Origin of the sequence: Amycolatopsis sp. WAC 01375 (genome assembly GCF_003947325.1) — a bacterium.
Lineage (GTDB): Bacteria > Actinomycetota > Actinomycetes > Mycobacteriales > Pseudonocardiaceae > Amycolatopsis.
In genome coordinates, this window is record NZ_QHHW01000009.1 from 112269 (window position 1) to 169525 (window position 57257).

Consider the following 57257-nt stretch of genomic DNA (forward strand, 5'->3'; position numbering starts at 1 on the left):
CGGTGTCGCGGTCGCCGCACAGCACGTTGAACGCACCCTGCGGCAGGAACTCCGCCGCGACCTCTGCCAGCAGTACGGCGGTCGACGGCGTGGTCTCGGCGGGCTTCAACACGACGGTGTTCCCGGCGGCCAGCGCCGGGGCGATCTTCCAGACGCCCATCATCAGCGGGTAGTTCCACGGCGCGATCTGCGCGCAGACGCCGACCGGTTCACGCCGGATCGCCGAAGAATGTCCCGGCAGGTATTCCCCGGACGCGGTGCCTTCGAGTTGCCGTGCGGCACCGGCGAAGAACCGCAGCGCGCTGACGCACTCCGGGATCTCCTCGTCCAGCACGACGGACCGGATCTTGCCGGTCTCACGGATCTCCAGTTCGGCGAATTCCTCCGCGCGTGCCTCGACCGCGTCGGCGATCTTCAGCAGGGCGAGCTGACGCTGGGCGGGAGTGCTCTTGCGCCACACCTTGAACGCCCGCTCGGCGGCGGCCAGCGCGGCGTCCACATCGGACTGCTCGGACAGGACGCTGGTGCCGAAGACCTCGCCGGTGGCGGGGTCCACCAGGTCGAGTGTCCGCGAGCCCGACGCCGGTACCGCGGCGCCGTCGACGAAATTGAGGACCTGAGTCATTTCTTCTCCAGGTGGGTCGGCTCGAACATCTTCAGCAGGGCGGGGAGGACGACTACGGACGGCCCTGGCGTGCCCAGCGCGTCGGCGAGGTCCTTCCCGATGCTGTCCAAAGAGGACACCGCCGCGCTGACGCCGAAAGAGCGCGCCAGCGCGGCGAAATCCGGCCGTGCGAGTTCGGTGGCGGTGGACTGGCCGAAGGCGCCGGTCAGGTATTCGCGCAGGATGCCGTAGCCGCCGTCGTCGATGACCAGCCACGTGACGTCGAGACCGTGCTGGACCGCCGTGGCCAGTTCCGCGATCCCGTACATCGCGCCGCCGTCGCCGGACACCGCGAGCACCGGTCCGCCGGTGGCGACAGCACCGCCGAGCGCGCCGGGCAAGCCGTAGCCGAGCCCGCCGGCGCCCTGCGCGGTGTGGATCGGCGCGCCATCGGGATTCCACGCAGACCAGGCCCAGTAGGCCGCGATCGTCATGTCCCAGAACGTCTGCGTGCCCTCGGGCAGCGCCGCGCGGATGTCTTCGATCAGCTTGCGCTCGACCTCGAGGGGCTGGGCGTCGAGGCGTTCGCGCACCTTGGCCAGCAGATCCGCCACCGCGGCTTCGGCGGCACCGTCGGACCGGCGGAACGGCACCTGCTCCAGAAGTCCTTGCAGGACAAGGCGGACGTCGGCGTGGATACCCAGCGCCGGGTAGTTCGACTCCAGCTTCCCGAGATCGGCCTCGACCTGGATCATCCGGCCGCGCGGGGCGAACTCGCGGTAGTTGCTGGACAGCTCGCCGAGCCCGGAACCGAGGACGAGCAGCACATCCGCGGCCGAGAGGAACTCGGTGCTGTGCCAGTCTTCGACCCACGACTGCCCGGAAAGCTCGTGGTCCCAGCCGAAGACACCCTTGCCGCCGAACGTCGACACCACCGGCGCGCGCAGTGCCTCCGCGAGCGCCTTCAATTCCGCCCGTGCACCCGAGCGCAGTGCGCCACCACCGGCCAGGATCACCGGATTCTTCGCCGTGCCAAGGAGATCCGCGGCCTCGGTGACGAGCTCCGGCAACGGCGCGAGCGGAGCGGGCTGTGCGGTCACCGAAGTGATCCGCGGCAGCTCCGTCGGTGCCAGCAGGATGTCCTGCGGGATCTCGACCCACACCGGGCCGTACGGCGCGGTCGCCGCCGATTCCCAGGCCTCGCGCAGCGCCGTCGGGATCTGGCTGACGGTGCGCACCACGTGCACCGACTTCACGACGTCTCGGAAACTGGCCTGCTGATCGGGCAGTTCGTGCAGGTACCCGTGCCGTCCGCCGCCGAGCCCGGCGACCGGGATCTGGCTGGAGATGCCGAGCACCGGTACCGAAGCCGCCCGGGATTCCTGCAGTGAGGCCAAAGTCAGCAGCGCGCCGGGTCCGGTCGACACGATCATCGGGGTCACCGGGACCGGGCCTTCGGGGTCCGCCGCGAGCCGGGCACGGGCGTGCCCGTCGGCCGCGAACGCCAGGTTGTTCTCCACCCGCGAGCTGATCACGCGCAGGTCGTCCGTGCGCCGCAGTGCTTCGAACAGGCCGAGCGCGTGCTGGCCGGGCAGGCCGAACACGGTGTCGGCGCCGAGCGCGCGGAGGGTCTCGACGACGACGTCGCCGCCTATCCGTTGTGTCATTCGCTCTTTCCCAGGCTGAGCAGGCTCACCAGGTCGTAGGCGACGTGGGAGGCCGCGATGGCGGTGATCTCGGCGTGATCGTAAGCCGGGGCGAGCTCCACCACATCCGCGCCGACGAGGTTGCAGTCCCGCAGCCCGCGCAGGATCTCCAGCAGTTCACGGCTGGTCATGCCACCCGCTTCGGGGGTGCCGGTGCCCGGCGCGTGCGCGGGGTCGAGCACGTCGATGTCGACGGAGATGTAGAGCGGACGGCCGCCGATGCGCTGGCGCAGCGCGTCGACGGTCTCGGCGACCCCGCGGCGCATGACGTCGCCGGAGGTGACGATGCCGAATCCGAGGCGGCGGTCCTCTTCCAGATCCCGCTTGCCGTACAGCGGGCCGCGCGTGCCGACGTGGGACAGCGCTTCGGTGTCGAGGATGCCTTCCTCGGACGCCCGCCGGAACGGGGTGCCGTGGGTGTACGGCTCGCCGAAGTAGGTGTCCCAGGTGTCGAGGTGCGCGTCGAAATGCAGCAGCGCCACCGGTCCGTGCTTCTTCGCCGCCGCCCGCAGCAGCGGCAGCGCGACCGTGTGGTCGCCGCCGACGGTCACCAGCCGCGTCCCGTTCGCGGTCAGCGCCTCGGCCGCGTCCTGCAGGGTCTCGATCGCCTCGCCGATGTTGAACGGGTTGAGCGCGATGTCGCCGGCGTCGACCACCTGTGTTTCGGCGAACGGCGAGACGTCGAGTTCCGGGTGATACGGGCGAAGGAGCCTGCTGGCCTCACGGAGCGCGGCGGGGCCGAACCGCGCGCCGGGGCGGTAGGACACCCCGGCGTCGAACGGCACGCCGACGACGGCGACATCGGCACGCTCGACCTGATCGATCCGCGGCAGCCTCGCGAAGGTCGCGAAACCGGCGAACCGGGGCACCTTGGACGAGTCGACGGGGCCGATCGGGCTCTGCTCAGGCACTGTGTCTCCTTCTTGGGGTGTAAGGGTTTCAGGACTTCGAAGCGGCGAGTTTCGCCTCTTCTTCTTCGGCGACCGCGCTGCCGTTCAGACGGCGGGTCCACACGGTGAGGATCTCGTCGGAGGTACGCGGGGTGAGGAAGCTGACCAGCAGGTACACCGCCAGACTGGAGCCGAGACCCCAGTAGATCGGGCTGTTGGCCTCGACGCCGTCGACGAACATGAACGCGATGACCACGACGGTACCGACGACCATCGACGCGAGCGCGCCCTGACGAGTGCCGCGTTTCCAGGCCAGCCCGCCGATGATCGCGACGAGCAGCCCGCCGACGAGGATGTCGTAGGCGATGGTCAGCGCGTTGACGACGTCGTCCACGACCATCGCGATGCCGATCGCGACAATGCCGAGGATCAGGGTGGTGACGCGGTTCCTGGTGACCTCGTTGACGGCCTTCTTGAGGCCCAGCTTGGAAAGCAGATCCGAAGTGCTGACCGTGGAGCAGGCGATGAGCGCGCCGCTGGCGGTCGACATCATCGCCGACAACGCCGCCGCGAGCACGAGACCGCGGATCCCGGCGGGCAGTTGCTGCTCGACGATGGTCGCGAACGCGTCCTGCGCGCTGGCGAGGTTCGGGTACAGCGTCTTGGCCGCGGTGCCGATCAGCGCGCCGGCGAGGCCGTAGACCAGGCAGTAGACACCGGAGATGACGCCGCCACCGGTCGCGATGCCCGGCGTCCTCGCGGTGAACACGCGCTGCCAGATGTCCTGGCCGATCAGCAGGCCGAAGCTGTAGATGAGGAAGTAGGTGAGGATCGTGTCGCCGCCGATGGCGGTGAGTTCGAAGTAGCTCTCGTCCAGCCGCGCGGCCATCCCGTCGAAGCCGCCCGCCGAGACGATCGAGACCGGCAACAGGATGAAGAGGATGCCGATGGTCTTGATGACGAACTGGACGATGTCGGTCAGCGTGATCGACCACATGCCGCCGAGCACCGAGTAGAGCACCACGATCGACCCGCCGATGGCGATCCCGGCCCAGCTCGGCACGTTGAACAGGACCTTGAAGATGGTGGCGAAGGCCAGCGTCGAAGTGACGGTCAGCATCAGCGTGTACGCCCACATGACGACGCCGGAGATGGCGCTCGTGGAGCCGCCGTAGCGCAGGTCGAGCATCTCTCCGACGGTGTAGACGCGCAGCTTCACCAGCCGCCGCGCGAACAGCGTGTGCAGGACCAGGATGCCGACGCCGATCGCGATCACGAGCCAGGCGCCGGAGATGCCGTAGGTGTAGCCGAGTTTCACGCCGCCGACCGTCGAAGCGCCGCCGAGGACGACCGCGGACATCGTGCCCGAGTACATGAACCAGCCGAGGCGGCGGCCCGCGACCAGGTAGTCGGATTTGGTCTTGGCCAGCCGCAGGCCGAACCAGCCGACCCCGATCATGCCCGCTATGTAGAGCGCGATCACCGCGTAGTCACCGGCCACGGTGTCCTCCTTGCCTTGGGCGGTTCGCTTCGTTCGGGCCACCGTAGGTTCGTTCGCTCCTTGAACGACATGGGATGATCCATCCACTGCGTCGGAAATCGAGGATGAAATGACCCAAAGCCGCGATCCGTTCGACTCGGATGTGAATGTCCCGTTACGGGCCGTGGTCGGCAACCCGGAACTGGCACTCGACCCGGTCGGGGAGACACTGCGCCCGGACGCGCTCGACGCCCCGGTGCGCTGGGCGCACGTCAGCGAGCTGCGGGATCCCGCGCCGTACCTGCTCGGGGCGGAACTGCTGCTCACCGCCGGCGTGAACCTTCCGGTGGAGCTGTCCGAGGTCGACCGCTACGTCCGGAGGCTGGCCGACAGCGGGATCTCCGCGCTCGGCTTCGGGCTGACGCCGGGCACCCACGAGACTTTGCCGCCGGCACTGCGGTCGGCCTGCGCGCGGCACGGATTGCCGCTGATCGTCGTCCAGCCTCGGACGCCGTTCCTGGCGATCAGCCGCGCGGTGTCGGTCGCGCTCGCCGAGGCGGGGCAGCGGGAACAACGGCGGATCGCGGCCGCGCGCGAGGCGCTGACCAGGGCCGCGGGCGACGGGCTCGGCGAACTCGCGAGCGCGCTGGCCGGGCGGCTGCGGGCGTGGGTGGCGCTGGTCGGTGTCGGCGACGTCCTCGCCGCCGACCACGGCGCGCCGTCCCCGCTACCGGACGAGGTCCGGGAACTGGTCGCCACGCTGCGGGCGGGCCGGGGGATCCGCAGCGCGACGACGGAACTGGCCGACGGCACGCATGTCGTCGCGCAACCGGTGTACCCGCAGGCGACGGCGTCACATCTGGTCGTGGTCGGCCGCGTCGAACGATTCGACGGCGCGGACCGCTCGATCCTGTCGGTCGGGGCGGCGCTGCTCGGGCTGGTGGGCCGCGCGGGTTCGGACGCGGCCGGACTGGGTGCCACCGCCACGGCGTTGCTGCTGGGCGAGACCGACGTGGTCGGCGGGGACGACCGGCGCCTGGTCGCCGGGATCGCCTACCGCCGAGGGCCGAACGAGGTCGCCGCGCGCTACGACTGGCTGCGCGCCCGGCTCGACACCCCGCTCGTGCGGCTGCTGCCCGGGCCACGCTTCACCGCGATCGTCCGCGAGGCGCCGGAGATCGGCGACCTCGACCGGCTCCGCGCCGACGGCTGGCTCACCGTCGTGGGTTCGCCCGTCCCGCCCGATCGGCTCCCCGAGGCGCGCGCCGAAGTGGAGTCGCTGCTGCGGCGGGCCGCCGCGCTGGAACGGCCGGTGGTGGCGGAGGCGTCCGGGCTCGGCCTGGACGCGCTGATCGCCCCGGACGCGGCGGCCGGGTTCGCCGCCCAAACGCTGGCGCCGCTGCGCGAACTGGACCGGAAGGGCGACCGCGAACTGGTCGACACGCTGCGGACCTGGCTCGCGCACCACGGCGGCTGGGACCGGACGGCCGCCGAACTCGGCGTGCACCGCAACAGCGTCCGGCACCGGATCGGGCAGATCGAACGGGCGCTGGGCGTGGACCTGGCGGATCCGGAGGTCCGGATGCGCCTGTGGTTCGCGTTGAGGTGGGGGTGAGGGTAAGGCGTCGGTTCAGGTGGTCGTGAGTGGCGATTCGGGTTCTAACCCGAATCGCCACTCACGACCACCGGCACCGAACGGTCACCGCCGGTTGGTCCAATCAGGTCACTCTCAGGTAAATGTGGCAACGTAGGGTCGTGCGAATTCTGGTAGTCGAAGACGAAGAACCCCTCGCCGACGCGATCGCACGCGGCCTGCGGCGCGAGGGGATGGCGGTGGACATCGCGCTCACCGGTGACGACGGGCACGAGAAGGCCGCCGTCACCCGGTATGACGTCGTGCTGCTCGACCGCGACCTGCCCGGTATGTCCGGTGACGACCTGTGTCGCGAGATCGTCGCGTCCGGCGAGCTGACCCGCGTGCTGATGCTCACCGCGAGCAGTTCCGTTTCGGACCGCGTCGACGGGCTTTCCCTCGGCGCCGACGACTATCTCGCCAAGCCGTTCGCCTTCCCCGAACTCGTCGCGCGGGTGCGGGCGCTGGGCCGCCGCGCGACCCCGGCCGCGCCGCCGCTGCTGACTTCGGGCGACGTCGAACTGGATCCGGCGAGGCGGACCGTCCGCCGCGCGAGCGGTCCGGTCGAGCTGACCCGCAAGGAGTTCGGTGTTCTTGAGGTGCTGCTGTCGGCCGCCGGTTCGGTGGTCAGCAGCGAGGAACTGCTCGAACGCGTGTGGGACGAGAACGCCGACCCGTTCACCACCACCGTCCGGGTCACGGTGATGACACTGCGCAAGAAGCTCGGCGAGCCGGGCATCATCGAGACCGTCGTCGGCTCCGGCTACCGGGTGCCGGAGCAGGGGACCGCACGCGGGTGAACCTGTCCGGTGCCCGCAGCCTCCGCGCGCGGGTCACGTTGCTCGCGACCGGGCTGGTGGCGCTGGTCAGCCTCCTGTTGCTCTGGCTGACCTGGAATCTGGTCGGCGACGCGGTTTCCGCGGTTCCGCAGTTGCCGCCGGGCACCACGGTGCGGGTCGACGGCGTCGAGGTCGACGCTTCCGCCGTCACCGAGCATCTGCGGGTGTACGCCCGGAATCGGGTGCTGCTGTTCGGTGCGGCCGCGTTCTGTTTCGTCGTGCTGGCGGCGGGGATCCTCGCGTGGACGTTCACCGCGCGGGTCCTGCAGCCGCTGCGTGAGATCACCGGGACGGCGCGGCGTCTGTCGATCGAATCGATGGGGGAGCGGATCGGCGAGGTCCGCACCAAGGACGAACTCGCCGAACTTGCCGAGACCTTCGACGACATGCTCGACAGGTTGCAGGCCGCGTTCGACGCCCAACGGCATTTCGTCGCGAACGCCAGCCACGAACTGCGGACGCCGCTCGCGGTCATCCGCACCGAACTCGACGTCACCCTGGCCGACGAGCAGGCCGACGAAGCCGAATTACGCCGGATGGCGGGTGTCGTCCGCGACGCGACCGAGCGAGCCGAGCGGCTGGTCGGTTCGCTGCTGCTGCTCGCCCGTACGGACGGCGCGGGACTGGTGGCCAGGGAGCCGGCCGATCTCGCGGTGATCGTCGCGACCGCGTGGCGGGCGGTGCGGGCCGACGCCGAGAAACGCGGTATCCGCACCGAATTCGCGACCCAGGGCGCGCCGACATTCGGTGATCCCGCGCTGCTGGAACGGATCGCGGGCAATCTGCTGGAGAACGCCGTGCGGCACAACGTCGAGGGCGGCTGGCTCGATGTCGTCACGCAGGCCGGTCCACAGTGGTCGGTGCTGCGGGTGCGTTCTTCCGGCGGCCTGCTCGACCCGGCCGCGGTCCCCGAACTGTTCGAGCCGTTCCGCCGGGCAGGCGTCGCCAGGACCGCCCGCACCGGCGCCGGTCTGGGGCTCTCGATCGTGCGGGCCGCGGTCCAGGCGCACGGCGGCACGGTGTCCGCGGAACCCGTTGTGGGCGGCGGTCTTTCGGTGACCGTCCACCTGCCCGCTCTGCCTTGACCTGCCGCCGGGGTTACGGTTCAGGGATGGTCCCCAGCATGAGGCTGAACAACGGAACGTCCCTTCCCCAGCTCGGGTTCGGGGTGTTCAAGATCGGCGACGACGAGGTCGCCGGCGCGGTCCGTACCGCCATCGAGGCGGGCTACCGCGCCATCGACACGGCGACCCTGTACGCCAACGAACGCGGCGTCGGCGAGGCCGTCCGCACCAGCGGCCTGCCCCGCGAGGAACTGTTCGTCACCACGAAACTGTGGAACACCGAACACGGCTACGACTCGGCGTTGCGTGCCTTCGACACCAGCCTGAGCGAACTCGGTCTCGAGTACGTCGATCTGTACCTGATCCACTGGCCGCTGCCGTCGCAGGACAAGTACGTCGAAACGTGGCGGGCGCTGGAAAAGATCGCCTCGGACGGCCGGGCGAAGGCGATCGGCGTCTCGAACTTCCAGATCCCGCATCTGGAGCGGCTGATCGAGGAGACCGGGACGGTCCCCGCGGTGAACCAGATCGAATGCCACCCGTGGTTGCAGCAGCCGCTGCTCCGGAACTTCCATGAGAAGCACGAGATCCTCACCGAGGCGTGGGGCCCGCTGGCGCGAGGTGGAGAGCTGCTCGCCGACGAGAAGATCACCACGATCGCGGAGAAGCACGGCAAGACCCCGGCGCAGGTCGTCCTGCGCTGGCATATCGAGATGAACCACCTGGTGATCCCGAAATCCGTCACGCCGGAACGGATCAAGGAGAACATGGACGTCTTCGACTTCGCCCTCGACGCACACGACGGCGCCGCGATCGCGACGCTGGAGCAGGGGAAGCGGCTGGGACCGGATCCGGACACCCTCGGCTCGTGAGTGGTAAGGACGGTTAGAACCGTCCCTACCACTCACGAGGCCCCACGCTTACCGCACGTCCACGAAGATCGGGTTCCCGTACAGCCACAGGTCTTCGAACGGGTTCGACTGCCCGATCACGTCGGCGCTCGGCTCGATCCCGCCGGGCACGTGCTTCTTGCCGTCCGTGCCGCGCGTCCGCACGAAGAACGGCTCGCGCACGTTGCGGAAGGTGTGCCGGAAGGCCACTCGTCGCCCCGGCGCCCACCGCGGTTCGAACGACCGCACGATCCGCGTGCCCGGAGCGGTCTGGGTGTCCCGGTCGGCGGCCGGGCCGGTCACCGGTCCCGAAACGAGGTCGAGCCGCGCGAGCCGGGGGATCGCGCCGCCGCCGTTCGGCCGGGCCGCGAGTTTCGCCGAGACGACGACCGTGACGTCGGATCCGCGCCGGACCCGCAGCCTGCCGCCCGTCGTCGCCGAGTTCCAGCCGCTGTACGCGCCGAACTCCAGTTCCTGCGCGAGCCCGCCGTGCACCACCCAGACGCGTCCCGCGCGAAGGCCTTCCAGCACACCTTCGTGACTTCGACGGGACACTCCGACGACGGTCCGGCTGAACTCGGCGGGCGCGAAGTCCGCGTACGGGGGCAGGGTCTGCGGGACGCCGGTGTCGATCGGGTCCGGGTAGGCGCCGTGCTCGTCGTAGTACCCGTCCGGGACGCCGGGCCGGACGTGGGTGTCGCCGCGGTTGTAGTGCGAGTCGGAGTTGCTGGTGATCCACCACGGCTTTCCTTCGGCCAGCAGCGAATCCCAGAGCCCGCCGACGGTCGCGGTGCTCCAGTCGAAGCCGCCGTAGGTGCGGTAGGCCGACTCCGGGAAGCCCGGCCACGAGTTGGCGCCGGGGGAGTTGCCGTAACCGCCGCGCGCGCCACCGCCGCTCCCGAGCGGTTTCGGGAAGCCGTCGGCCTGCGCGCCCGGTGCGCCTTCCATGCCGATGACGACGCCGGGCGCGGCGTCGCGCAGCGCCCGGATCTCGTGCGGGGCGATCCGGCCGTTGCGCAGCGGATGGTTGATCACCACCACCGGCGCGTGGATCCGGCGGGCCCGCTCTTCGGCGGCGAGCCAGCGGATCGCCTTGACCGCCAGTGCCTCGTTGTCCGGCGTGCCCGTTTCGGTCCCGGTCAGCCGCCAGTCGAAGGCGCGCTCGAACTCGCGCAGTTTCGCGGCCTGGTCAGCGCCCGCCTGGAAGAACAGCGTCGCGTGCTCGGCGCCCGGCACGTTCCACTCCATGCCTTGCCACAGCAGGAGATCGCGGTGCTCGCGCTGTGCCGTCCGGATCGCGGCGTTCGTCCGCTCCACCGAGGACTTCTCGTGCGCGGCATGGCCGTGATCGGTGATCACCGCCCAGTCCGCACCGTGCCGGCGGGCGGCGTCGGCGACTCCGTCCACTGTGTACATCGCGTCGTAGGAGTACTGCGTGTGGATGTGGTGATCGCCCACCAGCCACCGGTAGCGGTCCCGGCCGAAGAGCAGGTTGACATCGATGTCGAGATCGAGGTCGAGGGCTTCCGCCGGGGCGGTGGCGGCGAGCGGCGCACCCGCGGCCGCCGCGGACACGAGGCCCGCACGCTTGAGGAATCCGCGGCGGTCGACGCCGGGCTTTTCGCTGTTCACCGGCGGCACGCTAAAGAGCCCGGCTGAACGGGTGATGTCCGGACGGCCAACGCGCGGCGCCGTGTGACGATCGTCGCCGTCGCGGTACGCGGCCCGTCTCCCCGGGGGATGGCCGGGGAGGCGAGCGTCTCGAACAGACACTCAGTGTTCATGAAAACGCAGTTGCTCGCCACGAAATACACGAAAAACGCAAAAGACCACCGCCCGCGATCAAGAGATCGCCGACGGTGGCCTTTTGGCAGAGGTCAGGAGAGCGGAACGCTCGCCACACCCGGCGCCAGGAACGGCTTGCCGTTGACCTTCTCGGACACCCCGGCCCGGTCCAGGTACGGCGTGATGCCGCCCAGCCAGAACGGCCAGCCCGCGCCGAGGATCAGGCACAGGTCGATGTCCTGCGCCTCGGCGACCACGCCCTCGTCGAGCATGATCCGGATCTCCTCGGCGATCGCCGCCAGCGCGCGGTCACGCACCTGCTCGGAGGTCGACGGCGAGTCGCCGCGCTGCCAGAGTTCGGCCACCTCGGGATCGACGGTGGCGTGGCCCTTGTCGTCCCAGTGCCAGACACCCTTCTTGCCCGCCTTGACGAAGCGGTCGAGGTTCTCGCTGACGGTGAACCGGTCCGGGAACGCCTCGTGCAGGGTCTCCCCGACGTGCAGGGCGATCGCCGGGCCGACCAGCTGCATCAGCGTCAGCGGCGTCATCGGCAGGCCGAGCGGCTCGAGTGCCTTGTCCGCGACCTCGAACGGCGTGCCCTCGTCGACGGTCACCAGTACCTCGCCGAGGAACCGCAGCAGCAGCCGGTTGACCACGAACGCGGACGCGTCCTTGACCAGCACGCTCGACTTCTTGAGCTGCTTGCCGAGGGCGAACGCGGTGGCCAGCGCGGCGTCGTCGGTCTTCTCCGCGCGGACGATCTCCAGCAGCGGCATCACCGCGACCGGGTTGAAGAAGTGGAAGCCGACCACGCGTTCCGGATGCTTGAGCTGGGACGCCATCGCGGTGATCGACAGCGACGAGGTGTTCGTCGCCAGGATCGCCTCGGGGGAGACGTACTGCTCCAGGTCGGCGAAGACCTTCTGCTTGACGCCCAGTTCCTCGAACACCGCTTCGATCACGAAGTCGGCGTCGGCGAACGCGGCCTTGTCGAGCGAGCCGGTGACGAGTGCCTTCAGCCGGTTCGCGCCGTCCGGCGAAACCCGCTTCTTGGCCAGCAGCTTGTCGATCTCACTGTGCACATAGGACACGCCCTTGTCGACGCGTTCCTGGTCGACGTCGGTGAGCACCACCGGCACCTTGAGGCGGCGGACGAACAGCAGCGCCATCTGGCTGGCCATCAGGCCCGCGCCGACGATGCCGACCTTGTTCACCTTGCGCGCCAGCGACCTGTCCGGCGCGCCTGCCGGCCGCTTGGCCCGCTTGTTGACCAGGTTGAACGAGTACAGCCCGGCACGCAGCGTGTCGTCCATGAGCAGTTCGGCGAGCCCGTCGGTCTCGGCCGCGTAGCCGCGGTCCAGATCGTTCTCCCTGGCCAGCTCCAGCAGCTCGACGGCCTTGGTCGCGCCGGGCGAGGCGCCCTTGGTGCGTCCGTCCACAATGGCCTTGGCGCGGGCGATGGCGGCGTCCCAGCCCGCGCCGCGGTCGATCTCGCGGCGGGCGGGGGGGGTCTCGCCGTTGACGACCTTCGCCAGCCACAACAGGGACTGTTCGAGGTAGTCGGCCGAACCGAAGACCTCGTCGACGATGCCGAGCTCCGCCGCCTGCGCGACCTTGAGCATCTTGTTCTGCGCCAGCGCGTTCTCGATGATCACGGTGACCGCGGCGTCCGGCCCGATCAGGTTCGGCAGCAGCTGCGTGCCGCCCCAGCCCGGGAACAGGCCGAGGAAGACCTCGGGGAACGCGATCGCGGCGGTGTTCTCCGAAAGCGTGCGGTAGTGGCAGGAGAGCGCGAGTTCGAGCCCGCCGCCCATCACCGCGCCGTTGATGAACCCGAACGTCGGGATCTCGGTCTCGGTGAGACGGCGGAACACGTCGTGCCCGGTCTGCGCGATCTCGCGTGCCAGCGCCGGATCCGCGACCGCTTCGACGCCGGAAAGATCGGCGCCGACGGCGAAGATGAACGGCTTGCCAGTGACCGCGATCGCGGCGGGTTCCGCGGCGAAGGCGGTGTCGATCGCGGCGTTGAGGCTCACCAGGCCCTGCGGGCCGAAGGTGTTCGGCCGGGTGTGGTCGTGGCCGTTGTCCAGGGTGATCAGGGCGACCGGCTTGTCGAGGCCGGGCACCTTCACCAGACGAGTGACCGCGTTCGTGACGACCTCGTCGGGAAAGGCGGCTTTCGCCTGCTCAGCGGTGAAAGTCATTACTTCGCCCCCTCAAAGGCCGGGTTCTCCCAGATGACGGTCCCGCCCATGCCGATACCGATGCACATGGTGGTCAGGCCGTAGCGCACGTCGGGGCGCTCGGCGAACTGACGCGAAAGCTGCGTCATCAGCCGGACACCGGACGAGGCGAGCGGGTGGCCGCAGGCGATCGCGCCGCCCCACTGGTTGACGCGAGGGTCGTCGTCGGCGATGCCGAAGTGGTCGAGGAAAGCGAGCACCTGGACGGCGAACGCCTCGTTGATCTCGAACAGGCCGATGTCGTCGATCGACAGACCGGTGCGCTTGAACAGCTTCTCGGTGGCGGGCACCGGGCCGATGCCCATGACCTCCGGTTCGACACCGGCGAAGGAGTAGCCCACCAGGCGCATGCCGACCGGCAGGCCGAGTTCGCGGGCGGTGTCCTCGTCGGCGAGCAGGGCCGCGGTGGCGCCGTCGTTGAGACCGGCCGCGTTGCCCGCGGTGATCCGGCCGTGCGGGCGGAACGGCGTCTTCAGCCCGGCGAGCTGCTCGACCGTGGTGCCCGGACGCGGCGGCTCGTCCTCGGTCGCGAGACCCCAGCCCAATTCCTTGGAGCGGGTGGCGACCGGGACCAGCTCGGGTCCGATCTTGCCGGTCTTCACCGCTTCGGCGTACTTCTCCTGGCTGCGCGCGGCGAAGGCGTCGGTGCGCTGCTTGGTGATCTCGGGGAACCGGTCGTGCAGGTTCTCCGCGGTCTGGCCCATCACGAGCGCCGTCGGGTCGACGAGCTTGTCGGCGATGATGCGCGGGTTCGGGTCGACGCCCTCGCCCATCGGGTGGCGGCCCATATGCTCGACGCCGCCGGCGATGGCGATGTCGTACGCGCCGAAGCCGATCCCGCTCGCGGTCGTGGTGACCGCGGTCATCGCGCCCGCGCACATGCGGTCCAGCGCGAAGCCGGGCACCGACTTGGGCAAGCCCGCCAGCAGCGCGGCCGTGCGGCCGATGGTCAGGCCCTGGTCCCCGATCTGGGTGGTGGCGGCGATCGCCACCTCGTCGACGCGTTCGGGCGGCAGCTCGGGATGCCGCCGCAGCAGTTCACGGATGGCGTTGACGACGAGGTCGTCGGCACGGGTGCCGGCGTACATGCCTTTTTCGCCTGCCTTGCCGAAGGGCGTTCGCACCCCTTCGACGAAGGCGACATTGCGTACCGACCGCGCGTTCGGCGCGAGCGGTGTTGCTCCTGCGGCCACGAATGCTCCTGAAGTTGAGGTAGTCCTGACCGCACCCTAGCCCCGGTTACCGGTCGGTAACCAGGATGGTGGCCCGGTCGAGTGGGGGAAGGCACACTCCCGGGTGCGCTCGGGTCGGCCGCTTGGCCGATCCGGGGGCGGTGGGGAAGTTGCTATGTTCGAGGTGATCAGGGGGAGGGATCACGATGACATCGCCGGGGTCGGCCGTCACCCGTCGCGCGTTGCTGGGGATGGCGGTCCTGGTGCCGCTGGGCGCCTGCACTCGTGGGACGCCGCCTCCGAGCCCTTCGGCCCCTCCTCCGCCACCCCCGCCTGCTCCCTCCCGGCAGTTCCACGACCGGTTGATGGAGCTGGAGAAGAAGTTCGACGCCAGGCTCGGCGTGTATGCGCTCGACACCGAAGGCGGCAGCACGGTCGAACATCGCGCGGACGAGCGGTTCGCGTTCTGCTCGACGTTCAAAGGCGTCGCGGCTGCCGCCGTCTTGCAACGCAACCCGTTGTCGCATCTGGAAACCCGGGTCCGCTACTCCCGGGAAGACCTGATGAAACACGCTCCGGTCACCGGACAGCATGTCGCCACCGGCATGACGATCCGCCAGCTGTGCGACGCCGCCGTCCGGTTCAGCGACGGCACCGCGGGCAATCTGCTGCTGCGGGACCTCGGCGGCCCCGCCGCGCTGACGGCGTTCACGCGCAGCCTCGGCGACACCGTCACGCGGATGGACCGGGTCGAACCGGCCATCACCGAGGCCACCCCTGGCGACCTTCGCGACACCACGACTCCGCGCGCTTTCGCCGCCGACTACCGCGAGATCGTGCTGGGCGACACGCTGACGGCCGACAAACGCGATTTCCTCCGCGATCTGCTCCAGCGCAACGCCACCGGTGCCGAGCGCATCCGGGCGGGCCTGCCGTCCGGCTGGACCGTTGCCGACAAGACCGGGACGGGCGACTACGGCACGTTGAACGACATCGCCGTCCTATGGCCGCCGGCCAAAGCGCCGATCGTGCTGGCGATCATGTCCAGCAAGGCGGCCAAGGACGCCCCGTACGACCAGGCGCTGCTCGCCGAGGCCGCGAAGTACGTGGCCGAAACCTTCACGTGATTGGACGCGTAACTCGCGTGTCTGGAGCCGTAACTCGCGTGATTGAAGACGTAACTCGCGTGTCTGGAGGAGTTACGCCTCCAATCACGTGAGTTACGCGTCCAATCACGCGAGTTACGCGTTAGTTGCCGGTGGCGCTGGGGAGCAGGGCGGGGCAGCCGCCGGTGGCATAGGCCGGGTCGTACTCGAAGTGCCACTTCTCGTTGTCGTAGCGGCGGCACCAGCCGAGCGCGCCACCGTTCTCGTCCACCCACGCTGCCGAGTTCAGCGGCTGGATGTCGACGGCGATTCCCTTGACGTGCATGGACGTCTCCGGTTGCAACGCCCACTTCTTGGCCTGCTCCACGGAGCCGAACCGCTCGACGGCCTTGTCGAACTCGCGCTGTTGCTGGCTCCGGCTGCGCTTGCCGTCGTTCACGCAGAGCGTGATGTTCTGTGCCTTGGCCTTGGCGCGCATGGCGTTCCACGCTTCGATCACGTCCGGGCGCATACCGAAGGTGTCCTCGTCGACATAACGCTTGTCGACGGCGCACGTCGGCCCGCTCTCGGGGCCGGGGACCTCTTCGAGGATCGCGAGCGGTTGCCCGTTCACCGTCTTGACGGCCACGCCGGTGGCTCCCAGCGTCACCATCGCGATCCCGACGAGACCCAGCGCCACGAGCACGCTGATCGCGGTCCGGCGGCTGGAGACGACAGTGGTGGGCACCACTCCGAAGCTACCCAGCGTCCGGCGGGCCGCCAGGGTTTGTGACGTTGTTCCCAGAACGCCCCGGGAGGCCAACCGAATCGGAAAACGCCTGGTGGAGGGACGGTGCGTCCCGGGCCTGGCGGTGGTCGTGAGTGGCGTTTCGGGTTAGAACCCGAAACGCCACTCACGAGACGCGAGCCTCAGCGGCTCAGGTACCCGAGCCACCCGCCGTACCCGGTGATGTCCTCGGCGCCCTCCACGGCCACCGGTTCGCAGACGAACCCGGACACCTCGCTCCCGTCGGCCAGCCGCACCTTCCCGATCGCCAGCGGCGCGGGAACGCCCGCCACGAACTCGCCGAAGCCGCTCGAAGGCAGGTCCCACACCTCGGCCTCGATCGGCTCGCCACCCGAGGCGACCCGGACGAGACCGGGTTTGGGCGGCACGGTGTCCAGCGCGTAGAGCCGGTACTCGGCCGCGGTCGATCCGGAGGAAACGAACCGCCCGCCACGCGAGGTCAGTTCGTGGTTCAGCGGCTGCCCGCGCAGATGGGCGCCGACGACGGCGATCCGCGTCCGCCGCGGCACCAGCCGGGCGACGTCGGCGAGGATCCGGTCGGCGTACGCGGGGCCGACCAGCATCACCCCGAACGGCAGCCCGGAGACGGTTCCGGCGGGTACGGCGAGCGACGACAGGCCCAGCAGGTTCGTCGAGTTCGTGAACCGGCCCAACCGGGCGTTCACGCCCAGCGGATCGGCCTCGACCTCGGCGATCGTCGGGTGCCCTGTCGTCGTGGGCAGCAGCAGGCAGTCCACAGTGGACAACACTGCCGACGCTTCACGCGAAAGACCGTCGAGCGCGGCCAAGTCGGTGAACAACCGGTGTGCCGGGATGTCCTTCGCCGCACCGATGATCCGCCGCACGGCCGGATCGACGGCATCCGGGTGGGCGTCGATGAACTCGCCGACCGCCGAGTACCGCTCGGCCACGAAGGCGCCTTCGTACAGCAGACGCGCCGCGTCGAGAAACGCCGATATGTCGACAGTGACCAGCTCGGCTCCCGCGTCACGGAACTCGTGAGCCGCCGCGGAGAACGCGTCCGCCCACCCTTCCTGAAGGGGACCGAGAGCGTCCGGCACACCGATCCGGAAAGGACGGTGGACCACCGGAAGATCCCGCGGCTCGCTGAGACACGCGAAGGCCGCCGAAGCCTCGTCGACCGACCGCGCGAACACCGTCACGCAGTCGATGCTCGCGCACGCGGGCACGACACCGGCCGTCGGCAGCAGACCGCGTGTCGGCTTGAGGCCGACGATCCCGTTGAACGCCGCCGGGACCCGCCCGGATCCGGCGGTGTCGGTGCCGAGCGCGAGATCCGCGATGCCGAGCGCCACCGCGACCGCCGACCCCGAACTCGACCCGCCCGACACGTACGCCGGGTCGATCGCGTTCCGGACCGCGCCGTGCGGACTGCGCGTGCCGACCAGTCCCGTCGCGAACTGGTCCAGATTGGTCGTGCCGAGGATCAGCGCCCCGGCCGCCCGCAGCCGCGCCACCACCGGCGCGTCCTCGTCCGGCAGGTAGGCGTACTCGGGGCACGCCGCTGTCGTCGGCAGCCCGGCGACGTCGATGTTGCCCTTGACCGCGGCCAGTTTCCCGTACAGCGGCAGGGAATCCCCCGCCGCACGACGGGCTTCCAGCTTCTCCGCGTCGGCGAGCACGTCCGCCTCGGGACGCAGGTCGATCCAGATCTCGGGCCGGTCGACCCGCGCGATCCGGTGGTACGCGGCGCGCACCCGTTCCAGCACGCTCATCCCGCGCTCCTTCCCCATTGCCTGGTGGTGAACCCCCGCCGCGATCGACGTCGGCAGGGCGCGACCTGGTAAAGCTCGTTCCGGTGGGTGATCAGGGCGCCCTGCCACCGCGATAGCGGGGCCTTCGGCTGGGTGGGTTCACGCGTTATGTCCATTCGACGAGACCTCCTCAGCTACGCCAATAGGCTCCAAGACCACCAGCGGTGTGCCGGGGGCGACCTGATCGCCGGGAGAGACGAGCACCTCGACGACCTCCCCGGCGGCGGGCGCGGGGATCCGCGCCTCGGTCTTCATCGCTTCGAGGATCACCAGCGTCTCCGCCGGGTCGACCTTCTTGCCGGGGTCGACGTCCACCCGCCACACGGTCGCGGCGAACGGTGCCTCGACGACGTGTCCGCCGGGCGGGGCCTCGACCTTCGTGGTCGGGACCTTGGCCCCGACGGGTTCGGGGCGAGGGTCGAATTCGCCCGCCGCCGCCCAGGCTTGCCGTTCCGCCTCGAACGCCGCGCTCTGCTTCGCCCGGAAAGAGGCGATGTCGGCGGCGTTGTCGGCCAGGAACCGTTCGTGGTCGGCCAGCGCGAACTCGCCGTCGGTGATGTCGAGTTCCAGTTCCCCCGCCGAACTCTGTGCCCGCAGGTCGAGCAGTTCCTCGGCGGTCACCGGGTACCACGAGATCCGGTCGAAGAACCGCAACAGCCAGGGCGAACCCGGTTCGAACGACCCGCGTTGCCGCCAGCCGCTCCACACCTGCACGGTCCGCCCGACGAACTGGTACCCGCCGGGGCCTTCCATCCCGTAGATGCACAGGTACGAGCCGCCGATGCCGACCGAGTTCTCCGCGGTCCAGGTGCGGGCCGGGTTGTACTTCGTGGTGACCAGCCGGTGCCGCGGATCAAGCGGAGTGGCCACCGGCGCGCCGAGATAGACGTCGCCGAGGCCGAGCACCAGGTATTCCGCGTCGAACACCGTGCGGTAGACGTCGTCCACACTGGACAGACCGTTCACCCGCCGGATGAACTCGATGTTCCACGGGCACCACGGCGCGTCGTCGCGGACGCCCGCCATGTACCGCTCGATCGCTTCGCGCGTCGCCGGGTCGTCCCAGGACAGCGGCAGCCGTACAGTCCGGCTCGGCACCACGAGATCGGCGGTGCGCGGAAGATCGTGCTCCACCTCCTGCACGAGCCCGAGCAGTTTCGGCACCGGCAGCACGTCCGGGTCGACGTGGACCTGTAGCGAGCGGATGCCCGGGGTCAAGTCGACGACGCCGTCGAGCCCTTCCGTGGCCAGCCGATCGGCCAGGGCGTGGACCCGCATCCGCAGGGCCAGGTCGAGTTTCATCGGCCCGTACTCGATCAGCAGGTTGTCGTCGCCGCTGCGCCGGTAGGTGACCTCGGGGTTCTCGTCCGATGTGGACAGACGGCCGAGGATGCCACCGTCGTCGATCGGTTTCCGGCTCGCCTCGACCGCGGTGTGGGGCGTATCCCGCAAGGAAGAGGCGTGCTCGGTGGTGATCGGCACGAACCGCACGGTGTCGCCCGGCCGCAACTGGCCGAGTTTCCAGCGCTGCCCGGTCACCACGGTCGCCGGGCAGACGAACCCGCCGAGGCTCGGCCCGTCCGGTCCCAGCAGGATCGGCAGGTCACCGGTGTAGTCGACGGCACCGATCGCGTACGGCGTGTCGTGGATGTTCGACGGGTGCAGGCCCGCCTCACCGCCGTCTTCCCGCGCCCACCGGGGCCGGGGTCCGACGAGCCGGACCCCGGTCCGCGCGGAGTTGAAGTGGACCTCCCAGTCGGTGGCGTAGAACGTTTCGACGTCGTCCGGGGTGAAGAACTCCGGCGCGGCGTGTGGTCCCTCGGACGCGCCGATCTCCCAGTGCGTCGAGAAGACCGGCCGTTCGGCTTCGGGAACCGGTCCGGTGACGGCGTTCTCCGGTTCCGGACCGGGGGAGAGGACGTCACCGGTCGCCAGCGCGCCCCCGCCGTGCCCGCCGAAGCCGCCCAGGGTGAACGTCGCCGCGCTGCCCAGGAAGTCCGGCACCTCGATCCCGCCGCGGACGAGCACGTACGCGCGGAGCCCGGCGGTGCCGGTGCCGACGTCGAGCACGCCTCCCGCGGGGATCTCGAGGGGCGTCCACTGTGGAACGGGCGTGCCGTCAAGGGTCACCGGCGACGGCGAGCCCGTGACGCAAACGATTGCGGCGTCGGTGAACTTCAGCGAGACGCCGTCTACAGTGCACTCCAAGCCCGCCGCGCCTTCGGGATTGCCGAGCGCGCGGTTGCCGAGACGCAGCGACAAATCGTCCATCGGGCCGCTCGGCGGGACACCCACGTGCCAGAACCCCAGCCGTCCCGGCCAGTCCTGGACGGTGGTCATCGTGCCGCCCCGCAGGACCTCGATCCGCGGCTCGGGATCGGTGATCGTGTCGAGCGTCGCGGTGTCGTGCGTGATCTCGTGCAGCCGCTGATCGGCGGCGACCGCGCGCAACTGGCCGAGGTTCGTCCGGACGCCGTCCACCCGGCTCTCGCGGAGCGCCTCGCCCAGGGCGGCCAGCGTCGCCTCCCGGTCCGCGCCGACGGTGATCACCTTGGCCAGCAGGGGGTCGTAATGCGTCGTCACGTTCGCGCCTGCCTCGACCCAGGTGTCGACCCGGACGCCTTCGGGGAAGTCGGCGCGGGTCAGCAGACCCGCGCTCGGCCGGTGCCCGGCGGCCGGGTCCTCGGCGTAGACCCGCGCTTCGACCGCGTGCCCGCGCGGTTTCGGCGTGGTGGCGAACATCCCGGTGTCGCCGTCGGCGAGCCGGAGCATCCACTCGACGAGGTCGATCCCGTACACCGCTTCGGTGACCGGGTGTTCGACCTGAAGGCGCGTGTTCACTTCCAGGAACGCGGCCACTTCCCGCCTCGGGTCGTAGATGAACTCGACCGTCCCGGCCGACCGGTAGCGCACCGAAGCGCAGAGATCGACGGCCGCGGAGACCAGTTTCTCCCGCACCGCTTCGGAAAGCCCTGGCGCGGGGCACTCTTCGAGCACCTTCTGGTTGCGCCGCTGCAGGGTGCAGTCCCGCGTGCCGAGCGCCAGCACCTTGCCCGCGCCGTCGCCGAACACCTGGACCTCGACGTGCCGCGCGTGGGTCACCAGCTGTTCGAGGAACACGCCCGAGGTCGAGAAGCTCTTGGCCGCGATGCTCTGCACCGCTTCCCAGGCGTCCCGCAGTTCGTCGGCGGACGCGCAGGCCCGCATGCCGATCCCGCCGCCACCGCCGGTGGCCTTGAGCATCACCGGATAGCCGACCATGGCGGCCGCGGTTTCGGCGTCGGCGAGGGTGTCCAGCAGCCCGGTGCCGGGCAGCATCGGGACACCGGCCTCGACGGCCTTCAGCCGCGCGGTGTGCTTGCTGCCGAATACTTCGAGATGGTCCGCGGTGGGTCCGGCGAACCGGATCCCGGCCGCTTCCGCCGCTCTGGCGAAAGCGGCGTCTTCGGACAGGAAGCCGTAACCCGGATGGATCGTGTCCGCCCCGGTCTTCACCGCGGCTTCGATGATGGCGTCGGCGAGGAGGTAACTCTCCCTCGCCGGTGCCGGGCCGAGCCGGACGGCTTCGTCGGCAAGCCGTACGTGCGCGGCCGTACGGTCGGCGTCGGAATAGACGGCGACCGTCGGAATGCCCATCTCCCTTGCGGTCCGGATGACACGGACCGCGATTTCCCCCCGGTTGGCGACGAGCAGCTTCACCCGGCACCGCCGGTGACGATCATCCGGACCGGCGTCGGGTCGAAGCCGTTGCACGGGTTGTTGATCTGCGGGCAGTTCGACACCAGGACCAGGACGTCGGTCTCGGCACGCAGCTTGACCTCCAGGCCGGGCGCCGAAATGCCGTCGACGATGCCGAGCGTGCCGTCCTGTTCGACCGGCACGTTCATGTACCAGTTGACGTTGCTGACCAGATCCCGTTTGCCGAGGCCCCATTTGGCGCCTTCGGTCAGGAAGTTCTCGACGCAGGCGTGCTGGAACCGCGTGTGCTGGCCGTAGCGGAGGCTGTTCGACTCCTTGCTGCAGGCGCCGCCGATCGTGTCGTGCCGCCCGCAGGTGTCCTCGACGACGGTCAGCAGCGGTGCGCCCTCGCCGGTGCGCAGCACGCTGCCGGTGGTGAGGAAGATATTGCACTGCGCGGCGATCGTGGCGGCCGCGCTGTACCTCTTCGCCGTGTCGGCGGCGTCGTAGCAGAGGAAGTCGACGGCCTGGTTGCCGCCGAGATCGATGATCGCGAGCGTCTCGCCCTCGCGGAGCACGGTGGAGTACGGCGCCCGCGCGGCGACCTCGGTGTCGGAGATGATCGTCATGCGAGGCCCCTTGCGGTGAGGTAGTCGGCGGTGTTCTCGAAGGCACGCTGCGCCTCGGGGGAAACCGTCCACTCAGGACTGTCCGGAGTGGACGGTGCGGAGCGCTGGGCGAGGACTCGCAGCGGCGTGACCGGGTAGTCCGGGCGCGGATCGAGCGGATGTGCCACGTTGGCGATCAGGACGACGACCGGGAGTTCCGTGCGCAGGACCACGGATTTGCCGGGACCGGCCGAACCGGTGAACGTGAGCCCGCCGTCGGCCTCCACGTGGACGCCTTGGAAGAAGGACAGGCTCGGCGGGAGGTCACGCGGCGTGAGGCCGTGTTTGGCCGCGGCGAGGGTGAACAGCGCGTTGCCCGATGGCGAAGCACCCTGCGGGCTCCCGTCGCCGTAGCGCTGCGCGTTACTGTCCACAGTGGACGTTCCGCAGAGGGCGTCGTGCTTGCCGCTCTCGTCGGTGACGACGGTCGCGAGCACCCGTGCCTGATCCGAAAGCAGGGCGATCGCCTCGCCGAGGTAGGCGTTCCACTGGACCTTCACCGTGTCCGCGACGTTCAGCCGCTCCCAGGGCTGGTCCGCGTTGAACAGCAGCAGATGCGCGCAGGCGTCCCCCTCGACGTCGGTCAGCCGCAGCTCGGTGCCGCGGGCGAGGACCTTGTGGGTGTAGCCGCCGCCGGCGACGGTCTCGGCCCAGACCAGCTTCGCCGGGTCGATCCCGGGCGGCGGGTCCGGCCAGGTGGACGCGGGGATTGCGGGCATCGCTTCGGTCACGGTGCCCGCCTGTGCGCGGGCGTGGTCGCGAGCGCCGTACGTGGTCGATGTCGTGCTCATGGAACCTTCCTTCAGGTCGCGGGGACGGGAACCGTGGTGAGCGCGGAGCGGCGGCGCCAGCAGAGATAGCCGGTGAGCAGCGCGGCGCCGACGAACTCGATCGGGAACAACAGGACCCAGACGGAACCGGTGCCCGCCAGGTCGTAGATCTCGGCTCGTGGCCAAGCGATGTTGACGATCATCATCGCGCCGTACCCTACTGCCGCGATGTTGACCGGAATAGCCCATCGCCCCAGGGAGAAATGGCCGGGCTCGGCGGTGAAACGGCCTTGACGGCGCCGGAGCAGCAGCGGCCCGGTTACCAGGAGATAGGCGAGGTAGACCACGACCACCGAAGTGCCGGTGATCGTGCTGAAGATGGTCGGGTTCCCCAGATTCAGCAGCAGAAGCCCGATGGCGAGCGCCCCGGACAGCACGGCGGGCGCGATCGGTGTGCCGGTGCGGGCGTTCACCGCGGAAAGGCGCCTGGCGCCGGGGAGCGCGCCGTCGCGGGCCATGGAGTAGATCAGCCGCACGGTGCCGGTCTGGATGGTCAGGGTGCAGACGACGACCGCGATCGCGACGTCGGCGAGGAAGACCCGGCCGAGAGTGTCACCGAAGACGGCGGTGATCACATACGGCAGGCCTTTCCCGGCCAGTTGCCCGTCGGTCAGGCTCGGCGCCGCCATCAGCGCGGTGAGGACGACGGCGAGCCCGCCGACCCCGGAGATCAAGAGCGCGCGGAGCACGGCGCGCGGGGCGACACGGCGCGCGTCCTTGGTCTCCTCGGCGACCGAGGCCGCGGTGTCGAAACCGTAGAGAACGTACGCGGCCATCAGTGCCGAAGCGAGAACGCCGCCGGCTCCCGGGCTTTCGCCCGCCGGCTGGGTCACGACCTGCGGGCCACGGACAGCGAACGACGCGAGACCGACGACCAGCACGAGGACGCCGACGAGTTCCGCGGCGACCCCGATGTCGTTGATCCGCGCCATGAGCCGTACGCCGCCCGCGTTGATCGCGGTGGTGATGACGATCAGCAGGGTGCCGAGCAGGACGGCGTTGCTGGCGCCGGTCGGGGAGGTGATCGCGGGATCCCCGCCGACGAGCTGGAAGCCGCTCCAGACCGACGGGAGGACCACCTGCAGCGCGATCGCGGCACCGGCGAGCGCGACGACGCAGCCGACCAGCATCATCCAGCCGGCGAGCCAGCCCCCGAATCCGGGGGAGAGTTGTTTCGCCCACTGGTAAACCGATCCGGCCAGCGGGAATCGGGCGGCGAGTTCGGCGAAGTTGAGCGCGACGAGCAATTGCCCGGCGATGACCAGCGGCCATGTCCAGAAGAAGAGCGTGTCGCCGAAGGAATAGCCGAAGGCGAACAGCTGGAACACCGTGGTCAGGATGGAAACGAAGGAGAAACCGGCGGCGAAGGCGGAGAATCCGCCGAGTGTCCGGCGAAGTTCTTGGCGGTACCCGAAGGCGGAAAGGTCTTCGGAAGGCATTTGCGGAGGCTCCTGTCTCAAGGGCCGAATTTCGATCGGCTGACCGAAATTAAGCGCGTGCGGGATCCTTCCGATCTCCGCCGGGTAAGCGCGGTGTTAACAGATACCGGATTGGGTAACCTGGGCCGACCACCGGACGTAACAAAGATCTTCGCGAAGAAATGGCAGGATCGGATAGATGACGAAAACGACCGGGGTGGGAAGGCCGAGAGCCAGCGGCGCCGTGGCGAGCAAGCGGGAAGCGCGGCTCGCCGTATTGGACGCGGCGGGGGAGCTGTTCACCGGCGCCGGGTACGCGGCGACGACCACCCGAGCGATCGCCGAACGCGCCGGCCTGCGCCAGGCGTCCCTCTACTACCACTTTCCGTCCAAAGAGGACATTCTCGCGGCGCTGCTGGAGGACACCGTCCGGCCGTCACTGGACGTCGCGGGCGGGCTTTCGGCGCAGCTCGCGCCGGTCGGCGCACGGCTGTGGGCGCTGGCGTACGCGGACATCCATCTGCTCGGCAGCGCGCGGCACAACCTCGGCGCCCTGTACCTGCTGCCGGAGATCTCGTCGCCGAGGCTGGCGCGATTCCGCGCCGAACGGGCGGAACTCAAACGCGTCTACGGCTCGCTCGTCGCCGCGGCCGGCGTACCCGGTGGCCTCGTCGGCATCCGGACCGACCTCGTGTTCGGGCTCGTCGAGAGCATCGCGATCGTCCGGCGTGACCAACCGGACCTGGACGTCGAAGCGCACGCCGTCGAAGGGGCCGACAGCGTGCTGAGGCTCGCCGGTATCGGGGAACCGGACGCGGGGCTGCGTGCCTCCGCCCGGATGCTGCTGGAGGACTGAAAGCGGATCAGGCGGTGGCGGTGGCGTGCAGCGCCTTGCTCAGCGCCGCCACGGTCAGCTCGACCTGCCACGGCCGGGCACCGCCGTCGCGGAGCACCTGGGCGACGGCGTCCTCGCTCAGCTCCGCGGGCGGACGCCAGCAGGTGCGGCGCACCAGTTCCGGCAGCAGCAGGTTCTCCACCGGCAGCCGCCGGTCCTCCGCGATCGCGGCCAGCGCCGCGCGGGCGGCGACGAGCCGGGCGGCGGCGTCGGGATCCTTGTCCGACCACCGGTTCACCGGCGGCGGGCCGTCGGTCTGCTGCGCGGGGGTCGGCAGTTCGTCGGCGGGGAGCGCGCGGGCGGCCTGCAGATGCCGCAGCCAGCTCGCGGTGTACTTGCGCTGGACCCGGCCGCTGAACACCGGCAGCGCCTGCAACTGCTCGACGGTCTTCGGGTCCGCGGTGACAGCGTTGATGATGGCGGTGTCGGGCAGGATCCGGCTCGGCGCGCGGTCACGTTTGCGGGCGAGCTCGTCCCGCGCCTGCCACAGTTCGCGCACGGCGGCGAGACCGCGAGCGCTCCGGATCTTGTGCACCCCGGAGGTCCGGCGCCACGGCTCGGCCCGAGGGGCGGGCGGCGGCGCGGTGCGGACGGCCTCGAATTCCTGCTGGGCCCAGTCGAGCTTTCCCTGGGCGGCCAGATCGGCCTCGAGTTTCTCGCGCAGCTCGATGAGCAGCTCGACGTCGAGGGCGGCGTAGTTCAGCCAGTCGACGGGAAGCGGGCGCTTCGACCAGTCGGCGGCGCTGTGGCCCTTCTCCAGCTGGTAACCGAGAAGGAGTTCGACAAGGGTGCCGAGGGCGACCCGTTCGTACCCGGCGAGCCGTCCGGCGAGTTCGGTGTCGAACAGGCTCTTCGGGTGCAGGTCGAGTTCGGCGAGGCACGGCAGGTCCTGAGAGGCCGCGTGCAGCACCCATTCGGCGTTGTTGAGCACTTCCGCGAGGGGTTCGAGCTGCCCTTCGAGCGGAATGGGGTCGATGAGGAAGGAGCCGGCACCTTCGCGGCGCAGCTGCACGAGATAGGCCTTCGGCCAGTATCGGTAGCCGGACGCGCGTTCGGTGTCCATGGCGATAGCCCCGCTGCCGCCCGCGATCTTCACGCAGGCTTCGGCGAGGGCTGTCGCGTCGGCGATCACCGGCGGAGTGCCCTCGGCGGGCTCGCGCAGAAGAACCGGTCCACCGGTGTCATCGGTGCCGTTCTTCGGGTCCGTCTGCGGTTCTCCGGGTCGGTCGCCTTCCATAGGTGAAGACCCTACGGGACGAGCGGACCGCGCCTGGTCCGCCCGCCCCGCAGGGCTGTTCGCCTTTGTCAGCGGATCACGCCGGCACGCATGGCCAGCGCCACCATCTGAGCCCGGTCACCCGTGCCGAGCTTGCGCCCGATGCGGGAGAGGTGGGACTTCACGGTGAGAGCGGAGAGGCTGAGTTCCTCACCGATCTCCTTGTTGCTCTGGCCGTCGGCCACGAGCTGCAGCACCTCGACCTCGCGCGCCGAAAGCTCGCGCGGGGTGTTGTCGGTGCCGGCGACTCGGGTGCCGGTGGCCAGGACCGGTGCGACGCTCGGGTCCGCGTAGACGCCGCCCTCGAGCACCCTGCGGACGCCGTCGGTCACTACGACCGGCGATGCCGACTTGAGCAGGTATGCCTGGGCGCCGGCCTGGAACGCCGACCTGACCGCGTACGGGTCGTCTGATGAAGCGAGCACCACTACTCGAGGCCAGCCATGGCTACGGAGTTCCGTAACCAGCTCGATGCCGCTGCCATCCGGCAGTCCGAGATCGAGGATCGCCAGATCACAAGGCCCTGTGGCCTGTGCTCGCGCCCTCGCCTCGGCCACCGTGGCGGCCTCGTGGACGGTGCCCGCACCCATCTGTGCGAGTCTTGCTGAGATTGCCTCCCTCAACAATGGGTGGTCATCGACCACCAACACGGAAAAAAGCTCTTCCCGCGGGTGCGGAACCATGCTCGCCGGCAATGAACCGGCTGGCGTGGATCGGACGGCCTGAGAAATGCCGACGGTAGCCACGTCACTACCTCCCTGGAGTCGGTCGTGCCCCCCGACCGGCACCGGGACTTTCGGCCGTTTAGCCGCGCCAGCTTTAGACCGAAAGTGGTGTCGTCGATGGCACTGTAGCCGCCCCGAGGCCTTCACGGGGGGATCGAATGGGTATCTATCTCAAACCAGTGGTCACTCAGGGAGTTCGTAGTAACACGATCGGGCTAGTACACAGCCGGTGGCTAACACATCGCCGAACGAACACGATGCACTGGGGATACCGGGGCCCAACCGACTGTGCAGATGAGCCGTGCACCTGCCGGTGCCTCTGCCCGGGACGCTCGAAGAGCAGTGCGCGGGGACCCGGAAAGCGTCCCCGGCATGGGGCTTGATCAACTTCGCGGAGAGTCATGATCGCTCCGCTCAGTGACTGCGCCAGTAACGCTCCGGAAGGTCTCCGGGGTGCCCGGAGGGCCGTTTCGTGCTCACTTGATCTTGTTGCGCACGGTGACAGCCGGGTTAGCACGAACGGGGTGGTTCAGACCTCTGTTCGACCGGCTCCGTGCTGGTCGGGGCTGGTCTGGTCCGAATGGCCGCGTCGGGTCTCTCGACGCCGTACGGACGCTCTCGGGGCTCGCGGATGGAGTAGGCGAAGGCGCCTTCGGTCGCTTCGGGGGTCTTCGCGGGGACATGAAGGACTCCTTGCTTGCGCTAGGCGCAATGAAGGAGTCCTTCATGTCCTTGGGTCGCCGATCTGCCGGCGATAGCAAGGGACCTTTAGTATCGCTAGCTTTCCTAGCGGCGCTAGATGGCCGGAACTCGCAAAATAACCCAAATGCTATGTCTCGATTGCCGGGATTCGGCGTGTCGGGACCGCTGCCGAGTCCGTGAAGGCCTCCTTGAGGGACCCAGAGTCCCTCAAGGAGGCCTTCACGGACCTTCACGATCACCTCAAGCGCCTCAGCAGCCCCAGCTTTCACAGGGCCGGGCCGTGAGGGCCTCCTTCCCTACCCTCACGGTAGGGAAGGAGGCCTTCACGGACCTCTGCCTGCGTCTGACCTGCGGGTTGGCGGGTGGGTCGTGGGGTGATGTCACCACCAGGCCGATGGACGTCGCGCCCGTGACCGGGTCAGCCGTGAGTTCCGCGTCCAATCACGCGTGTTACGCCTAAGGCCACACGACGACCAAGGGGATCTCAGAGCGCGAGCCCCGAGTAGTGGGTAAATGCAGAGTCCCTCAAGGAGGCCTTCACGGACCTACGGAAGTCGTGAGCGGCACTCGCCGGACAGCAGGAGGCCTCTCGGGGACCCGAGTGGGGATGCGAAGGTTCTCTGAGCCGACCGTCAGGAGGACTGGCGCTGCTCGAAGAGGGTCACGCCCACCGGCGGCAGCCCGACGACGCTCGCCATCACCTGGCAGAAGGCCTGCCCGTGCGGCCGCAGTGCGGCGTCGGTCGGCGTCCAGGACGCCCGGAGTTCCAGATCGTCGGTGCGCGAGGGTCCGGAGATATCGCCGAAGCGAGCTGAGGAAGTCTCGGTGACGGTGCCGCCCAGCGCCGTCCAGTCCGCGCCGGAGCTCTCCAGCGCGTCGGTCAGCCACGACCAGCCCACGGCCGGCAGGAAGGGATCGGTCGCCAGTTCGCGGTCGAGTTCCGCGCGGACGTACATGACCAGCCGCAGGACCCCGTCCCAGCCCTCCTGGCCGTCCGGGTCGTGCAGCAGCACCAGCCGTCCCGACGCCAGCACGTCCGCCGGTCCTTCCACCTCGCAGCTCACCGCGTAGGACCACGGCGCCAGCCGCTGCGGCGGGCGCATCGTCTCCAGCTGCACTTCGGGGCGGGGCCGGACCGATTGCAACGCCGCGACGGCTTCACGGAAGAGATCGGGTACTGATGTCATCGCGGTCACCAACCGACTGTAGGACGGGACAGTCCGGTTCGGGGCGCAGGCGCGCCGAGAGTAAGGCCCCTGAGCACCCATGGCACCATGAACCGTGATGTCTCCTTCAGCTGCTTCTCCCGCGCAGACCGTTCCCGCGGCCCGTCGCGCCCTGCCCGGTGCGCCGTTCCTGGCCGCCGCGCGCGGTGAACGCCCGGCCCACACCCCTGTGTGGTTCATGCGCCAGGCGGGCCGGTCGCTGCCCGAGTACCGGGCGCTGCGCGAGGGCACCTCGATGTTCGACGCCTGCTTCGACCCCGAGATGCTCGCCGAGATCACGCTCCAGCCGATCCGCCGTCACGGCGTCGACGCGGCCATCCTCTTCAGCGACATCGTCGTCCCGCTCAAAGCGGCGGGCCTCGACATCGACATCGTCGCGGGCACCGGACCGGTGGTCGCCGAGCCGATCCGCGACGCCGCGGGCGTGCGCGCGCTGCCGGTGCTGGACCCGGAGCAGGTGGAGCGGGTCGCCGAGGGCGTCCGGCTCCTGGTCGGGTCGCTGGGCGAGACGCCGCTGATCGGGTTCGCGGGCGCGCCGTTCACCCTGGCGTCGTATCTCATCGAGGGCGGCCCGAGCCGCAACCACGAACACACCAAAGCGCTCATGCACTCCGAGCCGGAGCTGTGGCACGAGCTGGCCGGGCGTCTCGCCGACATGGCGATCACCTTCCTGTCCGCGCAGCTGGACGCCGGGGCCGACGCGATCCAGCTGTTCGACTCATGGGCGGGCGCGCTCTCGGAGCGGGACTACCGCGAGTTCGTCCTGCCGCATTCGGCGAAGGTGCTGTCCGCGGTCGCGAGCTACGGCGTGCCCCGGATCCACTTCGGCGTCGGCACCGGCGAGCTGCTGGTGGCCATGCGCGACGCGGGCGCCGACGTGGTCGGCGTCGACTGGCGTATCCCGCTCGACGAGGCGGTCCGGAGGCTCGGCGGCGGTGTCGTCCAGGGCAACCTCGACCCGGCGCTGCTGCACGCGTCCTGGCCGGTGCTCGAAGCGGAGGTCCGGCGCATCCACGCCGAGGGCCGCGCGGCCGACGGCCATATCTTCAACCTCGGCCACGGCGTACTGCCCGGCGTCGACCCGGACGTTCTGACGCGCGTGGTCGGGCTGGTACACGAACTCCGATGAGAACGATCGCCGTCATCGGTGGCGGTATCTCGGGGCTGACCGCGGCGTACCGGCTGCGGACGCTGCTCGGCGAAGCCGCCCGGATCGTCGTTCTCGAAGCGACGGAGTCCCTCGGTGGAAAGCTCCGCACGGTCGAACTCGCCGGTGAACGCTACGACGTCGGCGCGGAGGCCTTCCTCGCCCGCCGCCCCGAGGCGCTCGCTTTGGTCCGCGAGGTCGGGCTGGGCGGAAGCCTCGTCCACCCCACCAAGGCCCGCGCCAAGATCCACGCCGGCGGATCCGTGCTCGGCCTGCCGCCGGGCACGGTCATGGGCGTTCCGGCCTCGGCCGACGCGGTCGCGGGAGTGCTGTCGGAGAAGGGCCGCGCGCTGGTCGAAGCCGAGTCGTCGCTGTCACCGGTGGAACTGCCCGCCGGTGACGTGCCACTCGGCCCGCTGCTGCGGGAGCGCTTCGGCGACGAACTGGTCGACAGGCTTGTCGATCCGCTGCTCGGCGGGGTCTACGCCGGGGGAGCGGACGGCCTCGGGCTGCGCGCGACGATGCCCGGTCTCGCGTCCGCGATCGATCGCGGCGCGCGCTCGCTCACCGAAGGCGCCGCCTCGCTCATGCCCGCCTCGCCGAGCACGGCGCCGGTCTTCGGCACCCTGCTCGGCGGCCTCGGAACGCTGATCACGCGGCTCGCGGAGCTGTCCCGCGCCGAGATCCGGACCGGGACCACCGTGACGGCACTCGAGCGCACCGCCGGCGGCTGGAAGGTCGACGACCTCGACGCCGACTCGGTTCTTCTCGCGGTCCCGGCGCCTTCGGCCCGGCGGCTGCTCGACGGTGTCGCAGGAGTGGCGTCGTCGATGTTCGCCAAGGTCGAACTCGCGTCGATGGCGGTGGTCGCGCTCGCGCTCCCGCCGGGGACCGCGCTGCCGGAGTCGTCCGGGGTGCTGATCGGCGCCGGCGAGCGAGACGCCGCCGGGAAGCCGTTCGCCGCCAAGGCGTTCACCTTCTCCTCCCGCAAATGGGCGCAGTACGGCGAAGGCCCGATGCTGGCGCGTGGCTCGGTCGGCCGCTTCGGCGAACCGGGCGCGCTGCACGCCGACGACGACGAACTCGTCCGCGTGGTCCGCGACGATCTGGCCCGGCTGACCGGGGTCACCGCCGAACCGATCGACACCCTGGTGACCCGATGGGGCGGCGGGCTCCCGCAGTACGGCACCGGGCACCTCGTCCGCGTCGAGCGGATCGAACGCGCCGTCGCCGGCGTCCCGGGCCTCGCCGTGGCGGGCGCGACGCTGCACGGCGTCGGGCTCCCGGCGTGTATCGCCACCGCCGACGCGGCCGCCCGCCGCATCGCCGGGATCACACCGACCCACGAGGGCTCTTGAGCACCGGCAGTGCCAAGATGGCGGTATGGCGCGGCTGAACTACAACGAGCTCAATGACACCATCCGCTACACCGCCTGGTCGGTCTTCCGGGCCGAGCAGGGCAAGCTCGGTGAAGACCGCGCGAAGGCGACCGCGGAGACCACCGAGTACCTCGACGCCCTGGAGTCCAAGGGCGTCGTCGTCCGCGGTGTCTACGACCTTTCGGGGCTGCGTGCCGACGCCGACTACATGATCTGGTGGCACGCCGAGGAGATCGAGCAGGTCCAGGCGGCGTACAGCGGTTTCCGGCACACCCCGCTCGGCCGCGCGTCGGCGCCGGTGTGGAGCCAGGTCGCGCTGCACCGTCCGGCGGAGTTCAACAAGAGCCACATCCCGGCGTTCCTCGCCGGTGAAGAGGCCCGCAAGTTCATCTGCGTCTACCCGTTCGTCCGCTCCTACGAGTGGTACCTGCTGCCGGACGACGAGCGCCGCAAGATGCTCGCCGACCACGGCAAGGAGGCCCGCGACTACCCGGACGTCCGCGCCAACACGGTCGCGTCGTTCGCGCTGGGCGACTACGAGTGGATCCTCGCTTTCGAGGCCGACGAACTGCACCGCATCGTCGACCTGATGCGGCATCTGCGCGGCACCGAGGCCCGCCTCCACGTGCGCGAGGAGATCCCGTTCTACACCGGGACCAAGGTGGAACCGGCCGAGCTGATCGCGCTCCTGCCCTAGTGAAGGCCTCCGTGGACACCCGCGTCTGGACCACGCTCACCGGCGACACCCTCGCCGAAGACGCCGTCGAGATCACCGGCCCGGAGTCGGTGCTGTCCGGCACCTTCCGGGTCGAGGAGGCGGCGACCACGAGTATCGCCGCCGCGACGCTGGCCGCCGGTGAGCTCTTGCGGCTGCGCGGGATCGAGCCGGGCAAGGTCTCGGTCGACACCCGGCACGCCACCGCGTCGTTCCACAGCGAGCAGTACATCCGGGTCGACGGCGAACCGGTGCCGTTCAGCGCGCCGCTGTCCGGCGACTACCAGGCGAACGACGGCTGGGTGCGGCTGCACTGCAACTACCCGCGTCACGTCTCCGCCGTGTGCTGGGGCCTGGGCGTGCCCGCGACCCGCGCGGCGTTCGAGAAGGTCGTGGCGGCCAAGTCGAAGTACGAGGTCGAGTCGGCGGTGATCGGTGCCGGCGGTGCGGCCGCGGTGCTGCGCTCCCGCGAGGAGTGGCTGGCGCACAAGCAAGGACAGGCTGCCGGCGGGCTGCCCGTCGCCGAGATCCGCTCGCTCGGGCCGTCGGAACCCGTGCGCCTGTTCGAGTCCGACCGGCCGCTGGGCGGGGTGCGGATCCTGGACCTGACCCACGTCATCGCCGGACCGGTCGCGGGCCGCGTGCTCGCCGCGCACGGCGCCACCGTCATGCACATCGGGTCTGCCCAGTTGCCGACCGTGCCGCCGCTGGCCGTCGACACCGGGATGGGCAAGCTCTCGGCGTACGTCGACCTGGAGACCGAGGCCGGGCGCTCGCGGCTGCGCAAGCTGATCGCGCGCGCCGACGTCGTGCTGCAGGGTTTCCGGCCGGGATCGTTGGTGGCCAAGGGTTTCTCGCCGGAAGCGATCGCGGAGCTCCGGCCGGGGATCGTGGTCGCGGACCTGTCCGCCTACGGCTGGGAAGGGCCATGGGCGCGCAGGCGCGGATTCGACAGCCTGGTGCAGATGGCGTCGGGGATCGCCGACGAGGGCGGCAAGACCGCCGGGCTCGACGGCCCGGGACCGCTTCCGGTGCAGGCACTCGACCACGCGACCGGCTGGCTCACCGCGGCGGCGATCATGACCGCGCTCCGCCGGGCGGCCACCGATGGCGGCACCCAGCACGTCCGTACCTCGCTCGCCGGGACCGGGGAGTGGCTGAACTCCTTGGGACGCAAGGAAGCCGGGCCCACCGGCTTCGACGGCGGCGAATGGACCGAAGAGGTCGACGGTCAACTCGGCCGGGTCACGCGGGTCAAGATGGCCGGTGCGCTGCCCGGCTCGAATCCACAGTGGACGGAAGCGACGCACGTACCCGGAAGCGACCGCCCGGTCTGGTGAACCGCCGCAAGTAGGTGACTAATTGCGAGCGTTTGCTGGTTCTGGGGCGGTTGGTCGGTGTCGTGAAGGGCACCTTTGAGACGTCGAACGTCCTGAAGGGTCCCTTTGAGACATCCTGGAAGACCGCGAACCGCCGCAAGTAGGTGACTAATTGCGGCGTAGGCGTAGCCGTAGGCGGCCGGCGAGGCGTCCCTTCGGTTTGGGTACCTCACCGCGTTCCACGAGCCATGCGCCGAAGGCGTCCGCGTACGCCCGCGCGCGGATCGCGTCGGTCTTCGGGCTGCTCGTCGCGTACTCGCGGAAGAGTGCGCCGAACCGGTCTCCGAGCGCCTCGGCGAGGTCCGGGCGAAGGTAGGCGACCAGCCTGCTTTGCTTGTTCCGCAGGACGTTCGCTTCGATACGGAGCCGCTCCGCGTCGAAGCCCGCCGGGGCGTCGCCTCCGGCGAGCAGCGCCTTGAGCAGCTCGGCCTGCCGCGCGGCGAGCCGCTCCCGGGGCGACGTCACGGCGAGACCGCTTCCCTGAGCGCGGCCAGTTCGGCCGCCAGTTCGCTGTCGGGCGGGTAGTCGTCGTCGCGCTCCAGCAGGACACCCGGCGGCTCGGTGCGCCGCCGCAGTTCACGCAGCAGGTCCAGCACCTCCGGTACCACCGGATGGGCGTGCGTGTCGTGGTAGACGCCGTCGCGTTCGACACCACCCGCCATATGCGTGTACGCCAGCCGCTCCCACGGGATCTCGTCGAGGAACCGTTCGGGATCGGTGCCGAGGTTGCGGGCGTTGGCGTACAGGTTGGCGACGTCGATGATCAGCAGGCAGCCGGTCCGGTCGGTCAGCTCCCGCAGGAACTCCGACTCGGTGAACTCCGCGTCCGGCCACTCCAGCACCGCCGCGATGTTCTCCAGCGCGAACGGGACGTCCACGATGGACTGCGTCAGTTTGACGTTGTCCACCAGGACATCGAGCGCTTCCCGGGTGCGGGGGAGCGGCATCAGATGCCCCGAGTCGAGGCCACCCGCGCGTACGAAGCACACGTGGTCGCTGGCCATCGGCGCGCCGAGCTCGCGGGTGACCTCCGCGAGATGCTCGACGCGTGTGGTGTCCAGTGGTTCGGCGCCGCCCAGCGACAGCGAAACCGCGTGCGGCAGGACCGGGATTCCCTTGTCGCGCAACGCGACGAGGGTCTCGGGCAGATGCCCGGTGTGCAGGTTCTCGGCGACGACCTCGACCCAGTCGACGCCGGGCAGCCGTGCGATCGACAGGTCCAGCTCGTGCCGCCAGCCGATGCCGATCCCGAGCCTGCCCGGCCCGTCAGCCACCACAGCCGCCGCCTCCGCAGGAGCTCCCGCCGCCTCCGCCGCCGCTGCACGAGCTTCCGCCGCTGCTGCACGTGGAGCCGCCGCCGGACGAACCGCCACCGAAACCGCCGGAGACCGGAGGCGGGATCAGGGCCGCGCTCAGTTCATCGTCGGGGTAGTAGGAGAGACCGCCGAACGCGACCGCCGCGGCGGCGCCGCCCAGCACGGCGCCGCCCATCATCGCGCCACCGCTCGTGCCGCCCACCGCGGTCGCGTTGGGGATCCCGCGGTTGCGCTCCCGCCCGTGGGCGGACCTGGCCCGGTGGAGGATCCGGTCGCCCTCGCCGGTCGGACGCGGACCCGACCGCTTGTTCTTGACCACCTGGGCGACCAGCGTCGCGAATCCGGCCGCGAGCAGCAGCGGGATCAGGAAACCGACGGGGTGGTCACCGGAGATCCCGGCGATCAGGCGCGCCACACCGAGGACGAGCACGGCGGAGTACAGGAAGTACACGACCTGGCGGATCCGCGGCGCCCGGTCGGCGACCACGAGTCCTCGGTCCTCCAGCCCCTTGCCGAGCGCCTGCATCGGGCCCGACATCCGCAGCCGGTCGCGGATGCCGCGGGTCGTGGCGTTGTACCCCGGCCGCGCGCCCTTGGCGACGGCCTTTTCGATCGGGTCGGCGGGCTCGGAGCCGGTGAGCTGGAGCTGTTTCGTGCTGCTGACCCGCAACGTCCCGCGGTCGACCAGCGCCGCGATGGCCGTGTCGACCACCCGGTCCGGGCCGCCGGCGAGATAGGCGAGTTCGTACACCGTCGGCTCCGGTCCGCTCACGGCGGCGCGCGGCGCCTTGCGGCCCAGCTTGGCCGCGATCGTCCACAGGAGACCGACGATCAGCGGGAACACCAGCAGTGCGCCATAGATCGCCAGGAAAGTGGGTCCGGGGATGCCCCAGGTGTCTTCCATCGCACGGGCCTTTCACGAGCAGGTGCACTTACCGTAGTCGGACGTTTTTCCGTCCGGTCGTGGTTCCGTGATTCGACCATCCGGAGTGGGTGTTCACGACGGCAGTTGGACCGTCAGAAGCTGCCGGCAGTCCCATAGGACTCGGAGCCCGTCCCGTCGCCCCAAGCGAACGTGCGAGAGTCCTTGCCCGGCCGACCGCTGTGGCGGCTCAGGATGCGGGCGAGTTCGCGATCGGGATAGGCGCCGAAGCCGCCGAGGGCCACCGCGCCCGCCGCACCGGAAACGAGGCTTTGATCCGTTTCCGCCTCGGCCAGCACCTCACGGCCCGCGGAGGTCGTCCTGCCTTCGTAGTCGGTCCGGCCGAGCCGGAGGGTGACGATCAGCAGGGTCAGTGCGACGACGAGAAGCGCGATCAAGACCCAGGTGCCGCCGGTGGCGATCCACCGGACCGTCCCGATCCCCAGAAGAACCGCGTGGACGGCGGCGGTGATCCTCCACGTGAACCGTCGTCGTCCTTCCGCGACCACCAGGCCGCGGCGGCCCAAGTCGGCCCACAGCGCCCGCATCGCGGGCCCACGGCTCATCCACGCCCGCAGCCGGTAGTCCGGTATCACGGAGAGCGCACCGGAGAGCTCCAGCCCCAGCGGATCGACCGGGACCAGCGGGGTGCGGTAGAGCCTGCCCGAACGGCCGAGCCGGGCCTGTTCGCGTTCGAGCATCGCGGCGACCACCGTTTCGGTGACCCGCGAGGTGCCGCCCGCCAAGGCTGCCACATGCCGCACGCTCGGCAGCCTGCCGCCGTCGTGGAAGCCGCGCCGGAGCCAAAGCGCGTGAAGCCCCGCGATGGCGAAGGGGAGCGCGATGGCCAAGCCGTACAGCCAAGCGAATTCCGGTCCCGGGATGCCCCAGGTTTCAGCCACCGCAACCACCTCCGCCACCGCTGCTGCTACCGCACGAAGAGCCGCCACCACCGCACGAGGAGCCGACGGCGTACGACGCGCCTCCGCCGCAGGTGCTCGCCGAGCCGGCGAACAACCTGGCCCTCGTACCGCCGGTCTTGATCAGCGTGACCGCGACGACCCGGTCAGGGAAGGCCTGCAACCCGTGAAGGGCGACCTTCCCGGCCGCCGAGCCGGCCAGAGCGCGGTCCCAATCGCCGAAACGGAGCGCCAGACCGGCCGCGGCGGTCGCCCGGCCCGAACGGTCCGGCCATTGCCGCCATACGGCAAGGCCGATCGCGCCGGCCACACCGACGATCAGGACGACGAGGACGCCGACCGGCCGCTTCAGCGGTACGGCGTTCGCCAGCCTCGCGATCCCCATCGCGAAGATGGCCACGTACGCGGCGATCGCGTACTGCCAGCCCTTCCGGCGGCGGTTCTCGTGGACCAGCAGGCCTCGCTGCTCCAGATCGGCGCGCAGTTCCCGGACGACCTCGTGCCGTGCCATCTTCGAGCGCAGCTCGCGCAGGCCGGTCCCGTGGCCGTGCACGAGCAGGACGATCGCGCGTTCGAACGGATCGGCCGGGACCGGTTTGACCGGGTGCAGGATGCCGCGGCCGTCGGGCCGCAGGAAGTGCCGGTCGAGCAGACCGGCGACGGCCGTGTCGGTGACCCGCTCGACACCGTCGGCCAGCGCGGCCAGGTGATAGAGGCCGGGCACCGTCCTGGCGCCGGTGTCGCGACGCAGCCACAGTTCGTGCGCCACGGCGAACGCGATCGGCAGTACGGCACAGACTCCGTACAGCCAGGCGAAAGCCGGTCCGGAGATTCCCCAAGGTTCGTTCATGAAGACACCGCCCTCCCCAACGCTGTTCCTGTGCAACGGGAACGCGTCAAGGAGGGCGGCGGTTGGCTTCGTTCGGTTACGACTCGGGAACGAGCGTCAGCGAGATCGAGTTGATGCAGTACCGCTGATCCGTCGGCGTGTCATAGCCCTCGCCTTCGAAGACGTGCCCGAGGTGGCTGTGGCACGACTTGCACAGCACCTCGATCCGGCGCATCCCCATGGCGGTGTCCTCCCGGAGGAGGACGGCGTCGGTGTCGGCCGGGTCGTAGAACGACGGCCAGCCACAATGGCTCTCGAATTTCGTGTCACTGCGGAACAGTTCGGCGCCACAGGCCCGGCACTGGTAGACACCGGTGGTCTTGGTGTCGGTGTACTCCCCGGTGAAGGGGCGCTCGGTGCCCGCCTTGCGAAGCACGGCGTACTCGTCGGGACTGAGCTGCTCCCGCCATTCCTGCTCGGATTTGACCACGCGCGGCGTGGCTCCGACAACGGGTTTCATGCCTTTCACCGGTTCCACGTTACCCCGCGAGCCACGCGATGGCCCGGCCGATGATGTCCCATGCGGTGACCATCACGCCGAGCACGATGAGGACCACGACGAGTGCCGAAATCCACCAGCGCAGCCCGCCGAGCCGGTTGCTGGAGTCGGCGAAATCGGAGACACCGTCGAGGCAGGCTTCGACGGTGAAGTTCGGGCCGCAGCGTTCGATGCGGTCCAGATGCTCGGCGAAGGCACGGGCTTCGGGATCGTACGGGTCGAGGCCTACCAGGTCCTCGTCGAAACGAGGATTCTGGCCAGGTCCGAAAGGTCCGCTATCGGCCATGGAGCAACAGTAAGCCACGATCGGCGATTGGCCTACCACCAGCGAGGCGGGTCTCACCACCGCCACGCTGCGTCAGTTGCCGAGTACTCGCGTGTCGGCGTCGATGAAGTACTGCCCGCCGACCTGGACCACGCGCAGCGCCGGACGCGGGCCGCCGTTGATCGTGATGTTCATGTCGATCGATCCGTCGGGGTTCCCGCCGCCGCTGTCTGCTCGCGCCTTCTCCGAGCCGGTGACCTTGTGAGCGGCCCAATAATCGGTGAAAGCCTGCTCCGATCCGTACACGGCCTTCGCGGCGTCAGTGAGCTTGTTCCAGCTCGCGGACGTGCCGATCTTGCCCGTGTCGAAGAAGTCCAGAAGGAAGGTGCCCACGCTCGAGTAGCTCGTGACCTTTTCGCTCGGGGTCTTACCCAAGCCGGCCGGCGCGGGACGCGACGAAGACGGGGCACTCGACTTGGGCGCGGACACGCCGGGCTGTGGGTTCGCCCCGGTGTTGTCGCCCGCCTGGTTGTTGGCGCCGTTGCCCGAATTCAGCGCCAGGAACACGATCACGGCGATCACCACGACCGCGGCACCGGCGCCGGCGAACAGGACGGCCTTGCGTTTGGCGTCGGTCGGCTTCGCCGGGGACGGCCGCATCGGGGCGGCCGCGGACGGCGGCGGGCTCATCGCGGCGACCGGCCGCGGCGGCGTGTTCGGCGGGGCGGACGGCGAGCGCATCGGGATGAAGGCGGCCGTCGGCGTGTGTGTCTTGGTGGGCGGAGGAGCCGTCGCGGCGGACTGCGCCGGCCTGTCGGTCCGCTGCCACGGCGGCCGGTCTCCGCCGGGGATGCCGTGCCCCGGGGTGTCGGGCACGGCGGGCTGTCTACCGCCGCCCGCTCCGAAGAGCCGCGGCGACGCCGCCGTGCCCGCGGCGGATTCGCTCGCCGCCAGCGCGGCGAGGCGCTCACAGGCTTCGGCCATGGTCGGGCGTTCGGTCGGCTCGGTGCGCAGGAGGCTCATCAGCAGCGCCGTCGCGGGGCCCGCCTGCTGCGGCGGGTTGATCTGCCCGTTCGCGGCCGCGTACAGCAGCGCCAGCTGGTTGGAGCTGTTCCCGTACGGGGTCTGGCCCTCGATCGCCTGGTAGAGCGTCGCGCCGAGCGCGAAGACGTCGGAGCTGGGCACCGGGTCCGAGCCGCGCGCCAGCTCGGGCGCGAGGTACGCCGGAGTGCCGCCGATCAGGCCGGTCTGGGTGAGCGTCATGTCACCGGCGGCGCGGGAAATGCCGAAGTCGGTGATCTTCGCGGTACCGGCCTCGTCGATCAGGATGTTGCCCGGTTTGACGTCACGGTGCACGATCCCGGCGCGATGCGCGGCGACCAGCGCCGACGCGACCTGCTCGCCGATCTTCGCGACGCGTCCCAGCGGCAGCGTGCCTTCCTCGGAGATGATCGCCGAGAGGCTCGGGCCGTTCAGGTACTCCATCACCAGGCAGGGATCGCCGCCGTGCTCGGCGATGTCGAACACCACGATCGCGTTCGGATGCTGGAAACGGGCCGCGTTCTTCGCCTCGCGCATGGCGCGCTGGCGCATGTTGTCGCGTTCGGCCTCGGAGACACCCGGCTGCGGGAGGATCTGCTTGACCGCCACCGAGCGCTCGAGGCGGACATCGATGGCACGCCAGACCACCCCCATGGCACCGCTACCAATTTGCTCGACCAGGCGGTAGTGCCCAGCGATCAGCTGACCGGTGTCGATGGCGACTGCTCCTGACACATTCTTTGACGAACACATCCCGGGTGATGGTGGCGTTACGCGACCTGACAGGTCCCGCGCACCCGATCGAGTGTAGCGGGCGGCGGTTTCGGCTCCCCGTCAGCTCGCCGGTGCGGAGGCGGGCAATTCTTCCTCATCGCTCGTTCCGGGCATCGGACGGGCTTTCCGCCGGAAGACCTTGAGTAACCCGATGGCCCCCGCCGCGGCGAACACGGCGTAACAGATCAGCAGGGCGGGCGGGGTTTCCCCGGTCAGCGCGTCGCCGAGGACGACGACCGCGATCGTGCCGGGGAGGCTGCCGAGCGCGGTCCCGATCAGATACGGAGCGAAACGAACCGATGACACTCCGCACAGGTAACTGAACGGAGCGAACGGCACCATCGGGATCAGCCGCAAGGAGGTGATCGCCAGCACCCCGCCGTCGGAAAGCCGGTCGTTGACCGCGCGAACCTTCGCCCGGTGCAGGTGCCGGGTGACCAGATCGCGGCCGAGTGCTCTCGAAAGGGTGAACGAGAGCGCGGAGGCGACGATGGTCGCCAGGATGCCGACGACGATGCCCGTCGTGGCACCGAGCAACAGCCCGCCCGCCAGGTTGAACACGGTGCGGGGGATCGGCGCGACCGTCAGTACCGAATAGACCAGGAAGAACACCAGCGGAGTGGCCGGGCCGGTCTCGGCGGCCCAGGCGCGGAGCCCGGCCGGGCTCGGGATCGGCAGCAGGACCGCGGCCGCCACGAAGAGGGCGAGCACGGTGAGCGCGAGGATTAATTTGGTACGGCCGGACACTGCGTCAACCGTACGGTATCCGCCGTGATCGATACCGAGGCGCTGCGGACGCAGCCCGAACTCACCGGCGAGAACGTCGTGCTCACCCAGCTCGACGAGACGTACTTCGAGACCGCGTGGAAAGCCCTGCAAGAGCCGGAATCCATCCGGCTGACCGGCACCCACGCCCAGTTCACCCCCGAGCAGATCCGGGACTGGCTGGCCGGACGGCCGGGGCTCGACGATCGCGCGGATTACGCGATCGTGTGTAAGGGCGACCGCGTGCACGTCGGCGATCTGGCGCTCACCGACGTCGACAAGGACAACCGCTCCGGGGCCTTCCGGATCGCGCTGAACGGCCCGGAGTTCTTCGGCAAGGGCTACGGCACCGAGGCGACCAAGCTGGTCTTGGACTACGCGTTCGACGTCGTCGGCCTGCACCGTGTCTCGCTCGAGGTCTTCGACTACAACCCGCGAGCCCAGCGTGCGTACGAGAAGGCCGGGTTCGTCCGTGAAGGGCTCCAGCGGGAAGCGCTGTGGTGGGACGGCGAGTGGCATGACGTCATCACGATGGCCGTTCTGGGGACCGATCCCCGGCCCTGATCGGCGATACGGTGTGCGCATGCCCAAGAACGGTGAGCCGATCGAGGTCGAGGCAGGCGAGCGCAAGGTCCGGGTGTCCAGCCCGGACAAGGTGTACTTCCCGGCCAGGGGGATCACCAAGCGCCAGGTGGTGGAGCACTACGTCGCGGTCGGCGAGCCGCTGCTGCGCGCGATCGGGGAGCGGCCGACGACGCTGAAGCGCTATGTCGACGGCGTCGAGGGCGACTGGTTCTACGCCAAGCGCGTGCCGAAGGGCGCCCCGGAGTGGGTGGAGACCGCGAAGATCACCTTCCCGTCGGGCCGGACGGCGGAGGAGGTCTGTCCGACCGAGCCCGCGGTGTTCGCCTGGGCGGCGAACCTCGGCACCTTCGACTTCCACCCGTGGCCGGTGCGGCGGCCCGACGTCGATCATCCCGACGAACTCCGCATCGACGTCGACCCGCCCGACGAGGCCGGGTTCTCCGACGCGGTCGAGGTCGCCGCCGTGGTGCGTGAGGTCCTCGATTCGGCGGGGCTGGTGGGCTACCCGAAGACCTCGGGTGGCCGCGGTGTGCACGTCCTGGTGCGGATCCGGCCGGAGTGGGACTTCATCGACGTCCGGCACGCGGTGATCGCGCTGGGCCGCGAGGTCGAGCGTCGGATCCCGGAGAAGGCGACCATCGCGTGGTGGAAGGAAGAACGCGGCGGCCGGGTGTTCGTCGACTACAACCAGGCCGCGCGTGACCGCACGGTGGCGTCGGCCTGGTCGGTCCGCGGCACTCCGCGCGCGACGGTGTCGATGCCGCTCACCTGGGACCTGCTGACCGAAGTGGACCCGGACGACTTCGACGTCCTCACCGCGGGTGCCTTCTTCGCCGAGCGCGGTGACCTGCACGCGCCGATGGACGAGCGGGCGTTCGGCATCGAGACCCTGCTGGAGTGGTACGCGCGGGACGAACGCGACCATGGTCTCGGCGAGATGCCGTATCCGCCGGACTACCCGAAGATGCCGGGCGAGCCTAAGCGCGTCCAGCCCAGCAAGGCGCGGGACGACACTTAGGCCTTTCGGCTTTCGCGACCCGGGAACGCGTTTCGTGACGACCTGTGCGTTCTCGGTGACCGATTCGTACCGGCGATGGTTTCTTCCTTCTTTTTGCTCGCAGTGTGATTGCGCTTTCGTGTCGATCGAGAAACCAGTCACCGTCACGCGGTGGATCGATACGAGACTGTGTGACGCACGGGACCCGGCCGTAACGCCGGGCTTCCTGCCAGCGACATTTCCCTCCGAACACTAGGCTGGGGGAGGACGAAGGAGTACCCGTGGACGACCTGATCGCCTTTCTCGCCGCGCGTGTGGGGCAACGCCAGGCGTTGATCATGCAGGCGGTCAAGAAAACCGAGATCAACGAATCGCTCAATCGTGGTGAGACCAAGGTCGTCATCGAAAAGAAGATCCGTTCGATGAACGACATCGAACTCGACACGGTCAACCAGATGATCAACGAGATCGAGGCGACCCGGCGCCTCCTGCAGGCGCACCGCACCACGGTTTCCGAGAAGGTCCCGGGGTTCCCCTTGTACGGCAACGAGTACTGGTGCGAGACGTGCCACGTCCCCGCCGACGAGGCCGGGACGAACTGGTGCCTCACCCTGCGGCTGCTGGCACTGCCGCACGCCGATCACCCGGACTACAGCGAGCGCTGGCGCCCCTGATCGGGGAATGCCCGCCGGGTCCGGTCGCGTTGACCCGAGGGTGATCACGCTTTCGGTACTGGACCGGTCTCCGACCCGCCGCGGCGGCGACGCGCCTCGCGCCTTGCGGGACACGGTCGCCTTCGCGCGGGACATCGAAGCACTGGGCTATCACCGGTTCTGGGTCTCGGAACATCACAGCGTGCCCGGCGTCGCCGGCTCGGCGCCCACGGTGCTGGCGGCCGCGGTCGCCTCGGCGACGGAACGGATCCGGGTCGGCACTGGCGGCGTGATGCTGCCGAACCACCGGCCGCTCGTGGTCGCGGAACAGTTCGGTGTGCTCGAATCGCTCTTCCCCGGCCGGATCGACATGGGGCTGGGCCGGTCGGTCGGGTTCACCGGCGGCGTCCGGCAGGCGCTCGGGCACGAGAAGGACGACGCCGACCGCTTCGGCGACCAGGTCCGGGAACTGCTGGGCTTCCTTACGGGCGACCAGACCGCGTATCCGGGCGTGCACGCCATTCCTGCGGAAGGCCTGCGCGTGCCCGCCTTTCTGCTGGCCACCGGTGCCGGGGCGAAGCTGGCCGCGGAACTGGGGCTGCCGCTGGTGATCGCGCCGGTCCGGGGAGAAGGGCCGTTGCTCGAAGCCATCGAGGGCTATCGCTCCGGCTTCCGGCCTTCCGCGCAGGCTTCGCGACCGTATGTCGTGGTGTCCACGGCGATCGCGGTCGCCGAGACGGCCGAACGGGCGCGCCGGTTGCTGATCCCCGAAGCGTGGTCGACCGTCTACTCGCGCACGCACGGCGTGTTCCCGCCGCTTTCGCCAGTGGAGGAGATCCTCGCCGGGCCGCTGTCGGACCGCGATCGGGAGCGGCTGGACCGGGCGCTCGACGGTCAGCTCTTCGGCACCCCCGACGAGGTGGGTGACCGGCTCGCCGACCTCGTCGCGAAGACCGGCGCCGACGAGATCCTGGTGACCACCAGTACTTTCGACCAGTCGGAGCGGCTGGATTCCTATCGTGGACTGGCCGAGGTCGCGGGATTACGCGGCCTCGCCGCCGTGTCGTGACTCCGCGCCGCAAGTAGGTGACTAATTGCGGGTGGGAAAACCCTAGAGGCGCAACAGAAGCTGGGTGAGCATGCGCTGCGCGGGGTCGTCCAGATCGATGCCGGACACCTCGCCGGCGCGGCGCACCCGGTAGCGGACCGTGTTCGGATGGATGTTCAGCTCGCGTGCCGCCTTCCGGACGTCGCCGAAGGCGTCGAGGTAGGCCAGTACCGCGGGCACCAGGATGCCGCCGTGCTCGGCGTCGTGCGCGACCAGTTCGGCCAGCCGCGGATCGCGGATCCTCGGTTGCTCGCTCAGGAAAGCGAGCACCTCCGAGAGCAGGACCTCGGCGCGGACGTCGGCCAGCGAGGCGACGTCCGCTGTCCCGTGCCCGCGCGCCATCGTCGCCAGCACGCGGTCGGCGTCGCCACGCGACGCCGCCGCGTCGGAGAGACGCGGCACGACACCGCCCAGCGCCGCGCGCACCCGGACGTCGAGATGTCGTTGCGCGGTGCCGACGATTTCCTTGGCCAGCGCCAGGATCCGTGTCTCGGCGTGCTCGGGGAGGTCGGGAAGGAGCGCGTAGACGCGGCCGCCGATCACACTCACCAGCGCGCTGCGCCGGTACGCGGCGGTGTGCACGGTGATCAGGTGCACCAGTTCCGCCCGGCGCAGCTGCCGGTCGGTCGCGGCGCGGTCTCGGGGGAGCGAGAACCCCAGTACCATCGCGGGTTTCCCGGGATCCGCGCCGATGTCGTCGGCGACGGATTCCACGTCGAGACGGCCGTCGAGCAGGCCGGCCAGCAGATCTTCGCGCAACCGGAGTTCCGGGCTGGGCAAGGTCCGGTGCCGGATCAGCTGCGGCGCGAGCGCCCGGCTCGCGCCGAGCAAGGCGACTTCCGCGCTTTCGGTGAGCGGATGCGCGCCCTCCTGGACCCAGATGGTGCCGAGCGGCTGCGACCCGGCGTGGATGCCTGCCGCGATCCGCCGCCGGATGCCGAGATCGGGCCGCTCGTCGATGCGGACGATGCCCTCCCCGGCGCGAAGCCGCTGGTAGACCCCCCATTCGCGCAGCATCGCGAGATACCGTTCCGGACCTTCGCGGCCGAGGATCGAGAGCCTGCGCAGTTCGTCCACCTCGTCGCCCGCCCGCGAGTAGGCCAGGACGCGACTGGCGGTGTCCTCGATGCTGACGAGGCCACCGGTCAGCGTCGCGATGGTCTGCGCGAGCGAGAACAGGTCGCCGAGCACCTCGCCGCTGTCCGCCTCGCCACCCGCGCGGGCCGCGTCGACGACGCCCCTGGCCAACGCCTCGACCTGCTCCCAGCGTGCTTCGTGGCCGACCTCGATCAGCGCGATCCCCGCGTCGGCCGCGACGTTCACCACGGCCATGCCGTTCTTGACCGCGACGGCGGCCGCGCCGGACCGTCCCGCCGCCCGGATCGCCCCCGCGGCGGAGCGTCCGCGAGCTCCGATCACCAGGACGAGGTCACCCGGATGGGCGTCGGGCGGATCCTCCGGATCGTGGATGACGACGTCGTCCACGCCGACGCCGAGCCCGTTCGGCGCCGCGAGCACCCTGACCAGCGGTTCCCCGAGCGTGGCGAGGACGTGCCGCAGGGAGGCGCCAGGGGTTGTCTGAGTGGTCAGGGAGGACACCGTCATCACCGATTAGGCCGATCGGACAAGATGGTCACCCTGATTCTAGCCAGTCGAACAAGCCGTTGGCGTGCTGTCCGGTCTACCGTTCGGGGTGAGACCTCTACCCGGCGAAGTGCAGTCAGGAGCAGTCAGTGGACGCCGTGACCCAGACCCCCGCCCCGAAGAACGAGCCGGTGCTGAACTACGCACCGGGCAGCGCTGAGCGCGCTGAAATCGAGGGCGCGCTCAAGTTGCTGGGCAACGCCGACCCCATCGACATCACCGCGACGATCGGTGGTGAGCAGCGCAAGGGCGGCGGCGAGAAGATCGACGTCGTCCAGCCGCACAACCACAAGGCGGTGCTGGGCGTCATCCACAGCGCGACCGCGCAGGACACCCACGACGCGATCGCCGCGGCCAAGGCCGCCGCCCCCGGCTGGCGCGCGCTGTCCTTCGACGACCGCGCCGCGATCATCCTGCGTGCCGCCGACCTGCTGGCCGGCCCGTGGCGTGCCAAGCTGAACGCCGCCACCATGCTCGGCCAGTCGAAGACCGCCTTCCAGGCCGAGATCGACTCCGCCTGCGAGCTGATCGACTTCTGGCGGTTCAACGTCGCCTTCGGCCGTCAGATCCTCGCCGAGCAGCCGGTCAGCTCGCCCGGTATCTGGAACCGGATGGAGCACCGCCCGCTCGAGGGCTTCGTGTACGCCATCACCCCGTTCAACTTCACCGCGATCTCCGGCAACCTGCCGACCGCGCCCGCGCTGATGGGCAACGTCGTGCTGTGGAAGCCGTCGCCGACGCAGAGCTACGCCGCGCACATGCTGATGCGGCTGCTCGAAGAGGCCGGTATGCCGCCGGGTGTCATCAACCTGCTCCCGGGTGACGGCAAGGCCGTCTCCGAGGTCGCCCTGACCCACCGCGACCTGGCCGGCATCCACTTCACCGGTTCCACCGCGACCTTCCAGCACCTGTGGGCCACCGTCGGCGCCAACATCTCCGGCTACCGCACGTACCCGCGCCTGGTCGGCGAGACCGGCGGCAAGGACTTCGTGCTCGCGCACGCCTCCGCCGACGTCGATATCCTGCGCACCGCGCTGATCCGCGGCGCCTTCGAGTACCAGGGCCAGAAGTGCTCGGCCGCGTCCCGCGCCTACGTCCCGCGTTCGCTCTGGGCGAGCCTGAAAGACGAGCTGGTCTCCGAGACCGAAGCCATCACCTACGGCGACGTCAACGACCTGGACAACTTCGGTGGCGCCGTGATCGACCGCCGCGCCTTCGACAAGCACGCGGCCGTGTTGAAGAGCGCCGCCGAGGACGCCGAGATCGACGTCATCGCCGGTGGCACCGCGGACGACAGCGTCGGCTACTTCGTGCGCCCGACGATCCTGGTTTCGGACAACCCGGAGCACGAGATCTTCCGCACCGAGTACTTCGGCCCGATCCTCGCGCTGCACGTCTATGAGGACGAGGACTTCGACAAGGTCCTGAAGCTGGTGGACGAGACCGCCGACTACGCGCTCACCGGCGCGGTCATCGCGAACGACCGCACGGCCGTCGCGAAGGCGGCCGAGGCGCTGCGCTTCGCCGCCGGCAACTTCTACGTCAACGACAAGCCGACCGGTGCGGTCGTCGGCCAGCAGCCCTTCGGCGGTGCCCGCGCTTCCGGCACCAACGACAAGGCCGGTTCGGTGTTCAACCTGCTCCGCTGGACGAGCCCCCGCTCGATCAAGGAGACCTTCGTCCCGCCCACCAGCGTCCGCTACCCCCACCAGGGCTGAGTTCTCCAGGAGTCCGTGATGTTGCGTGCCCCGTTGCTCGCCGCCGCCCGATCCCGGCGGATGCGCAAGCTGGTCGAGGTCGTCCCCGCCACCCGATCGGTGGTGAGCCGGTTCGTCGCCGGTTCGAAGACGCCCGACGCCGCCCGGGTGGTCCGCGAACTGGCCGACGACGGCCTCCGGGTCACCCTCGACCACCTCGGCGAGGACACCACCGACGCCGAGCAGGCCGCGACGACCGTCCGCGCCTACGAGGAACTGCTGACCGCGCTCGCGGCCGACGGCCTCGCGTTCGGCGCGGACGTCTCGGTGAAGCTCTCCGCGGTCGGCCAGTTCCTGCCCGCCGAAGGCGAGAAGGTCGCGCTGGAGAACGCCCGCAAGATCTGCGCGGCGGCCGAAGCGGTCGGTGCCACGGTGACCCTCGACATGGAGGACCACACCACCACCGACTCGACGCTGGGCATCCTCAAGGAACTGCGCACCGAGTACCCCTGGGTCGGCGCGGTGCTGCAGGCCTACCTGCGGCGGACCGAACAGGACTGCCGCGACCTGGCGACCGAGGGTTCCCGCGTGCGGCTGTGCAAGGGCGCGTACGCCGAACCCGAAGAGGTCGCGTTCCAGGACAAGTCCGAAGTGGACAAGTCCTACGTGCGCTGCCTGAAGATCCTCATGCAGGGCAAGGGTTATCCGATGGTCGCCTCGCACGACCCGCGAATGATCGCGATCGCCGAGAAGCTCGCGATGGACGCGGACCGCAAGGCGGACGACCACGAGTTCCAGATGCTGTACGGGATCCGTCCCGAAGAGCAGCGCCGGATCGCGGGCGATGGCAAGACGATGCGCGTCTACGTCCCCTACGGCGACGAATGGTACGGCTATTTCATGCGCAGGCTGGCGGAACGCCCGGCGAACCTGGCGTTCTTCCTGCGCGGACTCGCCACCCGGGGCTGACCCGGCCCCCGGTGGCACTGTCCCGCTGAAAGACAAAGGGGCCCTACCCGGCGAAACCCGCCGGGTAGGGCCCCTTCTCCATGCTCGTCAGGCCTCCTGGGCCGCCTCTTCCTTGAGCTTGTCCATGTCGATGTCGCGCGCCTGCTGGATGAGGTCCTCCAGTGTCTTCTCCGGGAGCGCGCCCGGCTGCGCGTAGATGACCGTCTTGTCGCGGATCACCGCGAGCGTGGGGATCGAACGCACGTCGAAGGCCGCGGCCAGCTGCTGCTCGGCCTCGGTGTCGACGCTCGCGAAAACGATGTCGTCGTGATTGCCCGACACCTTCTCGTAGGTCGGCGCGAACTGGCGGCACGGCATGCACCAGCCCGCCCAGAAGTCGATGATCACGAAGTCGTTCTCCGACACGACCTGATCGAAGTTGGCGGCGGTCAGCTCCACTGTGCTCATGCCCGGCGTAACGAATCGGGCGCTACGCGCATTCCCGCGATTGCGCGTAGCGTCTCGGATGGAGCAACCCAGGTTTCGCAGGAGGCGCAGATGGCCGACGGTGACATCCTCAGCCGCATCGACGAGCTGGTCAGCGAGGAGCACGAACTCCGTTCGCGGGCGATCGGCACCGGGCTGAGCTCGGACGACCGGTCCCGGCTCGCGAGTGTGGAAGAGCAGCTGGACCAGTGCTGGGACCTGCTGCGGCAGCGGCGGGCGCGCGTGGAGTTCGACGAGGATCCGGACCAGGCTTCGGCACGGCCGATCGCCGAGGTGGAGTCTTACCGGCAGTAGCGGGCAGCCCCAACGCGGGTCAGGCCGGGCAGAGGGTCCCGGCGCGTGCAATGAAGGACGCTTTCATAGCAAAATTTGCTATGAAAGCGTCCTTCATTGCATGGGTGGCCGGGGCGGCGGTGCGAGGGTTGCGAAAGCCACTTTCGCAACCCTCAAGGTTGCGAAAGTGGCTTTCGCAACGTGCGGGGCTGGGTGCCGCGTCCTTCAGGCTCAGGCCGGGCAGAGGGTCCCGTCGACCGGCGCCTTCCCGTCGATCAGGAACGCCCGCGTCGCGTCCGCGACACACGGCGAGAGGCTCAGCGCCCCGTGCCCGGCGCCCTGCCAGGTGATCGTCACCGCGCTCGGCATCTGGTCGGCGGCCCGGCCGGTGCCCTGCTCCGGCGTGACCGGGTCGGTCGCGGTGCCCGCGACGAGGATCGGCGGCGCGCCCGGGGCTCCGGCGGGCGGGAGCGGTTCGCGGCGCACGGGCCACGGGCTGCACCACGCCAGTTGCTGGGCGGCGAACACACCGAACTGCGGGTGCTTGTCGCGCAGGGTCGTGGTCGCGCGCGTGAGTTCTTCGGCCGAGAGCCGGGTCGCGCTGTCATTGCATTTGGTCGCGATCGTGCCGTCCAGCCGCGACGGCCGCGCACGGGAATCCTTCAGCACGGGTTCGGCGAACGTGGCCAGCGGTGTGACGTCGCCGGTCTGCGCGGTCTTGAGCGCTTCCGCCAGTTCGACCCAGCGTGAGCGCTGCGCGAGCCCGGAGTAGATGGCGTACATCGCGATCCCCGGCGTGATCTGCGCGCCGTCGGTGGTCGTCGCGGGGGCGGAGCGGAGCCGGTCCGCGACGGCGGTCACGGCCGAACGGGCGTCACCGATCGGGCAGCCCCTCGCGATGCAGTCGGCGCCGAACGCGTCGAGGGTGGCCTGCGCGCTCGCGGCGACGGACTCCTGTACGGCCGCGGCGTCGGGTGCCGGGTCGGGCAGGCCGTCGAGCATCATGCGGCCGACCTGTGCGGGGAACCGCACGGCGTATTCGGCGAGGACCTTCGAGCCGTCACCGCGGCCGAGCGCGTGCAGCTTGTCCAGCCCCAGTTGCTTCCGGAGTTCTTCGAGGTCGCCGGCGGCGCGCCAGCTGTCCATCGCGACCTGCGAGTCGTCCAGTTCGATGGCGCACTGCTGACCCGCCCGGCGCGCCGCGTCGACGACGCCTTCGAGGTCGCCCGCGGCCGGGTCGCCGCCGAGCAGGTCGGTGCGGATCTCCGCCGGGATGCACTGCACCGGCGCGGACGTCCCCGTCCCGCGCCGGTCCACACCGATCAGGGAGAACTTCTGCAGGAACTCGGGCGGTAGCGTCGCGGCCAGCCGGGCGGCGTACAGCGAGCCCGGCTCACCGTCGACGTCGTTGACCACGGCGAGCGGGATCGGCCCGCCGCCGGTCTTGACCACCGACAGCCGCGACAGGCCGCGGCCGGGCAGGTCCGGCGCGTCGAGCGTGGTGGGCACCCTGGCGCAGGAGAACTTCAGCGTGTCCGGCACGGACGGCTGGCCCAGCCGCTGCCGGGTCGCCTCGTCGCAGTCCTCCCAGTCGATCGACGGCGACCGTGGTTCGGTGAGCGGCGGCAACGGCACCTGCTGCGCCGTCGTCGTGCCGCCGGGGTCGGGTTTGCCGTCGTTGTCGATCACCGCCGGCCGTACCGACGGCCCGGCGGTGCAGCCCGCGAGCACGGCCGTGACCAGGGTCGTCATCAGGATCAGCCGTGGCCTGCGGCGGACGGTGCTGGCGGGGCGCACGGGCTGGTCCTCACTTTCCGGGCATGACAAAGCTCGTGGACGAGCTTCGCAGGTGACGTGTCAGGCCCCGGTTAGCGGGTGCGTTTCACTTCGCCCCGGAACACCGCGTCCAGGTCGTAGCGGGCGACCTCGTCGAGCTGGGCGTAGGTGCAGGAGTCCGGTTCGCGGTCGGGACGCCAGCGTTTGAACTGCGCGGTGTGACGGAACCTCGACGGGTATCCGCCTTCCGTGTGCTCGTAGCCGACCTCGACAACCTTCTCCAGCTTCAGCGGCACCCACGGGGCTTCCTTGGACTTCCACCGGGTGATCCCGCCGGGGATCCGCTGCTTCTCCCGCACGTTGTCACCCAGCCAGGGGTGATCGGCGCCGTCGGTGATCAGCGGCGCCAGCTCCTCGGCCAGTTCACGCCGCCGGGTGACCGGGAACGAGCCGACGACGCCGGGATGGTGCAACACGCCGTTCTCGTCGTAGAGCCCGAGCAGGAACGAGCCGACCATCTCACCCGGTTCGCCGTCGACGTGCCAGCGCAGCCCCGCGAGCACGCAGTCGGCGGTGCGCGAGTGCTTGTACTTCAGCAGCACGCGTTTGCCGGGGCTGTACGGCTCGTCGAGCGGTTTGCCGATGACGCCGTCGAGCCCAGCGCCCTCGAACAGTTCGAACCAGTGCCGCGCGATCGCCGGATCCGAAGTGGCGGGCGTCAGGTGGATGCCGTCGGAGGCCAGCTTCTCCAGCCGCTCCCGTCGCTTCGACGTGGGTTCGTCCAGATAGGACTCGTCGCCGAGTGCCAGCAGATCGAACGCGACGAACTCCGCCGGGGTCTGTTCCGCCAGCAGCTTGATCCGGCTTTCGGCCGGGTGGACCCGGTCGGTGAGCGCGTCGAAGTCCAGCTTCCCGTCCCGGGCGACCACCAGTTCGCCGTCCAGCACGATCCGCTCGGGCAGCGCGGCCTTCAGCCGCTCGACGACCTCGGGGAAGTACCGGTTGAGCGGCTTCTCCGAGCGCGATTGCAGCGTCAGCTCGTCACCGTCGCGGAACACCAGGCAGCGGTACCCGTCCCATTTCGGCTCGAACAGCAGCCCGCCGGAATCGGGGATCGCCTTCGCCGGTTTGGCGAGCATCGGTTTGACCGGTGGTGTCAACGGAAGCGGCATGACGGTCATTCTTGCCGTATCGACGCGGTCAGCGCACCCGTTGCGGTGCCGCCGTGTCGAGTTCGATCCGGACGGCGGTCGGCAGCACGCCGACCCCGAGCGATTCCCGCGCGCGGGCCAGCACCGTGCTGTCGAGCTGCTCCCAGACCCGTTTCAGGTCGGTGCCCTCGCTCAGCCAGAGCGTGATCCGCAGCGCCGGGTTCTCCTTGTCGCCGACCGCGCGGACCCTGGCGCGTCCGACCCCGTCGACGGTCTCGGCGTCGGCGCGGACGGCCTCGGAGATGGCCGAAGAGGTCACCACGAGGTCTTCGTCGAGTTCGAGGTCCGGACGGCCTTCCGGGCGCAGCGACCGGAAGAACCACCACAGTCCCAGCCACAGCAGGAGGACGCCGAGCACGATGGCACTGATCCGGGCGGCGGGCGCGTGCTGGGACAGCCAGTCGAGGGCGATCGGGTCGACGAGCGGCCGGTTCGCGCGGTGCGTGCCGAGCCATCCCGCGCCGACCACGACCACCGCGGCCCCGCCGAGCAGCACGAGGAGTCCGATGAGGACGGTCAGGGTGCGTTCCGTGCCGGTGGACCGGCCGAGTGCCTTGGCGGAGACCGAACGGGTCATCGGCGGTCCTTCGGGGAGTCGACGACGACCGACACCTTCGGCCGCCGCACCAGGGGGACGTCTTCGAGCAGACCGGTGACCGTCTCCAGCAGCCGCGGTCGCAGCTCGCCTTCGGTTTCCAGCCTGCTCGTCGCGCGGACACGGATCTTCTTGGCGGTGGCGGTGACCTTCGCACCCGCGACGTTTTCCTGCGCGCGCACGGTCACGCCCACCAGCCTCGCCAGTGAACGCGGCGAGGTGGTCACGCTGACTTCGTTCGCCGGATCGGTCAGCCGGATGGCGCGCCGCCCCGCCGAGGCCGCCGCCAGGATCAGCAGCAGCCCCACGACCGCGACGGCGATCGCGAGGTACCGGACCGACGAAGCGTTCCAGGACAGTTCCGCGAGCCTGTCGCGCCAGCCGTCCCACGGGACGAACAGCGGTCCGCGCCCCGGCCGCCACCAGCCCCAGCCGACCTCCAGCGCCAGCAGGACCCCGGCGGCGGCCAGCGCCAGCCCGATCAGGGCGGACAGCAGGCGGACGAACAAACGCATACCGGTGCTCCTTTAGCTGTCTGGGTGAACCCGCGTCCGCGATCGACGTCGGCAGGGCGCGACCTGGTCTTCCAAGTCGCGCCAGGTGCCAAAGGCGCCCTGCCACCGCGATAGCGGGGCCTTCGGCCGGGCGGGTTCACGCGTTTGGCCATGATCCGGACACAAATTCAGCTCCGCCAACGGGCGCGCTAGCGGACGCGGGGCGCGATGTCGGGCAGGAGCGCGGAGACCGTCACCGAGACGTCCCGGACCCGGTACGAGGTGATCCGCTCGACCTCCTCGGTGACCCTGGTGCGCAGATCGCCGACGATCCGCCGCACCGGCGCCGGATAGTGCAAAGCCACGTCCAGCACGAGGTCGACGTCGTTGCCCTCACCGCCGACCTTCGCGCTCGCGCCGTGGGTCCCCAGCCCGAGCCCGGCGATCCGCCGCTCGGCGCGGGTGGTCCCGTCGACCTGGTCCGCGGCGTGCTGCGCGATCTTGCGGACCACGGCGGGCGCGATGGTGAGGGTGCCGCGATCCTCCGGTTCGGGCGGGACGGTCATTTGTCGCGGCCCCGGCCGAACAGATCGCCGAGGTCGAGTTCGCCGTCGAGCACCCGGCCGAGGACGAGGCCGATGACGCCGACGGCCAGCGTCACCAGGAACGCGGTGAACCCCTGGGTCGCGGCGAGGCCGAGGATGAGGCCGGCGAGCAGGCCGGTCTGGGTCCCGTTCATCACTCGACCCGCGAGGTCTCGGTCTCGCCGCCGTTCTCGTCGGGCAGGTGGATGTCGTTGACCGCGATGTTGACCTCGATCACCTCGAGGCCGGTGATCTGCTCGACCTGGCCGATCACGTTGCGGCGCACCGCCCGCGCGACGTCGACGATGCGCGCGCCGTACTCGACGACCACGTCGAGGTCGATCGCCGCCTGCTTCTCGCCGACCTCGACCGAGACACCGGACGTGGTGACCGTGCCGGAACCGGGGATGCGCTCACGGATCGCGCCGAAGGCCCGCGAGACCCCGCCGCCGAGCGCGTGGATCCCGGTCACCTCGCGGGTGGCGAGCCCCGCCACCTTCTGCACCACCACCGACGAGATCGTGGTCTTGCCGGCGGCTCCTTCCTCGTTGAGGGACGACCCCGTGACCAGGGTGTCGGGCTTGCTCGCGCTCGGCTGCGCCATGAAGTTCGCTCCTTCTCGGCCTGTGCCGCGCGACCTGCGCGCGCGGCGCTCCCTACGCTCTCACCGACCTGGACACGCGCGCATGCCGAGCCGTCACGCGATGTCCCCCGAATGGGGTAATCAGTTCCGGGATTCAGTCGGGGTGCACGTCGACGACGTGCACGTTGATCGCGGGCGGGGCCGACCCGAGCTGGCCGGTCAGTGCCGCGCCGACCCGGCGGCGCAGGACGTCCGCGACCGTCGCTTCGACGCCGAACCGGATGGTGACCAGCACCTGCAGCACGTCCTCTTCGAGTGCGACGGCCGAAACGTGGACCCCGCCGAGGTCACGGCCGATCTCGGCGGCGAGCTTCCTGGTCATCAGCACCAGCGCCCGTTCCGACACCTGGGTCTTGCCGCCGGCCGAAGGCAGGTCGAGCGGGGCGGTGGTGTGCTTGCCGCGGACGCCGCCGACCGAGCGGAGCACCCGTTCGACGAGTCCCGGCGGCGTCGGCACCGGACGGCTCGCGGCGGCGCGCACCTGCTCCCACCGGGGGTCCTCACGCGGATCCTCGCTCATCACCGTTCCCCGGATCGGAAGTTGTCACCGAGTTTCGCCAGCAGCGCGACCCTGGCGCGGTGCAGGCGGGCGCGCAAAGCGGGCACGCTGACTTCCAGAACCTCGGCCACCTCGTCGTAGGTCATCCCCTCGAATTCTCGCAGAATCAGCGGGATCCGCTGGCCGACGTCCAGTTCGGCGATCGCGCGCAGCACCGTGCCGACCTGCTCGGCGCTCACCACGTGACCCTCCGGACCAGGCACGACACCCGCGTCGCCCTCGTCGAGCGGCACGGTCGGTTTCCGCCGCCGGACCTGCCCGAGCGCGCCGTTCGTCGTCACCCGGTAGAGCCACGTGGACACCGCGGACTCGAACCGGAACCGGGGCAGCGCGCGCCACGCGGAGAGCCAGGCCTCCTGGACGACGTCCTCGGCTTCCGACGTGCTGCCGGTGATCCGCAGCGCCACGCGGTACATCCTGGCCGTGTGCCGCCGGACCAGGGAGTCGAAGGCGCCGTGGTCCCCGGCGGCGGCGCGGGCAACCAGTTCTTCGTCCGAAACCGGCGCGGCCTCGTTCACCCGCTCTCCCGGCGGCGATAGCGCAGCATGGTGAAGCCGTCTTCGAAGAGCGCGGACGCGAGGTCCATCCGGCGCGGTTCCGGGGCAGGACGGCCGTGGGCGATCCGGCTCTCGCCCGCGCCGGCCAGCAGCGGGGCGACGGTCAGGCACAACTGGTCGACGAGGTCGGCCGCGATCAGGTCGGCGAACAGCGTCGGCCCGCCCTCGCAGTCGACCCGGCGCAGCCCGCGCTCACCCAGCAGGTCGAGCGCCCGGTGGAGGTCGACGTCCTCGACTCCCGCGACGTGCACCTCGGCCCCAGCACGCTGCAGCGCGGCCCGCGGCGCCTTCTCGGTGGTGATGACGATCGGCGGGACCTTGGTGTCGGTGAACAACGGGCCCTCGGGGTCGAGTTCACCGGAACGGGTCACCACCGCGATCGGCGGGACCTCGGACAGCCCGAGCGAGACCCGGCGGGCCGCGCGTTCGGGACTGACGCGCGCACCGCGGTAGCCCTCGGCGCGTGTCGTGCCGGCACCGACCAGGATCACGTCGGAAAGCAGTCGCCCCAGCAGGAAGATCCGTTTGTCCGCGGGGTGCGAAAGCCCCTCGGACAGCTCGTCGACCGCCGCCGCGCCGTCGGCGGAGCTGACGAAGTTGACCTGGACCCAGGGACGGGTCAGGCCTTCCGGGTACCCGTAGAGCCGCTCGAGGTCCGCGTCGGAGACGGGTTCCGCCGGTGTCGTTGGCCACAAAAGCTGCACACCGACATCCCAGCACGCGTCCGACGGCACCGCTGAGCGGGGGATACGCCCGGCCAGGGAGGGTGAACGGCCGACGCCGGTGCCGTTACCCTCGGCGAATGCCCGCCCGCCTGATCGATCGCCGTCCGGAGCTGTCCGCCGACGAGCTGATCACCGCGCTCGTCCCGCCGCCCCGGTTCGACGCGGTCCGGTTCTCCACCTACGTGCCCAACCCGGACGAGCCGAGCCAGGCCGAGGCCGTCGTCACCTGTGGCGCGTTCGCGAAGCGCGTGGCGGAGGCGTCGAACCGGAAGCCGAAGTCGAAGCTGCGCGCGTTGTT

55 protein-coding genes (2 of these 55 cut by a window edge) are annotated in these 57257 nt (G+C 70.1%); 18 read left to right on the forward strand and 37 right to left on the reverse strand.

The genetic code is table 11. The annotated features are described in order from the left end of the window. The 4 genes in view from DL991_RS01855 to DL991_RS01870 are tightly spaced (at most 28 nt apart) and all read right to left on the reverse strand, a layout consistent with a single transcriptional unit that may run on beyond the window. Nucleotides 1-625: the beginning of an aminobutyraldehyde dehydrogenase gene (locus tag DL991_RS01855; protein WP_125780287.1), read on the reverse strand. It extends 782 nt beyond the left edge of the window; only the first 625 of its 1407 coding nucleotides appear in the window; the start codon lies at nt 623-625; its stop codon lies beyond the left edge, outside the window. Beyond that, nucleotides 622-2271, reverse strand: coding sequence for a thiamine pyrophosphate-binding protein (locus DL991_RS01860; protein ID WP_125780289.1), 1650 nt, complete (start codon nt 2269-2271; stop codon nt 622-624). Before DL991_RS01860 ends, DL991_RS01855 begins: the two co-directional genes overlap by 4 nt. Continuing rightward, a complete protein-coding gene (gene speB / locus DL991_RS01865) occupies nt 2268-3221 on the reverse strand; it encodes an agmatinase (protein WP_199753785.1) in 954 nt (317 codons plus the stop codon). Before speB ends, DL991_RS01860 begins: the two co-directional genes overlap by 4 nt. A gap of 28 nt (nt 3222-3249) precedes the next feature. Beyond that, complete coding sequence (locus tag DL991_RS01870) at nt 3250-4701, reverse strand: sodium:solute symporter (RefSeq protein WP_125780291.1); 1452 nt, start codon at nt 4699-4701, stop codon at nt 3250-3252. Between the two features lie 109 nt (nt 4702-4810). Between DL991_RS01870 and DL991_RS01875 the strand changes: the two genes are divergently transcribed. From DL991_RS01875 to DL991_RS01895, 4 genes are all read left to right on the forward strand, one after another. Then, nucleotides 4811-6295 carry a PucR family transcriptional regulator gene (locus DL991_RS01875; protein ID WP_199753787.1) on the forward strand — a complete coding sequence of 495 codons (1485 nt, stop codon included), beginning with the start codon at nt 4811-4813 and terminating at the stop codon, nt 6293-6295. A 140-nt stretch (nt 6296-6435) separates the two neighbouring features. Continuing rightward, entirely contained in the window at nt 6436-7113 is a 678-nt protein-coding gene (locus DL991_RS01885) for a response regulator transcription factor (protein WP_007033550.1), read from the forward strand. Then, entirely contained in the window at nt 7110-8237 is a 1128-nt protein-coding gene (locus tag DL991_RS01890; RefSeq protein WP_125780295.1) for a cell wall metabolism sensor histidine kinase WalK, read from the forward strand. The genes DL991_RS01885 and DL991_RS01890 overlap by 4 nt, the downstream gene beginning before the upstream one ends. 26 nt (nt 8238-8263) lie before the next feature. Beyond that, nucleotides 8264-9088, forward strand: a complete 825-nt coding sequence (locus tag DL991_RS01895) for an aldo/keto reductase (protein WP_125780297.1) — start codon at nt 8264-8266, stop codon at nt 9086-9088. A gap of 48 nt (nt 9089-9136) precedes the next feature. On the opposite strand, the gene DL991_RS01900 is transcribed toward DL991_RS01895, so the two are convergent. The 3 genes from DL991_RS01900 to DL991_RS01910 all read right to left on the reverse strand — a co-directional run bounded on the left by DL991_RS01900 (nt 9137) and on the right by DL991_RS01910 (nt 14327). Further along, the gene (locus DL991_RS01900; RefSeq protein WP_125780299.1) at nt 9137-10738 is read right to left on the reverse strand and encodes a PHP domain-containing protein; all 1602 of its coding nucleotides are present in this window, start codon (nt 10736-10738) and stop codon (nt 9137-9139) included. Nucleotides 10739-10983: 245 nt separating this feature from the next. Beyond that, nucleotides 10984-13095: a 3-hydroxyacyl-CoA dehydrogenase NAD-binding domain-containing protein gene (locus DL991_RS01905; protein WP_125780301.1), complete on the reverse strand. Its 2112-nt coding sequence runs from the start codon at nt 13093-13095 to the stop codon at nt 10984-10986. Further along, nucleotides 13095-14327 carry a thiolase family protein gene (locus DL991_RS01910; protein ID WP_125780304.1) on the reverse strand — a complete coding sequence of 411 codons (1233 nt, stop codon included), beginning with the start codon at nt 14325-14327 and terminating at the stop codon, nt 13095-13097. The genes DL991_RS01905 and DL991_RS01910 overlap by 1 nt, the downstream gene beginning before the upstream one ends. A gap of 185 nt (nt 14328-14512) precedes the next feature. On the opposite strand from DL991_RS01910, the gene bla reads away from it, so the two are divergent. Then, nucleotides 14513-15433: a class A beta-lactamase gene (gene bla, locus DL991_RS01915; RefSeq protein ID WP_125780306.1), complete on the forward strand. Its 921-nt coding sequence runs from the start codon at nt 14513-14515 to the stop codon at nt 15431-15433. 121 nt (nt 15434-15554) lie between these two features. Here bla and DL991_RS01920 read toward each other — a convergent pair whose 3' ends face one another. From DL991_RS01920 to DL991_RS01945, 6 genes are all read right to left on the reverse strand, one after another. After that, nucleotides 15555-16142 carry a D-alanyl-D-alanine carboxypeptidase family protein gene (locus DL991_RS01920; protein WP_125780308.1) on the reverse strand — a complete coding sequence of 196 codons (588 nt, stop codon included), beginning with the start codon at nt 16140-16142 and terminating at the stop codon, nt 15555-15557. A gap of 179 nt (nt 16143-16321) precedes the next feature. After that, nucleotides 16322-17935, reverse strand: coding sequence for an allophanate hydrolase (atzF, locus tag DL991_RS01925; RefSeq protein WP_125780310.1), 1614 nt, complete (start codon nt 17933-17935; stop codon nt 16322-16324). A gap of 138 nt (nt 17936-18073) precedes the next feature. Continuing rightward, nucleotides 18074-21673, reverse strand: coding sequence for an urea carboxylase (uca, locus tag DL991_RS01930; RefSeq protein ID WP_125780312.1), 3600 nt, complete (start codon nt 21671-21673; stop codon nt 18074-18076). Further along, nucleotides 21670-22281, reverse strand: a complete 612-nt coding sequence (locus DL991_RS01935) for an urea amidolyase associated protein UAAP2 (RefSeq protein WP_125780314.1) — start codon at nt 22279-22281, stop codon at nt 21670-21672. The genes uca and DL991_RS01935 overlap by 4 nt, the downstream gene beginning before the upstream one ends. Continuing rightward, nucleotides 22278-23111: an urea amidolyase associated protein UAAP1 gene (locus DL991_RS01940; RefSeq protein WP_125780316.1), complete on the reverse strand. Its 834-nt coding sequence runs from the start codon at nt 23109-23111 to the stop codon at nt 22278-22280. Before DL991_RS01940 ends, DL991_RS01935 begins: the two co-directional genes overlap by 4 nt. 11 nt (nt 23112-23122) lie before the next feature. After that, complete coding sequence (locus tag DL991_RS01945; RefSeq protein WP_125780318.1) at nt 23123-24589, reverse strand: amino acid permease; 1467 nt, start codon at nt 24587-24589, stop codon at nt 23123-23125. Nucleotides 24590-24767: 178 nt separating this feature from the next. On the opposite strand from DL991_RS01945, the gene DL991_RS01950 reads away from it, so the two are divergent. Next, nucleotides 24768-25424 carry a TetR/AcrR family transcriptional regulator gene (locus tag DL991_RS01950; RefSeq protein WP_125780320.1) on the forward strand — a complete coding sequence of 219 codons (657 nt, stop codon included), beginning with the start codon at nt 24768-24770 and terminating at the stop codon, nt 25422-25424. A gap of 7 nt (nt 25425-25431) precedes the next feature. Here the strand turns inward: DL991_RS01950 and DL991_RS01955 are convergent, their stop codons facing one another. The 3 genes from DL991_RS01955 to DL991_RS01965 all read right to left on the reverse strand — a co-directional run bounded on the left by DL991_RS01955 (nt 25432) and on the right by DL991_RS01965 (nt 29362). Next, nucleotides 25432-26700 carry a ribonuclease D gene (locus DL991_RS01955; protein ID WP_125780322.1) on the reverse strand — a complete coding sequence of 423 codons (1269 nt, stop codon included), beginning with the start codon at nt 26698-26700 and terminating at the stop codon, nt 25432-25434. 68 nt (nt 26701-26768) lie between these two features. After that, entirely contained in the window at nt 26769-27485 is a 717-nt protein-coding gene (locus DL991_RS01960; protein WP_034318331.1) for a response regulator transcription factor, read from the reverse strand. A gap of 1313 nt (nt 27486-28798) precedes the next feature. Continuing rightward, nucleotides 28799-29362 carry a DUF3000 domain-containing protein gene (locus tag DL991_RS01965; RefSeq protein ID WP_199746301.1) on the reverse strand — a complete coding sequence of 188 codons (564 nt, stop codon included), beginning with the start codon at nt 29360-29362 and terminating at the stop codon, nt 28799-28801. 88 nt (nt 29363-29450) lie between these two features. Here DL991_RS01965 and hemE point away from each other — a divergent pair, with 88 nt between their 5' ends. The 4 genes from hemE to DL991_RS01985 are packed head-to-tail and all read left to right on the forward strand — an operon-like array spanning nt 29451 to nt 33973. After that, nucleotides 29451-30521 carry a uroporphyrinogen decarboxylase gene (gene hemE, locus DL991_RS01970; protein ID WP_125780324.1) on the forward strand — a complete coding sequence of 357 codons (1071 nt, stop codon included), beginning with the start codon at nt 29451-29453 and terminating at the stop codon, nt 30519-30521. Next, the gene (gene hemG, locus DL991_RS01975) at nt 30518-31897 is read left to right on the forward strand and encodes a protoporphyrinogen oxidase (RefSeq protein ID WP_125780326.1); all 1380 of its coding nucleotides are present in this window, start codon (nt 30518-30520) and stop codon (nt 31895-31897) included. The genes hemE and hemG overlap by 4 nt, the downstream gene beginning before the upstream one ends. A 25-nt stretch (nt 31898-31922) precedes the next feature. After that, entirely contained in the window at nt 31923-32615 is a 693-nt protein-coding gene (gene hemQ, locus DL991_RS01980) for a hydrogen peroxide-dependent heme synthase (protein ID WP_125780328.1), read from the forward strand. Between the two features lie 11 nt (nt 32616-32626). Then, a complete protein-coding gene (locus DL991_RS01985) occupies nt 32627-33973 on the forward strand; it encodes a CoA transferase (RefSeq protein ID WP_125780330.1) in 1347 nt (448 codons plus the stop codon). Between the two features lie 147 nt (nt 33974-34120). Here the strand turns inward: DL991_RS01985 and DL991_RS01990 are convergent, their stop codons facing one another. From DL991_RS01990 to DL991_RS02030, 9 genes are all read right to left on the reverse strand, one after another. Beyond that, nucleotides 34121-34477, reverse strand: coding sequence for a hypothetical protein (locus DL991_RS01990; protein WP_125780332.1), 357 nt, complete (start codon nt 34475-34477; stop codon nt 34121-34123). Next, a complete protein-coding gene (locus DL991_RS01995; RefSeq protein ID WP_125780334.1) occupies nt 34474-35286 on the reverse strand; it encodes a DUF692 domain-containing protein in 813 nt (270 codons plus the stop codon). The genes DL991_RS01990 and DL991_RS01995 overlap by 4 nt, the downstream gene beginning before the upstream one ends. After that, the gene (locus DL991_RS02000) at nt 35279-36232 is read right to left on the reverse strand and encodes a TIGR04222 domain-containing membrane protein (RefSeq protein ID WP_125780336.1); all 954 of its coding nucleotides are present in this window, start codon (nt 36230-36232) and stop codon (nt 35279-35281) included. Before DL991_RS02000 ends, DL991_RS01995 begins: the two co-directional genes overlap by 8 nt. A gap of 113 nt (nt 36233-36345) precedes the next feature. After that, nucleotides 36346-37152, reverse strand: coding sequence for a TIGR04222 domain-containing membrane protein (locus DL991_RS02005; protein ID WP_158634382.1), 807 nt, complete (start codon nt 37150-37152; stop codon nt 36346-36348). Then, the gene (locus DL991_RS02010; protein ID WP_125780339.1) at nt 37145-38020 is read right to left on the reverse strand and encodes a TIGR04222 domain-containing membrane protein; all 876 of its coding nucleotides are present in this window, start codon (nt 38018-38020) and stop codon (nt 37145-37147) included. The genes DL991_RS02005 and DL991_RS02010 overlap by 8 nt, the downstream gene beginning before the upstream one ends. A gap of 76 nt (nt 38021-38096) precedes the next feature. Further along, on the reverse strand, nt 38097-38519 hold the full coding sequence (gene msrB, locus DL991_RS02015; RefSeq protein ID WP_125780342.1) for a peptide-methionine (R)-S-oxide reductase MsrB: 423 nt from the start codon (nt 38517-38519) through the stop codon (nt 38097-38099). 19 nt (nt 38520-38538) lie between these two features. Next, nucleotides 38539-38844, reverse strand: coding sequence for a hypothetical protein (locus tag DL991_RS02020; protein WP_125780344.1), 306 nt, complete (start codon nt 38842-38844; stop codon nt 38539-38541). 72 nt (nt 38845-38916) lie between these two features. After that, a complete protein-coding gene (locus DL991_RS02025; RefSeq protein ID WP_255431340.1) occupies nt 38917-40566 on the reverse strand; it encodes a serine/threonine-protein kinase in 1650 nt (549 codons plus the stop codon). A 132-nt stretch (nt 40567-40698) separates the two neighbouring features. Continuing rightward, a complete protein-coding gene (locus tag DL991_RS02030) occupies nt 40699-41385 on the reverse strand; it encodes a TVP38/TMEM64 family protein (RefSeq protein ID WP_125780348.1) in 687 nt (228 codons plus the stop codon). Nucleotides 41386-41409: 24 nt separating this feature from the next. Here DL991_RS02030 and DL991_RS02035 point away from each other — a divergent pair, with 24 nt between their 5' ends. The 4 genes from DL991_RS02035 to DL991_RS02050 all read left to right on the forward strand — a co-directional run bounded on the left by DL991_RS02035 (nt 41410) and on the right by DL991_RS02050 (nt 44707). Beyond that, a complete protein-coding gene (locus DL991_RS02035) occupies nt 41410-41967 on the forward strand; it encodes a GNAT family N-acetyltransferase (RefSeq protein WP_125780350.1) in 558 nt (185 codons plus the stop codon). A gap of 19 nt (nt 41968-41986) precedes the next feature. Then, a complete protein-coding gene (locus DL991_RS02040; protein ID WP_125780352.1) occupies nt 41987-43006 on the forward strand; it encodes a DNA polymerase domain-containing protein in 1020 nt (339 codons plus the stop codon). Between the two features lie 260 nt (nt 43007-43266). Beyond that, nucleotides 43267-43659, forward strand: coding sequence for a DUF6221 family protein (locus DL991_RS02045; RefSeq protein WP_125780354.1), 393 nt, complete (start codon nt 43267-43269; stop codon nt 43657-43659). A 40-nt stretch (nt 43660-43699) separates the two neighbouring features. After that, nucleotides 43700-44707 (forward strand): LLM class flavin-dependent oxidoreductase, encoded by a 1008-nt coding sequence (locus tag DL991_RS02050; protein WP_233598639.1) that lies wholly within the window; start codon nt 43700-43702, stop codon nt 44705-44707. Between the two features lie 42 nt (nt 44708-44749). Here DL991_RS02050 and DL991_RS02055 read toward each other — a convergent pair whose 3' ends face one another. Then, complete coding sequence (locus DL991_RS02055) at nt 44750-46351, reverse strand: CdaR family transcriptional regulator (protein ID WP_125780358.1); 1602 nt, start codon at nt 46349-46351, stop codon at nt 44750-44752. A gap of 128 nt (nt 46352-46479) precedes the next feature. Here DL991_RS02055 and pruA point away from each other — a divergent pair, with 128 nt between their 5' ends. Next, nucleotides 46480-48108: an L-glutamate gamma-semialdehyde dehydrogenase gene (pruA, locus tag DL991_RS02060; RefSeq protein ID WP_125780360.1), complete on the forward strand. Its 1629-nt coding sequence runs from the start codon at nt 46480-46482 to the stop codon at nt 48106-48108. Nucleotides 48109-48126: 18 nt separating this feature from the next. Beyond that, entirely contained in the window at nt 48127-49056 is a 930-nt protein-coding gene (locus tag DL991_RS02065) for a proline dehydrogenase family protein (protein WP_125780362.1), read from the forward strand. 87 nt (nt 49057-49143) lie between these two features. Here DL991_RS02065 and DL991_RS02070 read toward each other — a convergent pair whose 3' ends face one another. Next, nucleotides 49144-49503: a co-chaperone YbbN gene (locus DL991_RS02070; RefSeq protein ID WP_125780364.1), complete on the reverse strand. Its 360-nt coding sequence runs from the start codon at nt 49501-49503 to the stop codon at nt 49144-49146. 90 nt (nt 49504-49593) lie between these two features. On the opposite strand from DL991_RS02070, the gene DL991_RS02075 reads away from it, so the two are divergent. Beyond that, nucleotides 49594-49836: a DUF2630 family protein gene (locus tag DL991_RS02075; protein WP_125780366.1), complete on the forward strand. Its 243-nt coding sequence runs from the start codon at nt 49594-49596 to the stop codon at nt 49834-49836. 210 nt (nt 49837-50046) lie between these two features. Here the strand turns inward: DL991_RS02075 and DL991_RS02080 are convergent, their stop codons facing one another. The 10 genes from DL991_RS02080 to DL991_RS02125 all read right to left on the reverse strand — a co-directional run bounded on the left by DL991_RS02080 (nt 50047) and on the right by DL991_RS02125 (nt 56938). Beyond that, entirely contained in the window at nt 50047-51612 is a 1566-nt protein-coding gene (locus DL991_RS02080; protein ID WP_125780368.1) for an alpha/beta hydrolase, read from the reverse strand. Nucleotides 51613-51683: 71 nt separating this feature from the next. Further along, on the reverse strand, nt 51684-52763 hold the full coding sequence (locus DL991_RS02085; RefSeq protein ID WP_125780370.1) for an ATP-dependent DNA ligase: 1080 nt from the start codon (nt 52761-52763) through the stop codon (nt 51684-51686). Nucleotides 52764-52791: 28 nt separating this feature from the next. Further along, nucleotides 52792-53379, reverse strand: a complete 588-nt coding sequence (locus DL991_RS02090) for an alkaline shock response membrane anchor protein AmaP (protein WP_125780372.1) — start codon at nt 53377-53379, stop codon at nt 52792-52794. Next, complete coding sequence (locus DL991_RS02095; RefSeq protein WP_125780374.1) at nt 53376-53912, reverse strand: DUF6286 domain-containing protein; 537 nt, start codon at nt 53910-53912, stop codon at nt 53376-53378. The genes DL991_RS02090 and DL991_RS02095 overlap by 4 nt, the downstream gene beginning before the upstream one ends. A gap of 188 nt (nt 53913-54100) precedes the next feature. Next, on the reverse strand, nt 54101-54457 hold the full coding sequence (locus DL991_RS02100; RefSeq protein WP_125780376.1) for an Asp23/Gls24 family envelope stress response protein: 357 nt from the start codon (nt 54455-54457) through the stop codon (nt 54101-54103). Then, the gene (locus tag DL991_RS02105) at nt 54454-54630 is read right to left on the reverse strand and encodes a hypothetical protein (protein ID WP_005157087.1); all 177 of its coding nucleotides are present in this window, start codon (nt 54628-54630) and stop codon (nt 54454-54456) included. Before DL991_RS02105 ends, DL991_RS02100 begins: the two co-directional genes overlap by 4 nt. Continuing rightward, nucleotides 54630-55079 (reverse strand): Asp23/Gls24 family envelope stress response protein, encoded by a 450-nt coding sequence (locus tag DL991_RS02110; protein ID WP_125780378.1) that lies wholly within the window; start codon nt 55077-55079, stop codon nt 54630-54632. Before DL991_RS02110 ends, DL991_RS02105 begins: the two co-directional genes overlap by 1 nt. Before the next feature lie 133 nt (nt 55080-55212). Next, nucleotides 55213-55638 (reverse strand): hypothetical protein, encoded by a 426-nt coding sequence (locus DL991_RS02115; RefSeq protein WP_125780379.1) that lies wholly within the window; start codon nt 55636-55638, stop codon nt 55213-55215. Further along, nucleotides 55638-56195, reverse strand: a complete 558-nt coding sequence (locus DL991_RS02120) for an RNA polymerase sigma factor (RefSeq protein ID WP_125780381.1) — start codon at nt 56193-56195, stop codon at nt 55638-55640. The genes DL991_RS02115 and DL991_RS02120 overlap by 1 nt, the downstream gene beginning before the upstream one ends. Further along, on the reverse strand, nt 56192-56938 hold the full coding sequence (locus DL991_RS02125; protein ID WP_125780383.1) for a pyrimidine reductase family protein: 747 nt from the start codon (nt 56936-56938) through the stop codon (nt 56192-56194). Before DL991_RS02125 ends, DL991_RS02120 begins: the two co-directional genes overlap by 4 nt. A 98-nt stretch (nt 56939-57036) precedes the next feature. Here DL991_RS02125 and zapE point away from each other — a divergent pair, with 98 nt between their 5' ends. After that, a protein-coding gene (gene zapE, locus DL991_RS02130) for a cell division protein ZapE (protein WP_125780385.1) crosses the window boundary here: on the forward strand, nt 57037-57257 show its 5' portion. The gene runs 814 nt beyond the window's last position; the window shows 221 of its 1035 coding nt (coding positions 1-221); the start codon lies at nt 57037-57039; its stop codon lies beyond the right edge, outside the window.

Bases quoted from the DNA above. Each gene is read 5' to 3' on its own strand.
- DL991_RS01945 (WP_125780318.1), bottom strand. From the start codon at position 24,589: ATGCCTTCCGAAGACCTTTCCGCCTTCGGGTACCGCCAAGAACTTCGC.
- bla (WP_125780306.1), top strand. From the start codon at position 14,513: ATGACATCGCCGGGGTCGGCCGTCACCCGTCGCGCGTTGCTGGGGATG.
- DL991_RS01895 (WP_125780297.1), top strand. From the start codon at position 8,264: ATGGTCCCCAGCATGAGGCTGAACAACGGAACGTCCCTTCCCCAGCTC.
- DL991_RS02095 (WP_125780374.1), bottom strand. From the start codon at position 53,912: ATGCGTTTGTTCGTCCGCCTGCTGTCCGCCCTGATCGGGCTGGCGCTG.
- DL991_RS01940 (WP_125780316.1), bottom strand. From the start codon at position 23,111: ATGAGCACGACATCGACCACGTACGGCGCTCGCGACCACGCCCGCGCA.
- DL991_RS02115 (WP_125780379.1), bottom strand. From the start codon at position 55,638: ATGAGCGAGGATCCGCGTGAGGACCCCCGGTGGGAGCAGGTGCGCGCC.
- DL991_RS02070 (WP_125780364.1), bottom strand. From the start codon at position 49,503: ATGAGCACAGTGGAGCTGACCGCCGCCAACTTCGATCAGGTCGTGTCG.
- DL991_RS02100 (WP_125780376.1), bottom strand. From the start codon at position 54,457: ATGACCGTCCCGCCCGAACCGGAGGATCGCGGCACCCTCACCATCGCG.
- DL991_RS01935 (WP_125780314.1), bottom strand. From the start codon at position 22,281: ATGACGATCATCTCCGACACCGAGGTCGCCGCGCGGGCGCCGTACTCC.
- DL991_RS01950 (WP_125780320.1), top strand. From the start codon at position 24,768: ATGACGAAAACGACCGGGGTGGGAAGGCCGAGAGCCAGCGGCGCCGTG.
- atzF (WP_125780310.1), bottom strand. From the start codon at position 17,935: ATGAGCGTGCTGGAACGGGTGCGCGCCGCGTACCACCGGATCGCGCGG.
- DL991_RS02055 (WP_125780358.1), bottom strand. From the start codon at position 46,351: ATGACGGTGTCCTCCCTGACCACTCAGACAACCCCTGGCGCCTCCCTG.
- DL991_RS01860 (WP_125780289.1), bottom strand. From the start codon at position 2,271: ATGACACAACGGATAGGCGGCGACGTCGTCGTCGAGACCCTCCGCGCG.
- DL991_RS02010 (WP_125780339.1), bottom strand. From the start codon at position 38,020: ATGAACGAACCTTGGGGAATCTCCGGACCGGCTTTCGCCTGGCTGTAC.
- hemQ (WP_125780328.1), top strand. From the start codon at position 31,923: ATGGCGCGGCTGAACTACAACGAGCTCAATGACACCATCCGCTACACC.
- DL991_RS02075 (WP_125780366.1), top strand. From the start codon at position 49,594: ATGGCCGACGGTGACATCCTCAGCCGCATCGACGAGCTGGTCAGCGAG.
- DL991_RS02020 (WP_125780344.1), bottom strand. From the start codon at position 38,844: ATGGCCGATAGCGGACCTTTCGGACCTGGCCAGAATCCTCGTTTCGAC.
- DL991_RS01955 (WP_125780322.1), bottom strand. From the start codon at position 26,700: ATGGAAGGCGACCGACCCGGAGAACCGCAGACGGACCCGAAGAACGGC.
- DL991_RS02110 (WP_125780378.1), bottom strand. From the start codon at position 55,079: ATGGCGCAGCCGAGCGCGAGCAAGCCCGACACCCTGGTCACGGGGTCG.
- hemE (WP_125780324.1), top strand. From the start codon at position 29,451: ATGTCTCCTTCAGCTGCTTCTCCCGCGCAGACCGTTCCCGCGGCCCGT.
- DL991_RS02065 (WP_125780362.1), top strand. From the start codon at position 48,127: ATGTTGCGTGCCCCGTTGCTCGCCGCCGCCCGATCCCGGCGGATGCGC.
- DL991_RS01875 (WP_199753787.1), top strand. From the start codon at position 4,811: ATGACCCAAAGCCGCGATCCGTTCGACTCGGATGTGAATGTCCCGTTA.
- DL991_RS02000 (WP_125780336.1), bottom strand. From the start codon at position 36,232: ATGGAAGACACCTGGGGCATCCCCGGACCCACTTTCCTGGCGATCTAT.
- DL991_RS02085 (WP_125780370.1), bottom strand. From the start codon at position 52,763: ATGCCGCTTCCGTTGACACCACCGGTCAAACCGATGCTCGCCAAACCG.
- DL991_RS02040 (WP_125780352.1), top strand. From the start codon at position 41,987: ATGCCCAAGAACGGTGAGCCGATCGAGGTCGAGGCAGGCGAGCGCAAG.
- DL991_RS01905 (WP_125780301.1), bottom strand. From the start codon at position 13,095: ATGACTTTCACCGCTGAGCAGGCGAAAGCCGCCTTTCCCGACGAGGTC.
- hemG (WP_125780326.1), top strand. From the start codon at position 30,518: ATGAGAACGATCGCCGTCATCGGTGGCGGTATCTCGGGGCTGACCGCG.
- DL991_RS02090 (WP_125780372.1), bottom strand. From the start codon at position 53,379: ATGACCCGTTCGGTCTCCGCCAAGGCACTCGGCCGGTCCACCGGCACG.
- msrB (WP_125780342.1), bottom strand. From the start codon at position 38,519: ATGAAACCCGTTGTCGGAGCCACGCCGCGCGTGGTCAAATCCGAGCAG.
- DL991_RS02105 (WP_005157087.1), bottom strand. From the start codon at position 54,630: ATGAACGGGACCCAGACCGGCCTGCTCGCCGGCCTCATCCTCGGCCTC.